Here is a 57671-nt window from a genome sequence, read left to right as displayed (position 1 = left end):
TGCGACGCGACAATGTCGAGAACCCGACACATCCGGTCGTCGTGAACACGCCCCTGAGAGAAATCAACAGAGCCTCCAGCAATAGGAGGACGCAAAACGATTTGGCACGAATAGTGCTGCCAACCAGATCAGACCCGCACCCGGTTAAAAGCCCAAAGGGACCGCCAATGCACATCCTAGTCTGCATCAAGCAAGTGCCGGACTCGGCGCAAATACGCGTCCATCCCGTCACGAACACGATCATGCGCCAGGGTGTGCCTACCATCATCAATCCTTACGACCTGTTCGCCCTCGAAGAAGCGCTCAGACTGCGCGACAACTACGGCGGCGAGGTCACCGTCCTCACTATGGGTCCGCCCATGGCAGAGGACGCCTTGCGTAAGGCCCTCGGTTACGGCGCCGACCGGGCAGTGCTGTTGACCGACCGCTACTTTGCCGGCTCCGACACGCTGGCGACCTCGTACGCTCTTTCCCAGGCAATCGCGAAGGTTGGCGAGACGTTCGGCACTCCAGACATCGTCTTCACCGGCAAGCAGACGATCGATGGAGACACCGCCCAGGTCGGACCCGGCATCGCCAAGCGCCTCGATCTCATTCAACTCACCTACGTCGCGAAAATCCCCTCCGTTGACCTTGATGCCCGCGAGATCAAGGTCGAGCGCCGCTGTGAAGGCGGCGCGCAGATGCTCAAGAGCAGGCTACCTTGTCTCATCACGATGCTGGAAGGCACAAACGAAATCCGTCGGGGCTCGCTCGAGGACGCCCTGTACGCCGCGCGCAGCCAGGTCCTGAGATGGAGTGCTGCCGACGCCGGCATTGATGACCTCACCAGATGCGGCCTGCGCGGCTCTCCGACGGTCGTCAAGCGCGTTTTCGCCCCTACAGCGCGGGCGGAAAAGGCGGCACTTATCGAAACCCCCGAGAGGAATTTGCGTGATCTTGCTGACGAACTTATCGCCGCAATCTTAACCCGCGGGCCAGCGCTGGAACAGGAACTCGCCTTCAACGGCGGCGAATGACGGCAAGGAGAGACGATGTCGAGCGCGAATCGAGAAGCCCCTCGCCCTGCCTCCGGCCGTGCCGGCACAAAGAAGGAGCTGCCCGACCATTTCAAAGACTATCGCCACGTTTGGGTCTTTATCGAGCTCGAGCGCGGTCAGGTCCACCCGGTATCGTTCGAACTGCTCGGTGAAGGCCGCAAGCTCGCCGACAAGCTTGGCGTCGAGCTTGCGGGGATCGTGCTCGGACCGCCAGGAGAGACCACCCAGTCTGCGGTAGCCGAGGCCTTCGCTTATGGCGCCGATCTTGTCTACAACGTCGAGGCGCCGCTGCTTGCCGACTATCGCAACGAGCCTTTCACCAAGGCGATGACGGATCTGGTCGATGCCCATAAACCCGAGATCCTGCTTCTCGGGGCGACCACACTCGGCAGGGACCTTGCTGGTTCGGTCGCAACAACCTTGAAGACAGGGCTCACGGCCGACTGCACCGAACTCGACGTCGATACGGACGGTTCGCTCGCTGCGACCCGTCCAACGTTCGGCGGTTCCTTATTGTGCACGATCTACACGCTCAATTACCGGCCGCAGATGGCAACAGTGCGACCGAGGGTCATGCCCATGCCGCAGCGGATGGATAAGCCGGTCGGCCGTATCATCCGGCACAAGCTATCGGTAGCCGAGGATGACATCGTCACCAAAATCCTCGGTTTCCTGCCGGATAGCCAGTCTGGAAAGGCCAATCTTGCCTATGCCGACGTTGTGGTTGCAGGAGGCCTCGGTCTAGGCGCGGCGGAGAACTTGCAGCTTGTGAAGGATCTCGCGCGAGCAATCGGCGCCGAGCATGGCTGTTCGCGCCCGTTGGTCCAAAAGGGCTGGCTGTCGGCTGATCGGCAGATCGGCCAAACAGGCAAGACCATCCGGCCGAAGCTTTACATAGCGGCTGGAATTTCCGGCGCCATCCAGCACCGGGTTGGCGTCGAAGGGGCGGATCTCATCGTGGCTATCAACACCGATCCGAACGCGCCGATTTTCGATTTCGCCCACCTTGGGATCATCACCGACGCGATCCGCTTCCTTCCCGCACTGACGGAGGCCTTCACGCGGCGGCTGTCGCCCCACAGTCGCGATAAGCTTGCGAACTAGGGAGCTGGACATGATCAAGGAAAAATTCGACGCCATCGTTGTTGGGGCCGGCATGTCCGGAAACGCTGCTGCTTACACCATGGCAAGCCACGGCCTGAACGTGTTGCAGTTGGAGCGAGGTGAATATCCGGGCTCCAAGAATGTTCAGGGTGCAATCATGTACGCGAACATGCTGGAGGAGATCATCCCGGATTTCCGGGATGATGCGCCTCTCGAGCGGCATTTGGTCGAACAGCGGCTTTGGGTGATGGACGATACATCCCACACCGGGATTCACTATCGGTCGGACGACTTCAATGAGGCCAAGCCCAACCGCTATACGATCATTCGGGCCCAGTTCGACAAATGGTTTTCGCGTAAGGTGCGCGAGGCCGGTGCGACGGTTCTGTGCGAGACGACCGTGACGGAACTCGTGCGCGATGCCAAGGACAAGGTGGTCGGCGTCCGCACCGACCGGACCGGCGGAGAGATTTTCGCGGACGTTGTCGTTCTCGCAGAAGGTGTCTGCGGACTGCTCGGCACGCGCGCCGGGCTTCGCGAGATGCCGAGGCCGAAATCCGTGGCGCTCGCCGTCAAGGAAATGCATTTCCTGCCTGAAGRGGTCATCGAGCAGCGGTTCGGCCTCAAGGCCGGTGAAGGGTGCGTGATCGAGGCCGTGGGTACGATCTCCCGCAGCATGGCCGGGCTCGGCTTCCTTTACACCAACAGAGAGTCGATCTCACTGGGCATCGGCTGCCTTGTTTCCGATTTCGCTGCGAGCATGGAGAGCCCATACGTCGTACTCGACACGTTAAAAAATCATCCTTCGATCCGGCCGCTAATCGCGGGCTCAGAGGTGAAAGAATATGCCGCGCATCTCATTCCCGAAGGTGGCTATAAGGCGATTCCGCAGCTTTTTGGCGACGGTTGGGTGGTGGTCGGCGATGCCGCGCAATTGAATAACGCCGTCCATCGCGAGGGTTCGAACCTCGCCATGACCTCTGGCCGCATCGCGGCTGAGGCAATCGTGCAGGTCAAGAGCCGCAAGCGTCCCATGACCAAACAGAACCTTGCTCTCTACAAGACCATGTTAAACAAGTCTTTCGTGATCAAAGACCTGAAGAAATACAAAGACATGCCGGACCTGCTCCACACAAATTCACGAAATTTCTTTACCACCTACCCGCAGCTGATGTCGCAGGCGGCCCAGAACTTCATGCGGGTCGACGGCACCCCGAAACTCGACAAGGAAAAAGCGACCACTACTGCCTTCATCAAGGCGCGTTCGCGCTGGGGGCTGCTGAGCGATATGGTCCGCCTGACATTTGCCTGGCGCTAGGAGAGACGAGATGACAATCGCAGCGTCACGCATCGAGGAGAAGCTCTACCAGAATCGCTACCTGGTCGATTCGGGGCGTCCGCATATCAAAGTGCGACGACACCAGAAGCCCAGCGCCAACCTGCTCGCGTTGACCCGCGTCTGCCCGGCCCAATGCTATGAATTGACCGACGAGGGCCAAGTGGAGATCACCGCCGACGGTTGCATGGAGTGCGGCACCTGTCGGATACTGTGCGAGGCCAGTGGTGAGATCGAGTGGAATTATCCGCGGGGCGGCTTCGGTGTCCTTTTCAAGTTCGGATGACCCATGCACGCCCGCGCCATTGCCAGAGCCGATACCTGGACGCGATAGCAGCATGACAATTTGCAATTGAACAGGGGCTCGTGAATACTAGGATATCGCGAGTCGAAAGAAAGGCGCTTTGGGAGGGGCACCTTACAACCCCTGAGGTGTTTCCATGGGTCAAGTAATGCGGGATCGGGAGCACAAGGTAGGGCTTCGCGACGCACGGGCACCTATCAAAGCCATGCACGAGCCGAACATCCCGATCAGGGGAATCTACGAGATATCCGAGATCCTGACCGCTCCCACGCGGCTGGAGATCACGCTTGCCAATGTCGTCAACGCACTCTCCTCGTTTGTGCAAATGCGTCATGGAGCAATGGTCCTCCTGGACGCGGAAGGAGAGCTGGAGATTGCCGCAACCGCCGGCAACAACCACGAACGTCAATCAGAGTGGCGCAGCGTCATACCGCAGGCCGTGGTAGACCGGATCGTCGCTACGGGGACGCCGCTCGTCGTACACGATGTCAGCAGGTCCGAACTGTTTCAGGCTGATCTTCCAACGGCTTCGAGTCGCGCCACCATGGCGGTTACCTTTATCGGAGTGCCAATAGAGGCCGAGGATGAAATCCTCGGTACACTGTCGATCGACCGTGTCCGGGACGGCGCCGCCAGCGTGCGTTGCGACGAAGACGTACGCTTCCTGACGATGGTCGCCAACCTTGTCGGCCGCACCATCCGCCTCCATCGCAGCCTGAGCACAGATGGTCAGCGGCTTGTCGAGGAGCAACGGAGACCGGAGAAATCGGTCGACGAGAAAGAGACCCGCCCTGCCCGGCATTCGCATGTCAAAATCGACGGGATCATCGGGGAAAGTCCCGCACTCAAGCAGGTGCTTGAAACCGTCGCGGTCGTGGCAAGGACCAATTCTACCGTGCTGTTGCGGGGTGAAAGCGGCACCGGCAAGGAATTTTTTGCGCAGGCCATCCATAAGCTTTCGGCTCGCAGCAAGAAGGCTTTCGTCAAATTGAACTGCGCCGCACTGCCTGAAAGCGTTCTGGAATCGGAGTTGTTCGGGCATGAAAAGGGCGCCTTCACCGGGGCTGTCGCGCAGCGCGCAGGCCGTTTCGAATTAGCGAATGGCGGAACCCTGTTGCTCGACGAAATCGGCGAGATTTCGCCTGCCTTCCAGGCAAAGCTGTTGCGCGTCTTGCAGGAAGGCGAGTTGGAGCGCGTCGGCGGTACCAGGACGCTAACGGTCGACGTCCGGCTCATATGCGCCACCAACAAGGACCTCGAGACGGCTGTCGTGAACGGAGAGTTCAGGGCCGATCTTTACTACCGCATCAATGTGGTGCCAATCATGCTGCCACCGCTCAGAGAGCGACCTGGCGATATTCCACGCCTTGCGAAGGCCTTCCTCGATCGATTCAATAGCGAGAACCATTGCGAGCTCGCCTTCGCGCCGCCGGCGCTTGACCTGATCTCGCAATGCTACTTCCCTGGCAACGTCCGTGAGCTGGAAAACTGCGTTCGAAGGACGGCCACTCTTGCGCGTTCAAGTACGATCGCCACTTCGGATTTTGCCTGCCAGAATAGCCAATGCCTGTCTTCCCTCCTCTGGAAAGGAGCCGACCGTGCAAACGACGGCTATGCCAGCGATGAGTTCGGCCGCAACAGGATGCCGGTTGAAATGCCGCTGGGAGCTAGGCGCTTCGGCGCCCCCGAGGGCGCAGCGGTGCCCGTCAACGGCCGCGGTCCGAACGATCCTGTCTCAGGTGCACCAGGCATGCGTGTGACCGATTACGACCGGCTGATCGACGCGATGCAGAAGGCCGGCTGGGTTCAGGCCAAGGCTGGGCGTATCCTCGGCCTCACGCCACGGCAAGTCGGCTATGCCCTGCGTCGGCATGGTATCGAGGTGAAGAAGTTCTAGAAGCCTGCGACGTCGAACGGTCAGGCCTCCTCGCGCCGTGTGCGAGTGGTGCCTTTGAGACGCCACTCGACGCGACGCATGTTGAAGCGCGGGAGCTACGTCATCGGTTTCTCTTTCCCGGGGCTGCCCAGGCCCGCATCCGCACTCAGATGTCGGCGGATCCAAGGAAGAAAAGAATGTCCAACATGATGAAGGCGCTGGTGAAGGCCAAGGCTGAGCCGGGCATCTGGATGGAAGAGGTGCCGGTGCCGGAGATCGGCCCCAACGACGTGCTGATCAAGGTCAGGAAGACCGCGATCTGCGGCACCGACGTCCACATTTATAACTGGGACCAGTGGGCGCAGAAGACGGTGCCGGTGCCGATGGTGACTGGTCATGAATTCGTCGGCACCGTCGCCGATTTCGGCGCGGCGGTCACCGAGTACAAGGYCGGCCAGCGCGTCTCGGGCGAAGGGCATATCGTCTGCGGTCACTGCCGCAACTGCCGCGCCGGACGAGGGCATCTATGCCGCAATACATTGGGTGTCGGCGTCAATCGGCCCGGCGCCTTCGGCGAGTACATGGTGATCCCGCAGCACAACGTCGTGCCGATCCCCGATGACGTGCCGGACGAGATCGCGGCAATCTTCGATCCACTGGGCAATGCGGTGCACACCGCACTGTCCTTCGACCTGGTCGGTGAAGACGTGCTGGTCACCGGCGCCGGTCCGATCGGCATCATGGGCGCGCTGGTGGCGCAGTGCGTCGGCGCGCGAAAAGTCGTCATCACCGATATCAATCCGGTCCGGCTGGAACTGGCGCGCAAGCTCGGCGTGCAGCATGTCGTCGACGCCTCGAAGGAAAAGCTGCGCGACGTCATGCCTTCGATCGGCATGAGCGAAGGGTTCGATGTCGGGCTGGAGATGTCGGGCGCCGCACCCGCCTTCCGCGACATGATCGACACCATGAACAATGGCGGCAAGATCGCCATTTTGGGCATCGCGCCCACCGGCTTCGAGATCGACTGGAACAAGGTCATCTTCAAGATGCTGCATCTGAAAGGCATCTATGGCCGCGAGATGTTCGAGACCTGGTACAAGATGATCGCGCTCGTTCAGGGGCCGCTGGACGTGTCGGGGCTGATCACGCACCGCATTGGGATCGACGATTTTCAGGTAGGGTTCGATGCGATGCGGAGCGGCAGCTCGGGCAAGGTGGTGATGGATTGGTAGGCGTTATGCCCCCGTCAAGCCTTGGTACTGCCAGCGCCACGCCGTCAGACGTTCGTTTGGGATTGAATACTGTCGGATAGTGATGCTCGTTTAGCGTTCGACGAAGGGTCCAACCCCGCCTTCCTGATAAACTCGCACTCCGCACCGGAGATCAAATGGACGCAGAGGATTAACGTCATCGTTGTCAATGGTCAGCGCCTCGGCAATATGCTTGTCGGCGCTTCGCTCGAAGCAGCGCGGCGGTGATACAGGTGGTGCACAGGAACCCCTCGTGGACAGCTTCAATCCGAGTAAGTTGAGCCCTGTCGATAGCGCCCGGGCCCATCTGCTCTTGTTCAGTCACAAAAATCCCCCTTGGCCAGGTTGTTGATCGATCCTGCAGGCTCAGGGCAGCCGATCGTCCCGGAGAACTCGCTGCAGCTCCCGATCGGCATCGCGCTGGCGATCCGCCTCTAGATAGGCCTTAGAGAAGGCCTCCAATGGCCAACCATGTTTTATGCAGCTTTTATGCTGGCAGTCCAATCGGCCGCGCACTATCCGCTTTGGAAGACCGCGCCCAATCTCGGCGACCATAAGCCGGCGCTCGGCCAGTATCGCTGGAACCCGGTGCCGCTGTGGAGCGAGCCGGCCTGTTCAAGTCGCAAGCCCGACAAAAATGTGACGTAACGAACAGGCGGAATCGTGCATGAAAGCCGACATATTGAACTGAAAACCGCGTTTTTGAGCTGGCACAACTTTTGCGGTTTGAACTGCGACGTCCACTCAGGAACGGAGCCGTTCATGTCTCTACCGACGATTTCGCTTGAGAGTTTGGTCAGCACTAAATCCTTCGACCAGTTGCTGGCCACCGCGAAATCCGCCGGTTGCGCATCTTCATCCTGCGGCTCGTCCGCAAAGCCGGACGAGATGGACTCCGCTGTCTGGGAGAAGATCAAGGACCATCCATGCTATTCCGAAGAGGCGCACCATTATTTCGCGCGCATGCATGTGGCGGTCGCGCCAGCCTGCAACATCCAGTGCAACTACTGCAATCGCAAATATGACTGTGCCAATGAGAGCCGACCCGGGGTCGTCTCGGAAAAGCTGACTCCAGACCAGGCGCGACGCAAGGTGATCGCGGTGGCCAACGAAGTGCCCCAGTTCTCGGTGCTCGGGATCGCCGGGCCGGGCGACGCCTGTTACGACTGGAAGAAGACAAAGGCAACTTTCGAACGCGTCGCCACGGAAGTCCGCGACATCAAGCTGTGCATCTCCACCAACGGTCTCGCGTTGCCGGATCATGTTGCGGAGCTTGCTGACATGAATGTCGATCATGTGACAATCACCATCAACATGGTCGACCCCGAAATCGGCGCAAAGATCTATCCTTGGATCTTTTACAACCATCGCCGCCACACCGGCATCGACGCTGCCAGGATCCTGCACGAGCGGCAGATGTTGGGCCTGGAGATGCTGACCGCGCGCGGCATCCTCACCAAGATCAATTCGGTGATGATCCCCGGCGTCAACGGCGAACACCTGATCGAGGTCAATAAATGGGTAAAGGAGCGCGGCGCGTTCCTGCACAATGTCATGCCACTGATTTCCGACCCAGCGCACGGTACGCATTTCGGCCTGACCGGGCAGCGCGGCCCAACTGCGTTGGAACTGAAGACGCTTCAGGATCGCCTTGAAGGTGGCGTCAAGCTGATGCGCCATTGCCGGCAGTGCCGGGCCGACGCTGTCGGCCTGCTTGGCGAGGATCGTGGCCAGGAGTTCACGATCGACCAGATTTCGGACGACATCACCTACGACGCCAGCAAACGCAACGCCTATCGGGAGGTGGTCGCGCGCGAGCGCGGCGATCACGTGGCAGCCAAAAGCCAAGCGGTCGAGACGGTCAAGGCAACGGGTTCGGGCAAATCGCTCCACATCGCTGTGGCGACCAAGGGCGGCGGCCGGATCAACGAACATTTCGGCCATTCGAAGGAATTCCAGGTTTATGAGGTCTCTCACAGGGGGATCAGCTTCATCGGGCATCGCAAGGTCGAGCAGTATTGCCTCGGCGGCCGAGGCGCGGACGCCACCCTCGAAGGCGTCATAGCTGCGCTCAAAGGCATCGATATCGTGCTGTGCGCCAAGATCGGAGATTGCCCCAAGGATCAGCTCGCGGAAGCTGGAATCCGGGCAATGGATGTTTATGGCTACGACTACATCGAGACCGCTATCAGCGCGCTTTACGCCGCCGAGTTTGGGAGCGAACCACTGGCGGCGACGGCTTGAGCGTCTCGTCCCAACCGAATCAGGAGTTGAGAAATGGCCTTCAAGATCATCGCCTCGCAATGCACGCAATGCGGTGCCTGCGAGTTCGAATGTCCATCGAGCGCGATCAAATTCAAGGGCGAGATCTATGTGATCGATCCGAAGAAGTGCACCGAGTGCAAGGAGGCCTTCGACACCCAGCAATGCGCCTCGGTATGCCCGGTGCCGGGGACCTGCATTCCCGCCTAACCCACTCGGGTTAGCGGAACGGTCGGGGTCGCTTCCGGACCACGCCATGACCTCCTTTATTAACGAACTGAAGCCGCAAGGAAGGAAGAAAGGGGATGGGCCTCGGACGCGAACAGGAGGTCGAGATCCGCAAGCCTCCGCGATTTATGCCGGGCGAGCGGGTCCGTGCCACACGCCACATAAAGAATGACGGCACCTATCCCGGTAGGGAGATAGGCGCAAACCTCGTGCGGAAGGGCGATGAAGGCTATGTGCGCGACATCGGCACCTTTCTCCAGCAGTTCTACATCTATGCGGTCGAATGGTTCGATCGCGGCACCGTCGTTGGCATGCGCGCCCACGAACTGATCAGCCTCGACAAATCCGGGGATCTTTGTGCCGAAATCACTTGTGGTCACTAGAAAGGGAACAGGCCGATGAAGGTTATGATCCGCAAGACCGACGCCGGCCTATCGGCGTATGTGCCCAAGAAGGATCTCGAAGAGCCGATCATCGGCGTCGAGAATGAAGAGCTATGGGGAGGGTCTATAACGCTCAGGAACGGCTGGCGGCTCGTTCTGCCCGACCTTCCGCGAGATACACCTTTGCCGATCACCGTCGAGGCAAGAAAGATCTCCGACGAGGATTGATGCCGCAGGTCGGCAACCTGAGAGCGTCAACGGGAACCGAGCATGAATAAGATCCTCGCCTTGGGCCATCTCATGATCAATCGGGACAGTCATGCCGCCAAGCAGCTTAAACTGCTGAAGAAGGCTCTCTGCGCCGATGAGATCATCCCGTATCTGGGTCCCGACCTGCTTCGGCTTAGGTACGAGGAACCACCGGTACCGCACACGCCGCAAGCCGTTGCCGCAGCATTCAACGCGCGGGCGCCCGCTCCTTCCAAGATTCGAACCAATATGTGGTCGGTCGCCCAATTCATCRAGCAGCGCCGGCATCGGCGGACGCTCCAAGCCTGGATGGCTGAGATATTCGCAGGCCCGGTGGCGCCGACCGTTTTCCATGCCTGGCTCGCGACACTTCCCCTCTCGCTGATCGTCGATAGCTGGTACGATGGCGCCATGCGCGCGGCCTTCATAGACACCGGCCGCACTGATGTCGTCGAAATTCAAGGCGTCACGCGGGCGCACGCAGTTGGCGACGTTTGGACGAAAACGTACGATTTGTCTGGAACGGAACTCCAACCAGAATCGGCGGCAACGACAGTCCTCTATACCCCGCACGGCAGCATCAAGCCGGCGGCAAACTTCCTTATCGCAGATTCGGATTACGTCGAAGCGCTAACCGAAATCGATATCCAGACTCCGATCCCGCGCGCCGTGAAGGAACGGCGCACCAAGCGCGGCTTCTTCTTCTTCGGCTGCCGGTTCGACGACCAAATGCTGCGCACCTACGCCAGACAGGTCATCAAGCGCTCAAGCGGCCCGCACTTCGCGGCTATTGAGTCGGCAACGCTGACCAAAAACGAACGCCGCTTCCTTGCAGCAAACGCAATCACGGTCATAGACATGCCGGCAGCCGAAGCCGCGGCTCAACTGGTTGGGACAGGCGTCTAGCAGATGACAACCAGCTTTGCATGTCCTGGGCATTTGACGTGGGAATCGTGCGCCTCAAGGCCCTCCAAACCGCCCAATATCACTGGAATGCACCCCCGAACAGTAAGGCTATCGGCGGCGTGACGAAGCCCGGGAATTCGCTCGCCAATGGAGAAGCGGCCGGTCCGGTCCAGGGCTTGAGCACGATCGCCCGCATTACCCGGATGAATTTGCGGCACTCCTGGCAGGTCACCGTGGCTATTGGTTCGACACTCGTTGCGGCATCGCTCCAATTGCTCATCCCCGAGCTCCTCGGCCAGGCCATAGACCAGACCCAGACAGCCATCGGCGGGGGTGTCAGCGGAGCGGCAGCGCAAGAGGGGCTGCGGACCTCGGCGCTGCTGCTGCTTGCCATTTGCGTGCTGCGCGGCCTCTTCACGCTGGCTCAAAACTATTTTGCCGAGGCGGTCGGACATCACGTCGCGTATGAACTGCGGGTCGCTTTTTATGAGAAGATCCAGCGGCTCAGCTTTTCTTTTCACGACCAGGCGCATTCAGCCGATCTGATCACGATCGGCATGCTCGATCTGGAAGGCGTGCGTGTGTACTTCTCTGCCGCTCTGGTTCGCGCCGTGCTGCTCGTCATGTTGATCGGGGTCGGCGCCCACATGCTGATCTCCATCAACCTGGTTCTTGGTCTCCTCGCGCTGAGCTTTGTGCCCTTCGTCGGATGGCGCTCATCAATCACACAGATCAAGCTGCGCGCCACCTGGCTTGACCTGCAGGAGAGGCTTTGCGACCTCAGCCGTGTAATGGAAGAAAATCTCACCGGCGTCCGGGTTGTCCGCGCGTTTTCAGCGCAGGCCTACGAGATGCTGAAGTTCGACCGCGCATCGAAGAGTGCGCTTGGCCTCATGCACGAACGGGCCGAGATTTACGTGCGCAATATTTCCGCGATGAATTTCTCGTTCTTTTTCGCCATGGGGTTGGTTCTGTGGATCGGCGGCAACAAAGTCATCGCAGGCGAAATCAGCGTCGGAAAACTTGCCACGTTCCTTACCTTCATGACGGTCCTCCAGATGCCGGTTCGCCAGATAGGCTTGATTGTCGATGGCTTTGCCCGAGCCTCGACATGTGGTTCGCGCCTGTTCGGGTTACTTGACCTGGATATCCCGCTCAAGGACGCAGCAGACGCCAAACCGCTCGAAATCAGCGAGGGCACCTTGCGGTTCGACGATGTTTCATTCGCCTACCCGGACGAAGAGAACCGCCCAATTCTGAAGAATATCAGTTTTGAAGCCCGCAAGAGCGAAACCATTGCAATTGTAGGCCCGCCCGGCGCGGGCAAGTCGACGATTGCTCATCTGATCCCTCGTTTTTACGACGTCGCCAGCGGCGTCATCACGCTTGACGGTCAGGATATCCGCGAGGTCACCCTGGCGACGCTTCGCAGAGCCGTCGCGGTCGTGCAGCAGGATGCATTCATTTTCACCACGACGATCGAAAACAACATCGCCTATGGTGATCCCTGGGCCAACGCGCAGCGGATCGAGCGCGCGAGCGAGTCGGCTCAGCTTCACGATTATATTCTCCGGTTGCCAGCTGGTTACAAAACGGTGGTGCGTGAGCGCGGCATATCCCTGTCGGGCGGCCAGCGTCAGCGCCTGGCGATCGCTCGCACGATGATGCTGCGCCCGTCGGTCATCATATTCGACGACTCGACTGCCGCGATCGATGCCGCCACAGAAAAGCGCATTCGCTCCGCGATGCGGCACTTTGCCAAGGACCGCGTGACCATCATCATCGGCCACCGGCTGAGTTCGGTCATGCACGCCGACACAATCCTGTTTATCGAGAACGGCGAAATTATCGAGCGTGGCACTCATGGGGACCTTCTGGCGAAGGGCGGACGCTACAAGGCCCTCTACGATCTCCAAGCGCGCGCTTCTGATGACATTTTCCCCAACCAAGAGGGGGTGAGCTGATGCTCCAGGGTAGCGAAGTCGAGACGGAGCGCGACGATACCCGCGACGACCGGCGTCCGCCCCATGCGGCCGTCGGTTCCCATCGCATCGAAGAGGAGATGTTCGGGCAGGCGTTTGACAAGAATATTGTCCGACGCATTTGGGCGTTCGTGCGGCCCTACCGCACCAACTTGATAGTCTCGGTTGCCGCGATGTTGATCCTCACCGGCACGCAGCTTCTCGTCCCGCTGATCATCCGCTTTGCTATCGACCACGGCATGCAGCCGGGAAGCGGCGATCGTTCGACCCTGCTCGGAGCCGCCTGCGCCTTCCTTTTCACCATTTCGGTCAATTTCGGCGCCAGCTGCACGCAAGAGATCATGGTCTACAAAATGGCGGAGAAAGTTCTGTTCGATATTCGGCGCGCCACGTTCGGCCATCTGCAAGACGTGGCGCTTTCCTTTATGGACAAGACGGAGGTGGGACGGCTGATGTCGCGTCTGCAGGGCGACGTCAATTCCATGCAGGAATTCCTCGAAACCTCGGTGTTTTGTCTGGGCGACATCATTCTTGTCTTTGGCATCGTCTTCGTCATGCTGTGGCTCGATGTTCGCTTGGGGATCCTTACGTTTTCGCTGGTGCCTGTTCTCCTCATTGTGCGCATCTTCTGGCTGCCGCGCGCCCGCGGCGCCTTCATGGCTGCCAACGAGGCCAATTCGGTTTCCAACGGCGCGCTGGCCGAGGCCATTCATGGCGTAAGGGCAGTGCAGTCCCTGGACCGCCAGCAGGTCAATCTAACGCTCTATGACGACAAAGCCCGCGCCAATCTCAAGACAAACCTGGCCGTCGCCAAATACGGCCAGATCATGGTGCCGATCGTCGATAGCCTGACGGGCGTCGCCATGGCTGTCGTCATCGTTATCGGCGGCTCAATGGTGATGAGCGATCGCATCGATGTGGGTGTGATGGTCGCGTTCCTCTTCTACATCCAGCGCTTCTTCGATCCGATCCGCTCCCTCACCTTGCAATATTCGATCATGCAAAGGGCGATGGCGTCGGGAAAGCGACTGACCGACGTTCTTGACGTCAAGATTGAGGTCCAGGACAAACCGAATGCCACGGTGCTTTCGCCCGAGATGGACGGCTCGATCGAGTTCAAGAACGTTACTTTCGGATATGATCCCAAGCATCCGGTATTGAAGAACGTGTCGTTTCGGGTCAATCCCGGCGAAACCGTCGCCCTGGTGGGGCCGACCGGTTCAGGTAAATCCAGTGCGATGGCCCTGGTCCACCGCTTTTATGATGTTCAGGAGGGCCAGGTGCTGGTCGGCGGGTATGATGTGCGCGATCTCACCCAGAAATCACTTGGCGGTCAGATCGCCATGGTGCTCCAGGAGCCGTTCCTTTTTACCGGCACGGTTTTCGAGAACATCCGCTACCACAGGGCTGAAGCCACGCGGGAAGAGGTTATCGAGGCCGCTATGGCGGTCGGTGCGCACAGCTTCATTGTGCGCCTTCCTGGTGGATACGATGCCGATCTGTGTGAAGGCGGCGGCAATCTCTCGCTGGGCCAGCGCCAGCTTATCAGCTTTGCCCGTGCGCTTGTCGCAAACACCAAGATTCTGGTACTCGACGAAGCAACCGCCAATATCGATAGCTATACGGAAATGCTGATTCAGGAGGCTATGGTCAGGCTCCTCGAAGGCCGCACTGGCCTCGTCATCGCCCATCGCCTTGCCACAGTCCGAGGCGCTGACCGCCTTATTGTTCTTCAGAATGGCAAAGTCGCCGAATCCGGAAAGCACGACCAGTTGATCGAAATGGGGGGTCTCTATTCCAAACTCTACAGGCTCAACCACGCCTCGTTCGACGACACGCCCGATGAGCAACTCGACACCTGCGAAGCAGCGGACTACAGATCTGAGGCGCGAAGTTCTGAGGAGCCAGCGCATTGGTGCAAGCGCTTTGCCGAACGGTGATACCCGACGCATTGCCGGCCTTGCACAAGCAGATCGAGCGCCTGTGCGATGTCGAGATCGCCCACCACACATGACGGGCGTTTGATTTTCACGAAAAAAGGCTCGCGATAGATCCCGTGACTTTTGTCCAAGCCTCGCGGCGTCTCAGAAAAGCGCGCGTCATGGACTTGCTGAAGCCCGACGAGGATCGCTTATCCATTGGTGTAGCATAGATCGCCGAAATTTGACCGGGCGTTAGCTTCATGGACGAAGACGAGAAACGCTGCGCGCTTGGCGCATAGCTGGCCCAAGATCTGCTCCATCGTTTTGAGCAAACGGGGCTTCCGGCGCCGCCTTATCTTGAGCCAAGTTATTGGTTTGCGGTTTCGCTCAAGTCCTGTCGAAATGGGGCCGGAGCGGCATATCGTCATGTACGCTCACGGTTTGCCGTTCGATCTTGTGGTGAATTCTGGGCGGGCAGTCGCCACAGTGCAGGGCTTCAAGGCGCGCAACGATTTCGGCGTCATCTTGGGTCTGCCTGTTGTTGTGGCGAACATATTCGACCCAAGTTGGCACATGATAACATTCGGTCCACAGTTCGGGCTTTTCCAGGTCACGCAGCAGCGCCCATTGCCTGGCGCCATCTCGCAGTCGGGCTTTTCGCCATGATGCCATCACATTGAGAAATTCTGGAACGTCTTTCTGGTGAATACGATAATCGACCATTATCATGATCGGACCGCTTCGTGGTCGAAGGTCAAGCTGCAGTGTTGGTTCGCAGAAGGTGTTGGTCGGATCCAGTTTGAGCGTTTCAAGATCCGGAAGACGCAAAATAACGCCGAGCAGTCCGCCAAATACAAGAACCAGGCTTGCGACGAGCAAGGCTCCCGAGACGCCTTGCAGATCCGCTAACTGGCCCCAGAGCCAACTGCCCGCTGCCATGCCGCCATATGCGGCCGTCTGATAGAGAGAGAGGGCTCGTCCCACCACCCAGCGAGGCGCCGAAAGCTGAACGGTGACGTTAAACAGCGAGAATGACTGGATCCATGCCGCACCGGCTGGCATGACGAGGAGGCAGCTCAGCCAAACGTGCTCGCTCCACGACAGAAGCAAGCAGCTGATCGCCAGTGTAAAGAACGCACCGCGAACAACCCATTCGTTGGAGAGAACTTCGCGGGCTCGTCCGATGAGGAGCGCGCCACAGATCGCTCCCAGACCGAAAAAGCCAAGCATGACTCCGTAGGTGACCGCAGTGCCCTTAACCTGTTCGCGAACAACCAACGGCAGGAGAGCCAGAATGACGACTGCGGTGAGTCCGAAAATGAAACTCCGGCACATCAGTTTGAGAAGGTTTGGCGACATAAGCACATAGCGGAATCCTGCCGCCATCGCGCTTCCGAAAGCCTCCCGCGGCAGCGCTCGTCGCGCCGGCACAGTTTTCCAGCCCAAGAGGGCGGCGATCAGCGCGACATAGCAAAATACATTGAAGAGAAACGCGAAGGCTGCCCCGGCGGTCGCCACGATTATGCCGCCAATCGCCGGTCCGATGCTGCGCATGAGGTTGTAGCTCATGCCGTTGAGCGCAACTGCGCTTGGGAGGTCTTCGCGAGGCAGGATATCTCCCATCGAGGCTTGCCACGACGGATCGTGCAATGCCCAACCACAGCCGATCAGGAAGGTGAGACCCAGAAGTGTCCAGGGTGTGATTTCCCCGGCGTAGGTCAAGAGCGCCAGGGACGCTGATACGCAAACCATCAGCAGTTGCGCCATTAGCATGATCCGGCGACGGTCAAAGTTATCGGCGAGCGCTCCGGCTGCGAGCGAGAAGATCATGTAGGGCAAGGTGGTCGATGCTTGTACAAGCGCCACCATTCCATGGGAGCTGGCAATACTCGTCATCAGCCACGCAGCCGCCACACCTTCAACTAGCGTCCCAAGATTCGAAACAAGGGCCGCCGACCACAGAGAACGGAATGTCTTGTGCTGGAAGGGTACGAGTGGAGATGTTCTCTTCGCCATTATTGGAAAGCTTCGGAATCGGCCGCGAGGCTGGATCTCTTCAGCTCACTCAACCACGGCCTCGCGGCTCAAGCCAAGCTGCCACAGTGAGCGCGCCTGCTAACCCAGGCAGATGATTGTGGGCAGACGCTAAACAATTTCAAGAAGAGTTCCCGAGTTCCCCGACGGCAAGATGCGACATTTGATCCCATACTGCACCGCCCTGCAGCTTCGGACGCTCCCGCGTTTCCGAGCCGAATGCCCTGGCGCGGAGGCCTGCGCTCGGCCCGCTTGCGAACACTGGCGCGACCGGTGTCACTTGCTCGTCGAGGGACTTTTGCGATAAAGCTCGCGCGAACTAGGAAGCGCCAGGAATTCCGACCGGCGACTTCATTCTTCTATTCGTTTCTCATCAGGAAGGAACTATGAGGCGGCAAACGCGACCATTCACCGTGGAAGTCAAACAGAAGCGCCGTTATCAAAAAACCGCCCGTTCCATTTGGGGCGATTTCGACATCGCCGCGGCGATGGGCAAAACTTCAGAGGAATTCCAGAAAATTCAGCCGTCAAATCGTCAGCTTGTTGACTCTACTGTCGTGGCCATTGATGCTGAACCTTTGCACAAACCGCAAATGGAGAATTTCATGGCAAATCGCTTGGAAACCGAAACAGCAGTAACTCCTACCGAAAAGGCAGCCGACGCGGAGACGTCAAAATCGAGGGCGAGAACACCGCAGTCGAGAAAGCCAAAGGCTGAGCCGAACGCACCTGGCCGCAAGAACGGCGCCAAGCCGACATTCGCAAGCACTGAAGCACCGCCATCGGCACTGACGGGCCGCAAGGTTTACTCCGCAAAGGAGCGCGCCCTGAAGCTCGCTCAGATCGGGACGTCGATCGGCGATGGAACCACTATCAAGAGCGCGGTGAAGCAGGCCGGCATCTCGGAACAGACATATTATCTTTGGAAGAAAGCGGCGAAGCCTGCAACGGACAGCGACGAGCTGAAGGATCTCGTCGCGCTCGAGGAAGAAAACAAGCGGCTGAAGAGCCTGCTTGCGGATCGTCTGCGCAAGGAAAATGCGGAACTGAAGAAAAGGCTTGGGCTGGATTAATCCAGCCCTGAGCTTGCGGCTTCCTATATCGGCGCGCTGCCAGGCGATGTCGTGCTGTCTTTCGCTTCGTTGCGGTGAAAGACCGGTTTGGGCGACCGGGTTCGCCGTTCATCGGCGGCCGCCAGAACGATCGAAATTTGTCGACGCGGCCAATTCTGCGGCATAGACCGGTGATCGATCCAGTTCCTCCCGAGGATGAATTGCCGCCTTTTCCTCTTGAAGCATCATCGGGCTGACAACACATTCTGCAATGGTCGGCGGGTTGTCGATGAGGTCCGCCTCGCAAGTGGCCGTTCAGCAGGGTTGGGAGGAAACGAAATGAAGGCGCAGGTCTTCGGCAGTCCTATTTTCGTGAAGCGTGCCGCCTATGTCGTTCAAGAGATTGCGAACCTCGAGGACGCCATCGATTTTCTCGATGAATGGCCCGAAGATCGCAGGGACTTGATCCACGAGACCGCCCTTAAAGCATGTTGTGACGCTTATGATGGGAACAAGCCCTTAAGCGTAGCCCGCGCTGCCTTTTACGGCTTTGCGAAGCGGGCCGCCATATTGGAAGATCCAACCTCGGCGATGCAGTGGATTGCCGCATGCAAGACGAGCAGTGGCAAAAGGTCTGTGTGAACAGCGACGTTGAGCGGGGGGCTGGCAGCGTGGGCAATGTGGTCCCGTAAAGTATCGCGTCCCAGAAACCAGTTCTAATCATCGTCCGGAAACGGCGTCCGACCTAGGCAGGCATAGCGGCCACGCGCTGCAAGGCTATGGTTTGTCAGCGGACTAGTTGCTGGTAGACGCCGCGGGCGACTCCTTCGAGCCGCCCCGCGCCACGGGTTCATGGTCAGCCAAATCGGGTCATGATTTCAGAATGGATCGTCACTGCAGTGTACAGAGACGCTTCCAATGGCAGATCCCCAAACGCGAGCTGGCAAAGAAGATAGTTGGCCCCAGCAACTTCCAACTGACCAAGAAGAGCGTCCCGCACAAAAGCTGCCGTTCCCGCTATGCACAGTTCACTTTCAATCGCTGCTTCGAAGGTCAGCGGCAGGTTTGGTGGAGTCGGAATGCCATTGAGGTCGTAAAGAAACTTGACGCTCTTGAGCCATGTTTCATAAGCAGGTGCCGCGATCGAATAGGCATGTGTGTCAGAACGCCCAATCACGATCATGCGCACCAATCCTAGCAATGGCGACGGATTACCTTTGTCAGTGGTTTCCTCCCGCTTGGCGCGGAAGGCGTCGGTAACTTTGCGGACGGAGGAGCTATGTCCCACGCACGCGAGGTTTGCGCCGTTCGCGGCGGCCCAACCTGCCGACTCGGGTCGATTGGTGGCGACCCATGTCGGAGGACGCGGGCGCTGACGGGGTCTCAGCGTCAAGGGAACGCTATTCAGCTCAAAGTGACGGCCTCGATAGGATAACTTCCCGCCTTTCATGGCGGCGATTACGATTTCGCTGGCTTCCAAATAACGGCCCGGCACTGCGTCCGCGCCAATCCCAAAATAACCTAATTCGGCCGCGAGTGAGCCTCGCCCTACGCCGAGCTCCACCCTGCCACCACTCAATTGGTCGAGCATACAGATCTCTTCGAACGCCCGAAGCGGATGGTAAAGGGTAAGGAGCATCACCAGCGGACCCATACGCAGTTGGCGGGTGCGCTGTGCGACGCTCGATAAGAAGAGATTTGGCGACGCACCTCTCCCATGGGGGGTGCAGTGGTGCTCTGCAAGATGATATGCATAAAAGCCGAGGTGATCGCAGGCCTCCGCCAGCTTGAGGCGATCGGCGTATTGTAGGACGATGTCGCGACCGTCCTCATCCAAGTGATCGAAGATTCCGAAGGTCGGCTTCCAAGGCAAGACGTTGTTCACTCTATTGTCTCCGGCGTTTTGACGCAGAATGTCCTTGCTTCGGACCGGGCTCGAAGCGATCAGAGCAACGACATATTTCTGCGAAGCAACCGCTTTCCGCGGGATATAAAAATGTTTTTACAGGCGACTGAATTCTAGTTACTGCTTCGGTCTTCCCAGAATTTCGGAAGCCTCAGACAACAGTATGTCCATTTGTTCTCTTGTGCCTATGCTTACTCTTATATGTTTTTTCAAAAATGACTCTGGAAACGCGGCGACTAGTACTTTCCGCCGCTTCAACGCTTTTTGCCACCACCTACCGTCTTGTCCTGCCGGCACGCGGGCCAGCAAGAAATTTGCATGCGAAGGCGTTACGGAAAATCCCAGTTGCGAGAGCGCGACGGATACGCGCTCCCGTTCCTGCTTGATGTGTCTGTGGTTCTCTTCATAGGCGTCGCGATGCGCAAGGATGCTGACGCCAACCGCATGGCCGATCACGTTCATGTTGAAAACATTTTGGATGTTGCGCAACCGTCCAATGATTTCGGGATGACCAAATCCAAAGCCGATACGGATACCGGCGGCGGCGTAGCTTTTTGAAAATGTCCGCAGGAGCAGAATATTGGGATAATGATCGATAAGGCGCAGGCCATTATCCGGAGCGAAGTCGACATAGGCCTCATCCAGAACAATCAGGCGATCCGACTGCGCCGCGAGGCGTTCGATATCGGCCACCGAAACGAATGTTCCAGTTGGATTGTTCGGGTTAGCTAGAAGAATGAACTTGGCGCCTTCTGCGGGACCAGAGAGCAATTCTTCTACCGGCAGGACATCAGATTGACCGCATCCGAATTCAAGAATTTGAGCCCCCTGCAACATGGCGAGTTTGCGGTTGAACGAAAAGCCTGGCGATAGCATCGCCACGCTGTCGCCAGGGGCGAGGAAGGCTCTGTAGATGAGTCCCAGCAGTTCGGATGATCCGTTTCCGGCAATCACTTGATCCTTGGTGAGGTCGTAGGCATCAGCCGCCGCTTCTCTCAAGCCGATGTTGTCGTGTTCTGGATATAGATACTGCTGCTCGAGGGCGGCAATTGCACTTTGCATTACGACTTCCGGCATCGGAAATGGATTCTCGGTCGTATGCAACCGGACGCAGCTATCGTCCAATGAACGGCGATCGGAGGGCAAAGGCTTTAGTTCCCCTGGCACCTGCGAAAACGACGAAAGCACGCTTTTTAGTTTTGTTCCCGACATATCCTCTCCAGTTGACATGAGGGCTTAATCATCCGCCCTCAACTTTCTAGTGTTTTGCTCCCGCCAATTTCGCTACCTCCAATTTATAAGTTGAAATGTCACATTTTATCTGAGGTAATTCAAAACCAGATTACCTCGTATAAGCAAAATTCTTTTTAGCAAAATTGTGCTATCGACTTCATCTTGATCCGCGCGATTGTTTTAAAGGTGCACGATGATACCGTCTGTTTCTAAGGCCATGCTTCGCTTACGCATGCCTCGCCATTTGTTCATCGACAAATTGGAGGCTGGTTGCGAACCGGCGTTTAACTGCGCCAGATTGCTTTTCGACGACGGCTAATGCGGCGCCACAGTATTTCTACCGCTCGCGCCAATAGCCGGCCAGGACCTCCCGATCATCGTACTGGATCTCCGGGGTCGACTCGTTTGAATCTCTATGATCGACACGGTGCCGGTGAAGGGTGTTCCACGCAAAAAACTCGGCGCACATTGATGAACGTTGTTTGCTCAAGCGCGATTGGTCTGCCGTCAGCGCGTTTGTTTTCATCAATCCGTGAGTCCTCGCTTGGTGTCTGCGGCTCGCCCGTGCTGTGGTGGTGAGCGATCCGGCGACGAGACGAGTCGCAACGAGGCGGCCTCACTTGGCGGCTGCGGGACGGGTGGCTGGCCGGCCAATGTCTCGGCAAGATGATGCCCTGCAAACGCGGCTTCCAACTGCGCCTGATCCAATTCGCCTTCCCAACGGGCGACTACGAGCGTTGCCACGGCATTGCCGATGATGTTCGTAAGGGCCCGGCACTCGGACATGAAGCGGTCGATGCCGAGGATCAATGCCATGCCAGCCACCGGAACGGACGACACCGCAGAAAGAGTAGCGGCCAGTGTGACGAATCCGGCGCCGGTAACCCCCGCCGCCCCCTTAGAGGAAAGCATAGCAACGAGCAGCAATAGGATCTGATCGCCGATCGAGAGATCCGTATTCGTCGCCTGGGCGATAAAGAGGGCCGCGAGCGTCATATAGATGTTGGTGCCGTCCAGATTGAAGGAATATCCCGTCGGAATGACCAGACCCACGACTGAACGCTTGGCGCCAGCCTTCTCCATCTTCTCCATGAGAGTGGGCAGCGCGGCCTCCGAGGAGGACGTTCCAAGAACCAATAGGAGCTCTTCCTTGATGTACCGGATGAGAGAAACGATCGAGAAGCCATTGAAACGGCAGACTGCGCCGAGAACGACAAACACAAAGAGAAAGGCCGTGAGGTAGAACGTCCCGACAAGCATCGCGAGATTGACGACGGAGCCGATGCCGTACTTGCCGATTGTGAATGCCATGGCGCCGAACGCGCCGATCGGGGCAGCCTTCATCAGGATCCCAACGAGTGCAAAGATCGGCACGGTGAGAGCCTGGAGCAAGGAAGTGATCGGCTTGCCCATCTCTCCAACCATCGCGAGCGCAATGCCAAACAGGACCGAGAAGAAAAGGACCTGAAGGATGTCGCCATCTGCAAAGGCCGCCACAATCGTGGTCGGAATGATGTTCATCAGAAAGCCCGTCACGGACTGCTCGTGGGCCTTTGCGGCATAGGGATTGACGGCTTGGATATCGAGCGAGGCCGGATCAATGTTGAGGCCGGCGCCTGGTTGAACGACATTGGACACGATGAGGCCGACGATCAGTGCCAGCGTCGAGAAGGTGAGGAAATAGACCATCGCCTTGCTGGCTACCCGGCCGACCTTTTGAAGGCTGTGCATCTCCGCGATGCCGGTCGCGACGGTCAGAAAGATCACCGGTGCGATGATCATCTTGACGAGCTTGATGAAGGCGTCACCAAGCGGCTTCATGTTTTCGCCGATTTCGGGGTTGAAATGGCCGAGCACGACGCCCAGGCCGATGGCGGCAATCACCTGTACATAAAGCCGTGCATAGAAAGGCTTGCGAGGCGCGACATTTGCGTTGGGGCCTTTTGGGGTCAACATAAATCTCTCTCCCAGACCGGATCTCGGCACTGCCTCTCCTCCCCGGGTTATTCCCGGCCGCTGCGCTCCGGTCGAACGCTGCTGCGCTGTTCGTCGCAAGACATATGCCAAACGGATAGGCCGAGCGGATCGCGCAATTTCGGATGTTTTCAGGGAGGTTGAGCCCCATCCACATGTGTGAATTTCCGCACTGGGCGGTTCCATTTGGCGAAATCCAGCACTAAGGTGGCGAACGCGGTAGTAAACGACGGCATCAGCGAGGGTGGCTTGCATAAGGCCCCGTTCAACTTCCCTGGCAGACTGGGCACCGGCAGATTTCTCTGGCTTGCGGTTTTGTTTGCACTTCTTGGTGCCGGGCTCGGCTTTTTTGTTCTTGCAGCCGGCCGTATTGCCGGCACCAAAGCTGCGTCAGACCTACGCGATCGTGCTCTTGCCGCGCGCCCACTTGCAGCCGACACTTTGAAAGGAGATGTCGAGAAGCAGCGATTGATTCCGCGCGTCTTGGCTCGTGACGGTGCGGTCCAGGAGATACTTCGCAGTCCGGGCACTGGTGGGGAAGCTGCCCTGGATGAAAAGCTTCGAGCCATCGCGCACGAGGCCGCCTCTTCGGTCATCTACGTCATCAACAGTGAGGGGACGGCGGTTGCTGCGAGCAATGCCGGCGAGCCCACCAGTTTTGTCGGCCGCGATTACCGTTTCCGTCATTACTTCGTTGAAGCCATGGCGACCGGCATGGCCACGCAATACGCACTTGGTACCGTTAGCAAGCGCCCAGGCCTCTTCTTGTCGAGCCGGATCGATGGACCGGAGGGGCCACTCGGCGTCGTCGTCGTGAAGGTCGAGCTCGACCGTGTGGAGTCGAGCTGGCGCAAGAGCGGGTTCGTGGTCTTCACGAGCGACGAGCGGGGCGTCGTCCTTTCAACGAGCGTGCCTCAATGGCGTTTTGGCGCTCTCTCCCCGCTTTCCAAAAAAGAGGCAAAAATCGCGCGCGATCATCTGCAGCTGCCTGGCGCGGCGTTCGAGCCAGTTCCGCTTTCGCACCGCGGCGGCAACCTGGTCACCGCAAGTACCGTCGACAAGGAAGCCGGCTTTGTCACGGTTTCGCAGGATCTCGGCAAAGTGGTCCCAGGTTGGCGGCTGTCACTGCTCATTCCTGCCGATGCAGAGATTTCCGCAGCGATGATGACAGCCCGCGCGACAGCACTGCTTGCCCTCGTGCTCGTGGCATTTGCGGTTGCCGTTATTGTTCGACGGCGCCGGGCGATCCGACAACGACAGCAGGCGCTTGCGCACATGAACGCGGAACTGGAACATCGCGTCAACTTGCGTACGGCAGAGCTCCGCCGCTCGAACGAAGCGCTCGCAGCTCAGATCGCCGAGCGCGAGAATGCCGAGGCAAGGGTGCGCCGGTTATGTGAAGAACTCTCTCAGGCAAATCGCCTGTCAATTCTTGGACAGATCGCAGCCGGAGTTGCTCACGAGATTAACCAGCCGGTCACAGCAATTCGCACTTATGCCGAAAATGCATCGCGTCTTCTGCGGGGCGACAGGCCGCAAGAAACCGCCAGGAATTTGAAATCGATCATCGCTATAACGGGACGTATCGGGGCGATCACCGAAACGCTGCGATCGTTCTCTCGCCGCGCAACCGGTTCCGTGGGGCCAATATCTGCGGAGGACGCGATCGACGGGGCGCTTTCGTTGCTTTCGGGCCGAATCCGCGAATCTGGAGTGACTATCGAACGGCAACGGACAGATCCGTCTCCGACGGTGGTGGCAAGTTGCGTTCGGCTGGAGCAAATCCTGGTCAATCTCTTGCAGAATTCGCTCGATGCCCTGAAGGGCCTGCCGGAGCCGCGGATCGAGATAGCACTTGCTCAGAACAAGGAAACAGTCACCATTTCGGTTCGAGACAACGGTGCCGGCCTCGCCCCTGAAATTCGCAAGAGCCTCTTCATGCCGTTTACCACAAGCAAGGAAAAGGGGCTCGGCCTGGGCCTGCTTATTTCAGAGGAAATCGCCCGCGAGCTCGGCGGCTCGTTGCGACTCGATGCCAGCGACGAGAGGGGGACTTCCTTCACCATCGAATTGAGGCGTGCCGAATGAGTGGCGAAAAAGGGCCTGTCATCTTCGTTGACGATGACGATGATCTGCTGCCCGCTGCAGGGCAGATGCTGGAACTTGCCGGCTTTAGCCCCATCGTCGTCAATTCCGCCGAGGCCGCACTCGCCAGAATCGACGAGAACTTCAATGGTCCCGTCGTCAGCGACATCCGCATGCCCAGAATGAACGGGCTTCAGCTCTTTGACCGGGTGAAAGCAATCGATCCGGACATCCCTTTTGTCCTCATCACTGGGCACGGCGACGTCGAACTCGCCGTTGCCGCCATCAAGGACGGCGCTTACGATTTCATCTCCAAGCCATATGACACCGAACGGCTTTTGGTGACGCTGAATCGCGCTTCCGAAAACCGGCACCTGGTCCTGGAAAACAGGCGCCTCAGGGATGCGGTCGTCCGATCCGCGGGCGATATGCCTCTCCTAGGGAACGCGCCGAGTATGACATGGCTGCGAGAAACGATTCGACAGATCGCCGATACGGATGTTGACGTCCTTGTGGAGGGTGAAACCGGCACGGGTAAGGAGGTGGTCGCGGATTTGCTTCACCGCTGGAGCAGACGAAGCACCAAGCCATTCGTGGCTTTGAACTGCGGGGCGCTGCCCGAAAGTGTCATCGAAAGCGAACTTTTCGGCCACGAAGCAGGCGCTTTTACCGGTGCGCACAGGCGCAGGATCGGTCGCCTCGAATACGCGAATGGCGGCACGCTATTCCTCGACGAAATTGAGTCGATGCCGCCTGCACTCCAGATAAAACTGCTAAGGGTACTCGAAACCCGCCAGGTCACGCCACTCGGAACCAACGAAACCCGCAGCATCAATGTTCGTGTCGTAGCTGCGACAAAGGTTGATCTGAGCGATCCGGCCGCCCGCGGTGACTTCAGGGAAGATCTATATTTCCGTCTGAACGTCGTGACGGTCAATATTCCGCCTCTTCGCGAGCGGCGTGAGGACATCCCGATCCTCTTTGCGCATTTCCTGGAACGAGCGTGCAAACGCTTCGGCAAGCCAGAGTGGGAGATAACCGCGGCCGCGCGTAATCATCTGATGGGCCATGATTGGCCCGGCAATGTCCGCGAACTCGCGCATTTCGCGGATCGGGTTGCATTGGGACTTGAAGGGGCGCGGAATTCGCTCACTGGAAAAAGAGGCGATGAATTAAGTCTCTCTCTTTCCGAAAAGGTTAGTCTTTATGAGGCGGCCGTTATCCGCAACGCATTGCGGGAATGCGATGGCGACGTGAGGAGGACGACCGAGTTTCTGCAGGTGCCCCGCAAAACCTTCTACGACAAGCTGAAACGCTATGGAATAATTCCGGGCGTGTATCGAAGCAGCCGCGATTGTTCGAAATCTTCTTGAACTCGCCCGTCGCCGAAAGGCTGCTATGGTATGTGGGCGCCGGGAAAGTTAAGCTGCTTGCGCCCAACAAAACACTTGCCGGTGCGGATACGTCAGGGGCGCGCTTTGACGGATCGTCTCGTGAGAGGGGGGCGCCTGATGATCGGGCAGTTTGGGGGGCAATCCCTTTTGGCTCCGAGACCTGAAAGACCTCGTGCTGCATATCTGTTCTTTCGGTCGATGGGTGATCAGCAGTTGCGTCCAACTGCCAACGAGCATGCACCGTAATCGCCGAATCCGGCCAAGAAGGAGTCTACTGCGACATCGCCGGCATCAACGCAGACTGACACATTCTGTCAAATTCCGTGACCCGTCCTCTATGTTCCCCATGACTTCCTGTTAGACTCGAATCATGACCAAGCGCCCCACAATTGCAGATCTCGCCCGCGAAGCCGGGGTTAGCGTAGCGACCGTCGATCGGGTTTTGAACGGCCGTCGACTGGTGAGGGAACAGACCGCACGACGGGTCTGCGAGGCGGCCCGCGCCATCGGCTACAACGCAGCTGGTCTGATGCAGCAGCGCGCGCAGCGGATTTTGCCGGAGTACCGATTAGGCTTTATTCTCAGAATGCCGGCCGAGCATTTCTATCAGGATTTCGCGCGAGAGATCAAAGCTGCTGTCAGCGCGGCACAGTCCTTCCGGGGCGTTCCAGTCGTCGAATTCGCGCCGTCGCATAGGCCTGGCGACCTGGTCGAGCTGCTCGAGGACATGGGTGAACGCTGCCACGCGATCGCGATGATGGCACCGGATCATCCAACCGTCACGGCAGCTGTCGAAGAACTCAAATCGAACGGAACCCCGGTTTTTTCGCTGCTTTCCGATTTTGCCGCCGGCGTGCGCGAGGGCTATCTGGGCCTCAACAACCGCAAGGTTGGACGGACGGCCGCCTGGATGTTTTCCAAGGTTGCAAAAAGGCCGGGCAAGGTGGCGGTCTTGGTCGTCAGCCATCGTTTTCAGGGTCCCGAATTGCGAGAAACCGGCTTTCGGTCATACTTTCGTGAGAAAGCACCGAWGTTCGAGGTGCTGGACACGCGCGTGAACGTCGATACGCGGCAAACCACGTACGAGGCCACTCGCGATATCATACAACGCGAATCCGAACTTGTCGGCTTGTATGTCGCCGGCGGCGGCACGGAGGGCGCCATCGCTGCACTCCGGGAAGAGGGCGATGGTCGGGATCTCCTGGCAATCGTCAACGAGATCACGCCAGAGTCGCGAGCAGCGCTCGCGGACGACATCATTACGATGGCGGTTGCCACGCCCCTGCGCCTGCTTTGCCAGGAGTTGGTGACGCTGATGGCCAGGGCAATCGAGACAGGCACTGCAGAGACGCCATGGCAGACGTTCTTGCCGTTTGAGATTTATCTGCCGGAAAACATTTGAGGCGAGATTCGCTTTCTTTGAGCGGTTCGCTCACGACAGAGCATAACAAATTCCACCATGTCTCATCACCGGAAAAGGTTCATCAGACTCTGCTCCCGTGTTCTTCTCGTACCCGTCTCGACGATGGCCCCTGCGAGATGAAACTGGAGAGCAACTGCGCTACCACACGCCATCATCAGGCTGATGTGAGGAGCTGACCCACAAAGCCCACGACCATAATGATTGTCTGGAAATCAGAAAGACGATCCCCAATCCGCGGTTCGGCGGGTGGGTGGTCGACTGCATACAACAATAGATGATTGAATGTGCAACAGCCAAGGCAATCACTTCTGCCATGGTGAGAGAAAAAGTTGCCCTTCAATCGTGATGCAGCTACCCCTCGATCCACGGTGTGGATGATTTCCATCGAAACAATTGATTTTTCGAATTTTCTGAATTGGGGCAAATCTCGATCTGACTGGTTTCAAAGCACGTCGAGCACACGTATGCAAATGGCGCTCGTTGGCATGGAAGTGACGTCCAGACTTGGGAATTCGGTGACGCGAGGGAATCAACCGATAGGATGAAATCACGGTTGTCTTCGTCACTGCCGTGGCACTCTCATTTTAGCAAAAGTCACCTCTATATCAGGTAGTCCATGCCGCGATATTTGCGAACCGATATTCAGGCCTTGCGAGGCTTGGCCGTTCTTCTGGTTGTTCTTTATCACGCCCGTCTTGGGCCGGGTGCCGCAGGTTATCTTGGCGTTGACGTTTTTTTCGTCATTTCGGGGTTCCTGATCACCGGCCTCGTCAGGACGCATGTTGAGCAATCACGGTTCAGTTTTTGGGATTTCTACTACCGGCGTGCCAAACGCCTGTTGCCGGCGGCCTATTTCGTCATCGCGCTCACGACGATCGCTGCGCCTTTCTTCCTGTCGGAGGTGGAGCTGAAAGGGTTCCAAAACCAGGTTCTCGGGGCCCTCACATTCACTGCCAATATCGTTCTCTGGTTTCAATCCGACTACTTCGGTGGCGCCGCCGAAACGAAGCCCCTCCTGCATTTCTGGTCACTCGCTATCGAGGAGCAGTTTTATTTGCTCCTCCCTGCCTTCTTGGCCTTGGCTCCGAGAAGATGGTGGCTGACCGGTGTAGGCGTGCTCCTCGTTGCCAGCTTCTCGCTATGTCTTTATTTAGCCTCCCGCGATCCATCCGCCGCATTTTTTCTTTTGCCGGCCCGATTTTGGGAAATGGCCCTGGGTTCATTCGGTGCCTTGCTTCCCATCAGCCCCAACGTGGCTGCCAAGCTTTCGAAGCTGCGCCTACCGGCGCTCACATTGCTTCTCTTTATTGCCGTTGTCCCCATTGGTTCCCCTCATCCGGCCGCGGGTGCGGCTGTGGTTTGTCTCGCAACGCTGGTTCTCCTGCTTGCACCCAGTAAAGATAATGTGGCGGTTCGAGGCATGGCGAGGATAGGAGACGTCTCGTACTCGCTCTATCTGATCCATTGGCCGGTGCTCGGCTTTGTCCGGGCCGCTTGGCTCGCAGATACACCTGCCCTTGCGATCTATGCGGCAGTTGCTTTCTCATTTGTCGCGAGCTGGGTTCTTCACCGTTTCGTGGAGGAGCCGTTCCGGCGCGGCTATGCGACGTCCCGTTTACGGCTGTCTTCGGGTCTCCTCGCTGTATCGGTTCTGCTCGGCTTGTCGCCCTCGCTCGCCATTGCGGCGACCCAAAGCAACATTGACTTTGCCTATATCCGACGGATCAACGAGGGTTTGGGACCGGCGTGCGATTTCAGGCCCGGATCGCCTCCTCAGGAAATCCCTCGCAACTGCGAAACGACCGACAAGCCCGAGTTGCTGGTCTGGGGTGATTCATTTGCCATGGCGGTGGTTCCGGGCTTGGCCAAGACAATCGGAGAAACGGGACTGGCTCAGCTCACGATGAGCGCGTGCCTGCCTGCTGTCGGAATAGCCGGTTTCTCAAAGCCGTCGACAGCGTCCCCCTATTCCCGCGCCTTCGGCGAGAGCTGTATTCGCTTCAATGACAGCGTTTTGCGTATCTTGAAAGCTCGGCCCGAAATAAAGACCGTTGTCATTTCAAGCCCGTTTGGCGTCGCGGCGCCGGATCAATTCATGCTGCTTAAGAGGACCAAAGGTACTTTCACCGAGGTCAATCTTTCCATTGAAGAGGCCGTTGATGGCATCAAGGCTCTCGTCGAAGCCGTTCGCGCCCTGGGCAAGCGAGTGGTCGTTCTTGCTCCTCCACCGGTTGGGAACATCGACATCGGTGATTGTCTTGAGAGGAAGGCACGTGGAATTGTTATTGTCGGGCGTTACAGCGACTGTAAAATATACGTCGCACAATACCGCAGAAGTCAGTCCAGCACTCTTGAGCTCTTGAATCAAGTGGCCTTGAAGGCTGGCGTAGAGGTCATTTCTTATCACGACTTTCTGTGCGACGGCACAGCATGCAAGACGGAGATCGATGGCAAATTTCTTTACCGGGACAGCGGTCACCTTTCCTATGATGGATCAGAGATAATCGCTCGCCGGACAAGACTTGCCGAGAGGCTGGTTGCGGCTGCGCGTTAGAGCTGATGAGATGGTTTGATGCAGCCAGATTCGTCTCATGGTTCGAAAGCTGGAGGGTGAAGCTTGGTTAGCTTGGGCCCAATTTCGGGACCCGATCAACTCGCTGGATCGTGCGTCCTCGCAATGGCCTTTTTTTCAATTGGAAGAGCATCAATTCGCGTTAGGAAGGGAAAGCAATATGGACCGTCGTCACCTGATCAAAGGGTTCGCTGCACAGGGCGTTTGCCTCATCTGCGCTGCGGCCGCGCGGGCGGATGGGGCCCATTGGGGATACACTGGTCAGGTGGGGCCCGAGCACTGGGCCGATCTGGACAGGAAGAATTTCGTCTGTTCGGCGGGTACGCAGCAGTCACCTATTGATATTACCGACGCCGTCAAGGCCGACATGCCGCGTATCTCAGTAGATTGGCACAAGGGCCCCTGCAAGTTGGTGAATAACGGGCATACCATTCAAATCAATACGCCGGGAGGCAGCACGCTCACCCGCGGGGATCGTACTTTCGAATTGATCCAATTCCATTTTCATACGCCAAGCGAGCATCGCATAGCTGGCAAGAGTTTCCCGATGGAAGCGCATTTCGTTCACAAGGACACAAAGAGCGACAGCTTTGGCGTCCTGGGAGTCTTTCTGAGACCAGGCGCGACAAATGCCAGCTTTGCAAGCCTGGCAGCAGTTTTTCCTGCGCGGCCAGGCGCGTCAATGGCCGCCGATATCGATCCCAGCGGGCTTCTCCCGGCCTCGCTCAGCTACTGGACCTATGAGGGATCATTGACGACGCCGCCCTGCACCGAGAGCGTTGAATGGATGTTGGCAAAAGAACCGGTAGAGGTCGACGCTGCGGATATTGCTCGATTTGTCTCGCTCTATCCCCACAACGCACGGCCTATCCGTTCACCTAATCGGCGCTTCATCCTAGACATCAATTGAGGCCTTGGAATGCGGCAATAAGGAACGTTGACCGGCAGAGGAGGCGGCCGCAGAACGCGAAAGGGGACCGCCTTTGTTGCCCATCCGACGAAGATGAAAGTGACCGGACCATCGCGGCCGATATAATCGCAATGCAGGCCGGCTTGCTAACGCGCCAGCGATGTGTAATCGGCACCGAGCACATTTCGTCCAGAAAAATTTTCGGACCGCAGACTTCCGGCTCCGGGCATGATCGCCTGCCCATAGGGCGAGGCTCTATTGGTTAAGGCACCGCCACGTCCGCGATGGGAGCCCCGGGCTAATATAAACCGGGTCGGCATGGACCCACTGCTACAGGTCCCCACCACCGATCCCAGATGCGGCAGCGCCCAGTCTCAGCGCCGTTGGCTTTTCGGTGGAGGCCCTCTTCGGGATCGGCCGTTGAGGCGCGCGTATCGTCCGACCGCATTTAGCCTCGAAGTTCGATCGCTGTTGCGCCCCACCGGGATAATGCGTGGTCGCAGGCGCGTTCCGCGCGGCAGCATCGGCATCGTGTCGTACCGCATCTCGCGGCGGCCTGTCTGAGCCCCTCCCCGTCTCTCAACTCCTTATGGTAGTTGTGACTCACCGAAGCCAGGCATAGCCGCCTCAAAGGCGGCGCCCGACATGTTCTGTCGGGTTTGTCGAGTTCACGATAGGGGCCTCTTTAGCCGATCTCTAGCTCTTCTCCAGGCTAATCGACTGAAAAGAAACCACAAAACTCCTTCTACGGCTCGATCGGTCAAACTGGCATGAATCTTGACCATCTCTTTTGTCAGGCGGGCAGCAGGCTGACTGTCGTGGTTCATGGCACGGGCAGCCAAGATGGAGGGTTGGAGCAAAGCGATACTTAGGGCTTGCGCACGCGTGCTCTTAGCACGGCAAGATATGCGTGCACGGAACGTCCGAATAGCCCTGCAATACAACATCGCTCTGGGCGACACAGCGCACAACTTCATGGATTCAGAATGAACCGCCACACTATTTCAACCGCCAGTACTCGCATTCTGTGGTATAGGCGTATGTTCATCGCTGAAAGATGCCTGATTTCCTTCGCGATGGGCATCTTTGCGCTGCTTCCAGTTTACCTGTTGTCGATTGGGCGAGACGAGATCTTCTTTGGCTCGATCTCGGCAGCAGGCATGGCGACCGCTATCCTAATAGTCTTGATCAGTCCTTCGCTCACCCGGCACTTTAGCGTGCGAAGGCTTGCACCTATCGGCGGCCTTCTCTATGCAGCGGGGTGCGCGACCATCCTCCTAAACGAGTTTTCGGGGGTGCGCGCGACCCTCCCCTACTTCCTGAGCTACATGCTGCAATCGGGTGGATGGGCGCTGCACTTCACCGTGGGCTCGATCTGCATTGCCGCCCTCTCAAGCGATGCAGACCGGTCATCGAGTTTCATGGCCTACTCTGCATTCTCAACCTTAGGGGTAACCTGCGGACCTCTGCTAAGCAGCCTGCTTGCCCGGTTCACCGGCTTGGGCACGCTGGACATGTTCATTCTGGCAATGCTTGCGGCGACGGCAGCTTCCGCATTGTCATCGTGGGCAGCGCAGCGTGCGGCGAACATCCGCGACGCCGATATTCCCAACCACGCCTCGCTTGCACGGGAGCTTTTCACTCTTCTCTTCAGCAATTCCGCAATGTTTTTTGTACTCGTACTGCTGTCGGCAAGCATTTACACCACGTTGATAAACCTCCAAGCTCCATTTGCGAACAATTCCGGTCTTCGGTATGAAATATTTTTTGGCTCTTGGGCGATAGCCGTAGTCGGCTCCAGGTTTGCAATTGGTCCGCGCGTGAGCCGCGGTGCGGCCGATCGGATCTTGCCGCTACTCCTGGGCGGGATGGTTATTTCGCTTCTCGGTTTCCACTACTCTCCGGGCCATCCTGTTATTTATGCGGTGGGATCGCTGGCGACCGGCATAACCTACGGGCTATCGTATCCCCTGATGCAGGCAGAAGCTGTCCGCGTGACTGCGCCGCAGTCCCGAACCTTGGTGCAGATCATCTTCAGTCTTTCCTATTTCCTTGGCTTGTATTTCTTCCCTTTCGCTGCCGGCATCGTCTCGGTTCACCTGGGGTACAATACACTGACGTTGTTAATTGCCGGCTTGGCCCTGCTGCAAACGGCTATTGCTCTTCTCGGCTATCGCACGACCCGGCGCAAGCCGGCTTCGACCGTGGCCGGCAACAAAGGCTAAACTACGATGTGCGGGACGTCCCACGTCGTCATCGGAGCCGGGCCAGTCGGCCGGGCGGTGGCCCTCCAACTTGCGGGCCAGCCGGACACGTTGGTTGTTCTGATTGACAGGAGCCATTCTGTGCTTGCTGCGGCGCAAGGGCTTCTGGGCGACCTCAAAAACGTCCGCTTCGAGGTGTCATTAGGTCCATGCGCTCTCTCAATTCAGGCACGATCGCTGATCATGGCGACGTCTTGGAATGACTGCCGAAATCTGGTCGGCAAACTCGCGCAACAAATGCACGAGGCAGGTCTACACACCCCTATTATTTGCGTCGGCAGGCCAGACCCCGAGGATCCTGACATCGCCCGGATGCCGCCTAACGGTCCGCCGGTAGTCTTGGGAGCGGGTCTCGAACCAGGATTGGTTGAATCGTTAATCTCACTGGCAGCAGCTGAACTAGACGGCTTAGAGAGCATCGTAACTCATTGCGGAGGGATTCCCAAAATTCCAGAACCTCCACTGAACTATGCTCTCGCCTTTGGACGTCGGCTGCCCATAGAGCAGAGGCCCGCGTTGGCTCGAGTCAATGGGCGAGCCGTAACACGAAGTCGATTTGAAAGCGTGTCTTCGCTGTTCGTGGAGGGTGTCGGACTTCTTGAGGCATACGATGACGCAATGGTTCCGTCGACTGCCGCAAGCACTCATCTCAGCATTCCGACCCTCCGACAATTGACTGTGCGATGGCCGGGCTTTGCGGATGGCGTTCGGATGTTGCATCGCCTCGGGCTGCTGTCCGACGAGGAGATTGAGATCGGGAGCACCCGCCTGCGGGTCAAGCACGTCACGGAAGCGCTTTTAACTCGCCGGAGCCCAAAGGAACATGGCGACCAGGTCATCCTTGATGTGGCCATTGAGGATCGCCATCGCAAACCTGGCCGCTGGACGTGCATCCTTCGCTCCGCACTTCAGGAACGAGGCTTCTCAAGCATGGCTATCGCGACCGCGGTTCCAGTGGCCGCAGCCGTGGAATGCGTCACGCGCAAACAGTTGCGGGGCGCCATACACCCCGGTGAAGCCACTCTCGCCGAAGTCGCCTCGATGGCCCTCGGAAAAATGAGGGGAAGCCGGATGGCTGTCTTAGCCGAGCGCGCAACTGGGCTGTTGGAAACAACCATGATTTTTGGAGCCGGTCATGCAAAAGCGGAAAACACTGCTCGTGGGCAGCGGACCAGCAAACCTTGCACTGCTGACGTGCCTGAAAGAATGGGGTTCCTCGGTTCTGGATTCGCTGGAAGTCCTTGAGCGCCGCGGCAGCGCAGAATGGCACCCAGGCATTGCTTTCGAGGATTCAAGGCTCCAAGTCTCCTTGTTCAAGGACCTGGCGTTCATGAGGAATCCGGCAAGCCCATTCACTTTTTTATCGTTCTTGCACGACAGAGAGCTTCTCTACCACTTTATTCATACGAACGAACTATATCCTTCAAGGAAGCTGTTCTCCGACTATCTGGTCTGGGTAAGCGGGTTTTTTACGAATGAGATTTGTTTCGGCAAGGAGGCGGTGGAAGTCAGGTTCGGCGAGAAGCCATCGGGAACCCCAACGCTTGTGGTCACTGTCCGGGATGTGTCGAGCGGGGACGTTTCGGAAACCGAAGCTGACGACTTGGTCGTAAGCCTTGGGCATGAACCATACCTTCCCGAAGAACTGGCCGTGGATCCCGGCCGCGTGGTGCATTCAAACTTCTTCCTGTCCCCTGCGAACGAGGGAAAGATCAACGCGAACGCTCGCGTTGCAGTCGTCGGGTCCGGGCAAAGCGCCGGCGAGATAGTCAGATTCCTGCTTCAGGATCGGGAAGTATCGGAAGTTATCGTCGTTGGCCGGCGCCACCTCTTTGAACAGACGGATGACAACCCGTTTGTAAATGACTTCTACACCTATCCACACTCGCTAAAGCTCGCGAAGCTGCCACCCGAAGATCGCAATAGGTTTCTTACCGACACGAGGAACACGAACTTCTCCACCGTCACCAAAGACGTCCTAAAAAGCATCTACGATCTTCGCTTCGAAGACCAAGTGTGTGGACGCGATCGGCTCAGACTGTTTCCGTATACGGAAATCACGGCGGCGGAGCGTGTTGAGGATAGCTTTCGTCTTCACCTTCGCGGAATCGGAAGCAGCCAAGACCTGACAACGCTTGAAATCGACCTTCTGGTTTGCGCGACGGGCTTTTCGAACCGTCGCCATTTATCCTTCCTCCAAACGCTGCAACCAGTCATCGAAGACGCCGCTCTCGTTATCGACGAGTCGTTTGAAGTGGATCTCGGTCAGACGGCATTGCGCCGCTCCGGTCCGCGACCTCGCGTTTTCCTCATGAACCACTCTTTTGGCCTTCGGGGCCCAACGGAGCACACGCTCGGCGGTCTGGCCGAGCGCGCAGCGGTCGTGGCGAAGGCGTTGCAGAATGGCGCGTGCTTTCAACCCCCTGCGGACCGCCCAGATATGTTGCCAGCTGAATGCCCCCCGAAAATCGAGAGTGGAACGAAATGATCTATCCAAAAATAATAGATCTCAAAAATGACGCACGTGCGGTCGCTGTCTCGATTGATGGCGGCATCGTCAGGCATGATCCCTTCCCAGAAGGGGGTAACGTTTCGGTACGGCTGTTGAAGTTCAGTTCGGGCGCAACCACTTGCCGTCACAACCACGGGGAAGTCGAATTTTGGACAGTGATCTCTGGCGGCGTTCGAATTCACCTGGATGAAGAGGCCTTCCTGCTGCTTGGCGGAGAGAGCATTAGGGTCGACCCGCTGCGCAGGCATAGAATTGAGGCGTTGGACAGCGGTGCAGTCATGCAGACGATGTGGTGGCACAGCCGCGCAGCGTTCGAAGAGGCGATTTCCACGAAGGAAGCGACGGCAAAAGACAGACCGTTGTTGCTGGTTCCCGCCATGCTTACCCCGAATGGGCACATGCACATAGGTCATGCCTCAGGACCGTTCCTCCACGCGGATGTGTTGCGCCGAATTGCTGAGACCGGCGACCGAGAGGTCTTCGTGCTGCAGGGCACGCACGGTCATCTTGAGCACATTGCAATTGCGGCCGACGCTGCAGGACTGGAATACTACCAGCTCGCGGAGAAAAATAGAGCTTCTTTCCAGGAGGCTCTGGATCGGCTCAACGCAGTCCCGGATATCTTCCTTAAGACAGAGCCAGACCGCCGCGGCAAGGCGGTCGTTCTCGAGGTCTTCAAGCGACTTTGTAGCAAGGGCCTGATCGCTGAAAGAGAGCATTTGGTCCCATATGACGTGGAAAGCGGGCGGTTCAGGGTTGACGCCTTTGTCCACGGCAAATGTCCCTATTGCGGCGGCTATGCTTCCGGCCATGAATGCGAGGATTGCGGCGCGCTGGTCCTCGATGCCGAACTTCAGGATCCGGTTGATCTCGAGGGGCGTTCCCTGGAACGTCGCCCGCTGAAGCGCCTTTTCCTGAACCTCGCTCCAATGCATGACGCCCTCGAATCCTTCGCCTCGCGGTCCTTCCTGCCCATTTACGCCAAGCACTATATCGAATCCTGGCTGAGGCGGGGGCTTCCGGAAGTCTGCATCTCTAATCCAACCCGAGAGGGAATCCGGCTTCCAATCCCAGGATTTGAGTGTCAGCGGTTCAACATCACCATCGAACACGTGCCTCGGCACTTGCTTGCCTTAGAAATGATAAGGGAAAAGAGCGGATGCCCTGCCTTGTGGTACCAAATTCCGCGGGACGAGATGCCGGAGCTGAACATTCTTTTCGGCGCGGACAACGCCTTCGGACGTTTGTTGGTCATTCCCGGCGTACTTTCGGCGCTTGATCTGCACGAGATGCTCCCTCGACGGATTTTCGTAAATCAGATGCTCACTCTCGATGGGAAGAAGTTCTCAACATCACGAAATCACGCAATCTGGGTGAACGATATCATTGCAAAAGGATCCGGCGAGCCGCTTCGCTTCTACTTGTGTCGCAGGCGCCCGGACGGTTGTGTTGAGGACTTCTCCCTGAGTTCTTACGAAAGCTGGAAACGGAATTTCTGGGACGAACGGCTGTTAAGATCGACCGCGAAGGCTAACCAGGTCATCGAGCGGGTCGCAACCGACGAGCTCCCTTGTCCTGGCCAGTGGTCAGCCACCGACATTGCGTTCCTGGCGGAGTGCAGACGCTTCAACGCGGAAGTGCGAGCGCGTTTCGAAGCGGATTACCCGGACGTGCGTCAGCTGACGCGTGCAATCGAGGCGTTCGTCGATGCAATCGGCCGCTATTCATGTTCAGTGCTGCACGTTCCAGCTGCAGCGAAGGAAAACGAGGCGCTTAACCGGACCGCGGCCCGCGCAGTGACCTTCGCACTTGTCGGACTCTGTGTCGCGGCCTACCCAATCATACCTGATTTCGCCGTCAGCATCGCAGGCAGTCTTGGGCTGGGGGTTCCCAAGCTCAGCTGGTTAGACCGCGACTGGATGGCCGAGCCAGTGCGTATGCCTGAAAGCACTGGCGCCAGAGGCGGTGAATAGCCGGCAAAATGATTTCGGACTTACATGGAGCCGCACATCGAAGAGCGGGCGCCGGGGAAGGCGCGCCAGGAAACGTCGGCGATACGTCTGACGTGGACGCCGATGCCGGTCCGGTCATAGCTCCATCCGTTCCCCAGCATAGGTGGCCTTCGGTGTTCGCGCGAGTTTCTTATCTGTCGATAAAACTGTCAGTCGATCGCCACTGTCCTTCCCCTCTCGCCGACGTCAAAGAATCTCGCGTAAGGCCCGTGCGAGAAGTGGCGGCGCAACTCATGAAAATTCTCGATCGTTTGCTCTAGCGGTCGCTTTTCCTGGCGCTGAAGCGTCGCCGTACTGGAAAATCGCAGCGCCGGAACGCCTAGGAAGTCCCAAATCGCTGCCAAGCATGTGGCAGGTTCGCGCAGAAGGCGCTCGTACTCGATTTCAAGCATATTGCTCTTCGTGAAGGATCGCGCGACCCGAGCGTGAAAATCGTCGGCAGCCTTGAAGTATGCCTCGCAGTCGGCGGTCGATAATCTAACTTGCGGCGGCGGAGCATCATTGTCCGACCTGAACTTCAGCCATTGACGCGTTTGTCTCGCCTGTGCCAGTGACCGCAGCGATTCCAAGGTATTTTCGCGGACCACCAGGATGACTCTGAGGCCCGGCCAGCGTGTCAGCTCTGCAAAAAAACCCGGGCGATCATGAAATTGAGGTTCGTTGACCTTGCAGCCCACATGCGTCGCCTTCTTGTCGCTCTGCGCGGGACAGCACGAGTAGGCAAGCTCAAGCAGCTCTCGATCGCTGCGAAGCAGACGATGCTTATCAGGCCAAGTCGTGGCATATGGATTGAGCAGTTCACCGTTGCTCAACACACTCGGATGCGCATTCAGCAATTCTTCCAGGTAATGCGTGCCAGTTCTTGGCATCGCCAGGATTACGAATGGCGCAGGCGGCGGTATGTGGCTATCAGTCATTGCGTGTGTTCCTAACCAGCATTAGTCGCGGCAGTTCGGGTGGCGCTTCGGACGAGATGCCTGATTGCTACCTTCGAGACTGCCTCGCTCAAGGATGTTTCGCAACCGGTCGCACTAGCTCGAACTCAAGCAAACCGTACAATCGGAGGGATAGCACCACGGTCTGCGCTGGGGGCGAGTGCCCAAGCCTCGGCACCGACGCAGCAGCGTCAGCGCATCAGGCGCCGACGCAACAGCGCCGCCGACAAGAAGAACGGCAAAACCGCGTAGATGCAAAGTGTCGTAACATGCAGGCCGAGGCTTTCAGCCGGGCGGCTAAGCATGACTGACCGGATCAGGTCGACCGAGTGAGCCAGAGGCAAGAGGGACGATACCTGCTGAAATGCGCCTGGCATTTGGCCGACCGGAAAGACGGCCCCGGACAGGAACAGCATAGGCGTGAGAACAAGCGTCTGGTAAAATACGAGAAAGTCGTAGTTGGGCGCAAGCGCCGCGACGATCATGGCTAGACTTGCGAAAGCAAGCCCGGTTAGGGCGATGACGGGCAGCGCGTAGAGAAGGGATGGCCACGAGGCATAGCCGAGCGTGGCGGCAACTAGCGTAATCGCCGTACCGGCCAGAAGAGACTTGGTGCCGGCCCAGGCTAGTTCACCAAGTACGATATCACCGAGCGTGAGCTGAGTGCACAGCATCGCTTCCCAGGTGCGTTCGCCTCCCATGCGAGCAAAGGTCGAGTAGATCGTTTCGTAGGTCGCCGAGGTCATCGCGCTTACCGCGGCCATGCCAGCCGCCAGAAAAGCTACGTACGAAGTGCCTTCAACACGACCTATCATTATCCCGAGGCCAAAGCCGAGAGCGAACAACGAAATCATGGGCTCAGCGAGGTTCCCGAGAACCGCCGCAAGGGCAATTTTCTTCCAAGCCAAATAGTTGYGGCGCCACACTGCAACCCAATTCCAGGCGTTGGCCGGCATAACGGCCATATAACCTTCGGTCATTGTTCAGTCCTTCATCTCGCGCCCGGTCAGCCGCAAGAAGACATCCTCGAGATTCGGCGGACGCTGCAAAAGGCGCAGACCAGCAACCCCACGCAGCTGCGTGAGCACCTGCTCGGGATCGGGCGCATAGCAAAAGAGAGTTTCGCCGCTCAGCTCGATGCGTTGCGCATACGGCTTGACCAGCGATCTCAGTTCATGTGGATTGCCGCCATAGACTTCGACCACTTGGCAGCCGATCTGCTCGTCGATCAACGCGTGTGGTCGCCCTTCGGCGATCTTGCGCCCCTGCTCGAGCACACACAGCCGGTCGCACAACCGCTCGGCCTCCTCCATGAAGTGAGTGGTCAAAAGTATCGTTTTGCCCCGCGCCAACAAGGAACGCAGGCGTTCCCAGATCAGGTGGCGCGCCTGTGGATCGAGGCCAGTGGTCGGCTCGTCCATTACCAAGAGTTGCGGATCATTGATCAACGCTCGGGCTAGCGTCAGGCGTCGCTTCATGCCGCCAGACAGTTCGGCGACGCGCGCATCCGCCTTGTTCTCGAGGCGGGCGAACTCGAGCAGCGATGGGCTGACCGCTTCTACCTCGCGTTTGCTCATGCCAAAGTATCGCCCGAACACCAGCAAGTTTTCACGTACCGTGAACCTATGATCAAGGTTGTCGAACTGCGGGACCACGCCGATGCGTCCGCGTGCCAAACGGGCACGTGCCGGCACTGGCACGCCAAACACCGTGATCTCGCCTGCGTCAGGCGTTGCCATACCGAGGAGCAGCCGTGTAATCGTGCTTTTGCCCGCGCCGTTCGGCCCCAACAGCCCCAAGCACTCTCCCGGTGCAACGGTGAATGACATGCCGTCGACAACGACCCTTTTGCCATATGATTTCGTCACGCCGACAAAGTCGATTGCCACCATGGTCGCGCACTCAAACCAGCGTAATGGCGCCGTCGACCGGCGATAGTTCAGTTTCGCTAATTTTGCTGTGTTCAATTCGTCCCCGGCGGCAGGCTGCGGGGGCACCCGGAAAGGACCCGCGTCCATGGTGGTTGGCACTCCTATTGCAAAGCAACGGAATGCCCGTGAGTTTTTCATATTCGATGAGTAGCTCGGCCACTGTGTGCTCAGAGGCTTTGGAAATGGTCTGCAGTCGCGCGGAACCGTCGAGATGCACGACAGCGGGGACTTTGTCGCGCCATTCCGCCCGTATCTGATGGTCGAACAACATGTAAGGATCCGGCGTTCCGGGACAAAATATTTCCGGCGCGCGGTCCTCAAGATATCGTCGGTTGCTGTCCCGCTTCTCCTGTTCAATGCAAAAGACGAGTTGTCCGTCCTCGACAAGGGCGACGGGCCGGTCATGCGTCAGCTTGATACCACCAATGCGCATAATGCTTCCTCGTCTAACGCAGGCAATTCGACAGATCGGGAGGCCGAACCGGACTCCGAAAACGGGCGAGCAAGCAGTCTTGGTTGGGGGTGTCACCCTGGCACTGCAGGTGGTCGACAGCGATCAACGTCTCGTTCAGCATTGCCATGACAGTCTCGGCACCAGCGGCGTGACCCCAGCGCCGGCAAGTGGCATCACTCGCCGATCCGAATACCAGGTGCCCCCCTGGCGCAAGCATCCGTGCAAGGTTGCCGATGGCAGCGCGCATCTCGGCTACGCCGTTTAGGTAATAGAGAACCTCCGCCACGACGATCAGATCGAACGGTTCGTCAGTCGAGAACTGTTGAACATCGGAGACTACCCAGGTGATGTGCGGTAGGTCCTTCATCCGTCTGCGCGTTCGATCAATCGCGCGCGGCACGACATCGATTACTGTAAGCCGTTGGCAATGGGGCGCTAGCCTTTCCGTGAACGCGCCTCCCGCACACCCGACTTCAAGTGCATTTGTGATGGATCCATGCAAAAGCGACAGCCGCAGCATTTGCGTGTGACGCTCCCGCTCGAACGGATTGGCATCGAGCAGCCACGGATCGTCTGCGGCCAATTCCCGATCCAACAATCGATGATTATTGTCCAGCATTCAAAATTCTTCCACCTCGATAGCGTCACTCGTCGGAAGTCACCAGCACCGAACGGTGCACCGCATCTCCCGACAATTTTGTAGTGCTTGATTCTGTAGTCAGGTTTTGGACGGCAGCCTGTTTCCCATCCTTAACTGCCACGGTGGCAGCGAAGCTGCGCGACAGCCAATCGCTGTTGCTCAGCGTACACAACGCGTAGGCTTTCAGAGGGAGCAAGAGAAAGACGTTGATGACTGTGTGGACAGAGAAGCCTATAAATCGAAGTTGGCGAGCACGAAGCGCCACCACGCTGCAGCGAACGATGCTCATGAATACAATCATCAGGATTGTCCACCATGGCACGGTGCCCGTCTGTACGAACCGCGCGAGGCCTGTTAGCACCGATAGGGCGAGTAATAGCGGCCCGAGATTCTGTCCCACCACGTCCAATGTTAGAAAGCGGTTGAGGCCCGGTAGCAGATTCAGTGCAAGCCAGGTGTCCCGGAAAGTGCTGCGTGCCCACCGGAGTTGTTGGCGCAGATAAGCCCCCAGACTATCTGGAACGACTGTTGCCGCGATGGCGTCCGGGACGTACTCAGTTCGAAGGCCTGCTTTCAGCATTAGGATCGTAAGATGGCGGTCTTCACCGAAGTCGCTTGGCTTTCCCCGAAATGTTTGGGTCTCGTACTGATCCAGCAGCAAAAGGAGTGCGGATCGACGGTACATGGCACACGGACCGCAGCAGCACATTACGGCGCCGAAGCGAGCCTGCGCTGCGCGTTCCTCGTTGCAAGCCAGCCAGTACTCCATGTCGATCAACCGGGTCAGCCAGGTGTCGCCCCGGTTGCTGGCTGTCAATTGACCCATGGCTGCGCCGATCCCTGGATCCTGCATCTTCAGCGCAAGCTTTGTGACGACATCGGACGCTAGCATCGTGTCCGAGTCGACGTTGAGCACCAAATCTCCAGATGATCGGCGTATCGCTGCGATCTGTGCCTTGCGCTTTCCGGCATTTCTGGGGAGCAGAATGAAGATGAAGTTCGGGTGGCCCGAGAAGCTCTGGTGAACGGGACGAACGGCGTCCCGATTCCCAGAACCGTCATCAACAACATAGACTCGCAGTTTTCCGGCGTAGTCCTGGTTTGCAACCGACGTGAGGCACTCGAAGAGTGTGCGCGGGTCCTCGTTGTAGCAAGGAATGATGACGTCCACGCTCGGCCAAAGATGCGGACTGGCTAAGTTGTCCGAGAACGATGAAACGTTTGCCGGCCGGGCATAAGCGGCCTGCATGCTCTTATATGTGGTCGAGAGCAGCGCATAACATGAGATGGTGACAGTGCTGACTGTGCCAAGAAGGTCCATGAGGTCTTCGGTTCGTTTAGTGTTGTTGGGAAAGCGAGCGCATTGCAAAGCCGCGGTCGTGCAAAGCTGGAATTATGCGCGAGAGGGCCAGGATGGTTTGGCTTCGCAACCCGGCGTCACTGCCCGGCTTCATCTCGCTAGGAGGGCAGCCGTCGTGCAAGAGCACGATTGCGCCAGGCCGGACGGAGGCCAGCACTGCATCGACGATTGCATCGACACCGGGACTGAACCAGTCTCGCGGATCCGCCGACCAGTGAACAGCCGACAGCCCAATGCTGGCCGCAGAGGCGATCACTTGTTCGGTCCAGATGCCATAAGGAGCGCGCATGTACCGCACCGAGGCTCGAGGGCAGGCCGCTTTGATGGCTCTGTTCGCATCGAAGATCTCACGCTGCACTACGCCGGGTTCGCACTCGGACAGATCAGGGTGAGTCATCGTATGGTTAGCTACCTCGTGCCCTTCCGTGATCATTCGTTGGATTAGTGCCGGCTGGTCTGCCGCGTACGCGCCAATGACGAAGAAAGTCGCCGACACACGGTGTTGCGCCAGCACGTCGAGCACCTTCGGTGTGCAAGACGGATGAGGGCCGTCATCAAACGTCAAATAAACGCTAGGTTGCCCGGCACCGTTTGCGCACTCGCTGTACACTTTGGACAAAGAGTCGAGGTGGCTCAAAGCTCTGCTCCGTTCCGATCAATCATCTCGCCGGCGGGCCAATCGGAGATCGGACGTCCAACTGGCACGACAACGACGAGTGCGTCGTCTATGCGCGTGGGCGGTTTGTCGAGAAGCGCGAAGTGAAGGGTGGAGCGCACGCGAATGCCCGACTTGACGACCAGCAGACCGCCTCGTCCCAATCTTGCGACGTGTTTATGCAACGCTGGCCGAACCGTGCCAAAGCCGAAGGGAACCCCGAGTTCCCGCAACACGGGAAGCAGAACGCGGAATGAACTGCTGAGTCCGAGCCCCTCGAGATCCCGACGAATCCCGTACAATCCGAGTTCAGCCACTAGCAGATCAGCCCCATCGATTCTGATGAATCGGCGCAGCAAGCCTATGTGTGCCGCAATACCGCTCGAGTCATACGCGATCGCACGGAACTCAGGTCTAGCTCCGGCCCAACTTCGGCTGCCTTCGAACGGCTTGGCATTAAAGGCGCCGGTCGGTCCGTAGGTCCTTCGAAAGAATTCGGCGAGCTCGACATGGTCGGAAAGCTCCAACTCGTTTTCCCAGCACAGCTTCCACCGCACCTGAGAGCGCATACAAAGACTCCTTTTCTGATACTTCCCGAGGGCACGCATCACGCGTTCGAGGCCGCGTGATCTGGTGCGAGTTCAGACGCGGCCGTCGGTGATCGCGACACTAGCCAATTGAACTGGCAGAACCTCGTACGACGGAGTTCCAGCGCTGATGGGCTCCCTCAAACTTGCCGTCCTTCCTGAGCCATACCCTTCATTTCGAGCTTCTAATGCAGCACCGCCGTCGATCGGTAAAATCGATTGTTTGGATCGCTAATATTCGTTCGGTGGATGTCAGGGCTATGCCTTCCAAGGGTCCTGGCCGCTCATGATCGCTGGCCGAAGTTGGTGCTGTGCGCCGTCAGGTTCCCCGCAGCCAATAGGACTGCGCGCGAAGAGCAGATTTGATCGAGACCGCGTTGAACCGGCGGTGGAAATCGACACGCTCAGCCCCGCACCGAGGGCATAGCCACGATGCCGATGGTGCGTTGTGCTCGCGAATCCATGCCTTGCCCGCTGAAAATGCGACAGGCGGCTTCGAGTGCCGGGGCCCGCAGGAGCGCCCGTTGTGGTCCGAGGTTTACTGGACCCCAGGGGGATATGAATCCACAGCGCGGATGGGATTTATCCAATCAATCAATTTGACTGATCTGATTGAAAACTGCATTCATGGTCAGACTTCAACGCAAATTGAGCGAGGTACAAACGGGGGCCGGGAAAAACGGCTCAGAACGAGTTCTTGTCCAATCACCTCAACAACTAACATGCACCACGTGGCTTTGCCGTTTCACTAAGTTTGGCGCCGTCGACCCGCTGGTGACCGAATTATAGTCGCACCTCAGCAGGTGCGTTTGGAACAAGCTGGCGCCTCAATTCGACGTCGGGTCAACCCTTCAAAACGCGCTGCCCGATTTGCCCCAAAGCGCACGGAAAACGCAGCTGTCGCTGACACACCGGTTGAATGTTCAACGTCCGATTGGCCGGCCGGAGCGACAATCGACCGGAACGGACCAGAGCCAATGAAACATTCCGACTGGTTGTGGGATGTGCGCAGTGAGTGCGACGCCTGCATCGGCCACCGCAGTATATATTTGACTTTTGACGACGGTCCTCACCCGCTTTGTACACCGCAGATCTTGAATCTGCTCGCCGAACATCGGGTCCCGGCCACGTTCTTCGTCATTGGCACCTATGCCTTGGGCCAGCCGGAGCTAATTCAAAGAATGGTCGCGGAAGGGCACGAGGTAGGCAACCACACGATGACTCATCCGGACCTGTCTAGATGCGGGTTCGACGAAGTGCAGCGTGAAATATTTGACGCTAATGCGGCTATTATGATGGCTTGCCCGCAAGCATCAGTTCGGCACTTGCGCGCGCCATACGGGAGCTGGACCGAAGAGGTCTTTGCCGCGTCCGCCATCGCTGAACTGGCAGCTATCAAATGGTCGGTTGATCCGCGCGACTGGTCTTGCCCCGGGGTGGACACGATCGTCGATGCGGTGCTGGAATCGGCGAAGCCCGGCGCAATCGTCCGCTTGCACGACGGGTTTCCTCCCGACGAGTTGGTAGCCGTATCTGGTGCAGGTCTGCGCGATCAGACCGTCACGGCGGTATCCCGTCTAATCCCAGCTCTACTTGAGCGCGGATTCCAAATCCGCTCGCTTCCTCATTTTGATTGAAACGCACCGCCGGCCAACTCCGCGCTTTGGCCGCTGCTATCTACGAGGGCACTCGTGCCGGTTGTCCGCGCAGCGATAATTTTCGTCAATTACCTTAGTCGGGGTTCGCGCCGCCTACTGGCGGTGTGCCCATTGCCGTTGACTAGCGCCCAATGGTGGCTGACCCTGTCGGAACCAGGCGCCTTCTGTGCGGGAGGGAGGTTTGTCGAGGCGCCATACGGAAAGGGGGAGCGCAGGCGAGTGCCCGCGAGAACGGTCGCCGGAAACTGGCGAGTGAACCTCGCAACGCGTGCAAAACCCCACCGAAATTAACGATCGCTGCCGCCACGACACCAGATACTTCACCTCTTCAGCCCGTCTGAGCCCAAGCAGGTCGCCTCGGCGGTGCGTAGTCTGTCAACGACGACCAATCGCGGCTCCAAAGAGGCCATGGCGCACAACATGGCGTCGTTCGTCATTTTCGCCCTCAAAATCTGGTCGAGAACCCGCCCCGAATCCATCAAGCGCCGACGAAAAGTCACCGGATGCCGCAGGACTCTTGCAGCACATCTCCGGAGCTAATGAGCTTCCCCGGCTGCTTCACTTTGCCTCCCCGATTTGATTTGCATATAAAGGCACTTTTCACATATGGCGTCTCGTGACATTGGTGAAATCTATTGCTTGGATGACATGCATCCATGCGCCAGATTGGAATTGGAATGCGGTTTAAGGGCCTTGATCTGAATCTCCTCGTCGCGCTCGACGCTTTGATGGCCGAGCGTAACCTCACAGCGGCTGCTCGCAGTATCCACCTTAGCCAACCAGCCATGAGCGCGGCTGTCGCCCGGCTGCGCGGCTATTTTGGTGATGAGCTTTTTACAATGAGAGGCCGTGAACTCATCCCGACACCCCGAGCCGAGGCCCTCGCCTCGCCGGTCCGCGAGGCGCTGCTGCATGTACAGCTCTCGATTATTTCCTGGGAGGAATTTAACCCGCAGAAATCCGATCGCTGTTTTAGGGTCATGCTTTCCGATTACATGACGATCATTTTCTTTCAGAGGGTCATTGACCGTGTTGCACGAGAAGCCCCTTTCGTCAGCTTCGAACTCCTGCCTCTCGTTGACGATCTGGAAGAACTTTTCCGGCGCGGCGACGCCGATTTTGTGATACTGCCTGAATTGTTTCTGTTAAACGGGCACCCAAAAGCGAGGCTTTTCGACGATACACTCGCCTGTGTGGGCTGTCGGACAAACAAGGAACTGTCGGGAAAGTTCACGTTCGAGAAATATATGTCGATGGGGCACGTAATGGCCAGATTTGGGCGTTCGCAAAAGCCGTCCATTGATGAGTGGTTTTTGATCGAGCATGGCCTCAAGAGGCGGGCCGAGGTGGTCGTGCAAGGATTCAGCATGATCCCTTTGATGCTACCGGGCACCAGTCGCATTGGGACGATGCCCTTGAGGCTGGTTGAGCATTTCGCAAAAACGCTACCGCTGCGCGTCGTCGAACTTCCGCTCTCGTTGCCGGTGTTCACTCTGGCGTTGCAGTGGCCTGCGCTTCAGAATGGCGATCCGGCAAGCATCTGGATGCGGAAGATTTTGTTGGAGGAGGCGTCTCGACTGGCGACATAGCCGAAGGCTGCGGTATGATTTGCACAACTTTCGATCTGCTCAGCGTTTCGGCGGTGTGCTTTGTCGCGAGTGGCCGCCTGTCATCTCCGCCAGGAGGCGCAACTGGACACTTGCCGGTTCCCTGCCCGGCGCGGGCCGCAGATCAATACGAGCCAGCCGTTTCGCTGGGGTAAGAGCCTTCCCGCTAAGTGGAGCCATCCCTGCGCCGTTGGTGCCTGTCGGGCCAGCGACGGAGCAGTATCGGGGACCGTCGGCTCGCCTGCCGGCGCGGCATGGCCGGAATCGAGAGCAAGCTGGTCGGTCACTGCGCATTCGGGTGGATCACGACGTCGACAAGGCTACGCTGACCGGTGAAAAGGCGGCTCAAGCGAGAGCGGAATCTGACTGCGTGTACCCTGATCGACTAGCGATACTATTTCCGGCGTCCTGAAATTCCAGCACTCACTGTACAGGAAAACGGATTTGTGAACGACGCCCTTCGAAATGCGTATTCCGGTGATGCTGGACGGCTATTCCAACCTGACGCCGGTCGCAAACAAATCGTTCGGAGTCCGCCTCGGGCCCCTATGCGCCCCCCCATCCATTTCTTGAATGCTTCTTATCCAAAATATCAATTTCCCTAATAGCGCCGAATTTTGCATCACAACAATGCTGATCTCTTTCGCGTCACCGAGATTCATGTCARCCGCCAGACGGGAGCTTAAAAGGCATGACTGACCAGCTTACGAATGAAATCCTGGCGGAGATCCTCGAGCACGCTGAACTGGATGCGAATCCGATCACTCTTGAGACAAAGCTGACTGATTTGGGCATCCATTCGCTGGAAATGGCGGACATCCTGTTTGATCTTGGGAAGAAACACGGGATCCAGATCGAATCGGACACCACTGACGCCTGGAGCAATTTGCAGAATGTGGGCAGCGTGGTCGAGGCCGTCCGTGCGCTTGATGAGCACTGACGATGAACAAGCGCGTTGTTATCACCGGCATAGGCGGGATTTGTGGGCTCGGCAGCTGTGCTGCCGATATTTGGGCCGCCATGTGCGAGGGCCGTTCAGCAATCGGCGTGTTGAGCAGTCCCTCCCTGCACGACATCACCGCGCGCACGGGATGCGCGATCCGCAATCTTCCTCAGCATGAGATCGACCGTAAGCAAATTCTTTCGATGGATCGGTTCAGCGTGCTTGCTGTGCTTGCCGCTCGCGAAGCAGTCCAGCAAGCAGGGCTGACCGCGTCTGACACAAACCGTTATCGCCTTGGTGCGACGGTCGGCGTGGGCGTCTGCGGATGGGAGGCGATTGAGCAAGATTACCGGGCTATGCTGCTCCACGGCAGAAAGAGGACCGGGGCCTTCACCGCGCCCAAGGTCATGCCGGGCGCTGCTGCTGGACATGTCAGCATGGATCTTGGACTGCGCGGTCCCGTCTACGGCGTCACTTCGGCTTGTTCCTCCTCTAACCATGCCATTGCCTCCGCCGTCGACCAGATCAGGTGTGGCCGCGCTGATGTGATGGTGGCAGGTGGCGCCGATGCGCCATTGATTTGGGGAGTAGTGAAATCGTGGGAGGCTATGCGAGTGCTATCGCCTGACACTTGCCGGCCTTTTTCCGCGAATAGGCAGGGCGCTGTTCTCGGCGAAGGCGCAGGCATGATAGTCTTGGAAAGTTACGACCATGCCCGAGCCAGAGGCGCTGAAATATTGGCGGAATTGGCCGGTGCGGGCCTTTCGGCCGACGCTTTCGACATCGCCGCACAGACCATCGAGGGTCCCGAGGCTGCGATCCGCGCTTGTCTAGCCGATGCGGGTCTGGTCCCGGAGGACGTCGATTACCTGAACGCTCACGGCACCGGCACCAGGCCAAATGATCAGATCGAGACCGCAGCAATCAAACGAGCGTTTGGCGACCACGCCTATCGAATGTCGGTATCCTCGACCAAATCAATGCATGCCCACTGCCTCGGGGCCTCGGGTGCACTAGAGCTGATCGCCTGCGTGATGGCAATTCGGCATGGCATCGTACCGCCTACCGCCAACTATGAGCAACCAGATCCAGATTGCGATCTAGACGTTACCCCCAATGTGGCGCGTGAGCGGAAAGTCAAAGTGACGCTTTCCAATAGTTTTGCGTTCGCGGGCACCAATGCGGTGCTGGCCATCAAGGCGGCGTGATTGTTTCGCTCCATGACGATATTGGTTGGGGGCAGTCGTGAAGTGGGTCGTCGTCCCTGCCCTGATCGTGGAGCAAAACTCGCGGCAGCGATCAAGAAATAGCCCTGGCGAGCAGATCCGGGAGAAGTGCTTCGCGCCTCCTGGATTGCGAATGGGCTTATTAGCTCAGGCAGCTCGGTCGGGTGTCCGTATGGATGCCCGGCCGATTTCTTGCGCGGCATCGATAAACGAGCGTAGCCATTTTGCTGCGGTTCTCGCGCGCCTCACAAATTTGCCGGTCGTCGGCGTGCTGTAGAACGCCGGGGTGGTCATGGGTGGAATCAATGTGGATTCGATGCCAAACTTCGTCCGGTAAGCGCGGGCGGTGAAATTGGAGTTGGCAATGTAGAGCGCGGATCGCAATTCGCGCAGATCTCCGGCCAACTCGCGGAATTCGACGTTCCGCAGATGGACGACCAATGTTACGTCAAGAGCCTAGTTCTTTGCCGATTGGCACGGGGTTGTGACACGGGACTGCGACATCTTGCAACCGTTTGACCGCTAAGCCCACTGCCTCCCAAGGAAACCATGCCCGCACCACCGGATAGCCCCGGAAACGTGTCGATCACAGCGCGTTGGCGGAGCGGCTTCATCTTGGCGCGCGCTCAGCGATCGCGCGGGCTTCGGCCGGATCGAATCCACAGCGTGTGTCGCGATGTCGATCCAGCACGTCGACGGCGGCGATATTTCGCATCGAGGAAAGGACCTTGCTGATTGCGACTGCGAGCCGATATTGCGTTCCGCGTTCGCGCGCGGCCAGGATCTGGATCATCTGGGCGCCCATCATGCGCTACATGAGGAGAAGGCAAAGCAACTGCACAACTCGCCGTGAGCTTTTCCGCTCGCCCCACAAGGGTTCCTGCTTGTGCTCGGCCGGATCTATGGCGCTGGAGCAACGATGCTTTGCCTCCCGGCATCCTGCCGGGGTGGGGAGCCGAAGAGCCGCTTGTACTCGCGGCTGAACTGCGAGACGCTTTCGTAGCCGACCGCGTAGGCCACCGTCGCGGCTTCCGTGCGCGTCGTTATCAGGCGTCGACGTGCGTCATGCAGGCGGATTTGCTTCTGGTACTGCAGCGGGCTCAATCCAGTAATGGCCTTGAAGCGGCGATGGAAAACCGACACGCTCATGCCGGCTACGGTCGCCATGGCCTCTATGCTCAGATGCTGCGCGTAGTGCTCGCGAATCCATGCCATTGCCCGTCGGATATGCGACAGGCGGCTGCCGGTGCCGGCCAGCTGTCGGAGCAGCGCCCCCTGTGGTCCCATGAGGAGGCGGAACATGAGCTCGTGCTCCCTGTGACGCGCCATGACCGCAATTTCGCTTGGTCGGTCCAGAAGTTCCGCAAAGCGTCGCCAGGCCTCGATGAGTGCCGGCCCTGCCGGGCTATATCCGAACCCTTTGTCCATCGGCGGTTCCGGCATGCCGCCCATCTCCAGAAGCAGCGTCGAGATCACCTCCGGATCGATATAGAGGTTAAGGGCAACATAAGGCTGGTCGGATGAAGCCTCGCTAATCTGCCCCATGGCAGCCAGTTCGGCCGCCACCACCATGCAGTAGCCGGCGCCGTACTCCAGCACCTGGTCGCCGATGAAGACCTGCTTGGACCCTTGCAGCACGAAGCAGACCACCGGGTCGTAGACCAACCAGCCGGGCTCCGAGGGCCGGTCGAAGGTGCTTACGCTGACCCGCGGCATTTTCGACTGCGGCCTGCCGGCATGGCGCAGGGCAATGGCTTTGAGTTGGGCGAGATCTGTCATGAGACCATCTGCTCGGGTTCACCTGGAAACGTCAAGCGATCGGCAGGATTAGGCAATGGACCGGCAGGATCGGGCATCGCTCGGTCGCGTGTGAGAAGCGACACTGGGACATAGCAGGAAAGGACATTCACGATGCAGCAGCGCAAGCTTGGCCGCCACGGCCTCATAGTCGGTGCCATTGGTTACGGTGCCATGGGCACCGCCATCGGCTACGGCCCCAGCGACGACAAGGAATCGATCGCGGCCATCCGGCGCGCTCATGAACTGGGCGTCACCCACTTCGACACTGCCCGCATGTATGGCTGGGGTGAAGGCGAGAAGCTGCTCGGCATTGCCCTGCGGCCGATCCGCAACCAGGTGACGATCGCCACCAAGTTCGGCCTGACCGAAAGCTATGCTCCCGACTCTCGGCCGGAGACCATCCGCCAGGTCGTGGACTCTAGCCTCAGGAATCTGGGCGTCGAGACCATCGATCTGCTTTACCAGCACATCCCCGACCCCAATATCCCGATCGAAGACGTCGTGGGCGTGATGCAGGAGTTCGTCCAGGCGGGCAAGGTGAGGTATCTCGGCCTCTCCAACTCGGACGAGGACACCATCCGTCGTGCCAGCGCTGTCGCGCCCATCTCGGTGCAGCAATACCAGTACTCCATCTTCGCCAGGGATGTGGAGCCGCTGCTGCCGGTCCTTGAAGAATTGGGCATTGGCCTGGTTGCATATTCACCGCTGGCGCGTGGGTTCCTCACCGGCCAGGTAAGATCGCGCGATCACTACGCCGCCGACGACTTCCGGCAGAATCTCGGATGGTGGGCGCCAGGGAATTTCGGCAAGAACATGGAGATCGCGGAGGAGCTCACCTCACTCGCTACGGCCAAAGGCATCAGCCTCTCTCAGCTTGCCTTGGCCTGGCTGCTAGCGCGAAAGGACTACATCGTCCCGATCCCAGGGGCTCGCAACCCGCAACGTGTGGCGGAGAACATTTCGGCTGCCGAACTCATACTGACGGATACTGATCTCAAGCGGATTGACGAGATCGCGCCGAGCGGGGGCGTCGGCGGACGCATCTGGGAGGATCAAGGGTAAGCTTAGCCATCCGACAGAAGGGGCCCGGACAACCCGATTTGGCCCAAAGCGCACGCATACGCTGCTGTCACCGATTGAAATGTTCAATGGCTGATTGGCCCGCCAGCGTGACGGTTAGGGAAGTTGCGCGGGCCGCAGATCATACGAATCAGCTGTCTCGCTGGCGTAGAGCTTTCCCGCTGAGAGGTGCCAGCCGTGCTGCCGTTGGTGCCTGTAAGGCCAGCGTCGGAGCAGATTGGGAAACGCCTGCCGGCACGGCACGGCATGGCATGAATCGAGATCGCGCTGGTTGGCCGCAGTTGCATCCGGGTCGACCCCTTGAAGCACTGCGACTCGTTTCCAGTCAGCCTGCGGGGCAGCGGGGCGTAGAGCCAATCCAGCTTCGAGGGTGTGATGTGGCGCGCTACCCAAGACATCCAAGGAGTGAATGCATGATATCCAATCAATCGATTTTACAAATTCGAGCAGCGACACAAGAGTGCTATGAAACCAATCGCGAGGAGCATATGCGGTGGCAAAGCCTATCGAAGCTAGGCCCGCAGCCAATACCCCGTACGGCAGTAGCGGTGACGAATTAATCTTAGATTTGTCCAAGGTAATGYTCGGATCGACAACCGTGCTGGCTCAAACTCCATCTCGGCCGGCCGGGGCGTCGACCGAGCCTTCGGCGGGGCGGATAACGACAAAGTCTTCGGCGTAGAGGGCTTAATTATCTTTTCGGCAATAAACCTCGCATGGAGGATGACGACTGAGCGCTGTTAACAGTGTGGCAGACATCGAGGCGTTGCATCTGACTGGGTCCTACTTCACTTTCGTCTCCTCCAAGACGCCAGGACTAAGCATTCCCGCGCTGAGCATCCGCCGTATGTCAGGAGTTAGTGCCGTGACGTAGGCCGGTTCTACGTGCCTATAAAATGGCAGATCCGAGCCCCGACGGTGCTAATGAACGAAGGCCTTTCTTAGGGGTCTCTTCTTGAAAATCTCAGCGAGCAAAGAGCAGTCGCCCTCGAGGCCTTTCGCCCTAACGGCCACCATTTGGGCAATTTTCTCAATCAGTGGCGTGATCAACTTGCTTGCGCTGACTTCGCCACTGTTCATGCTGCAGGTGTATGACCGCGTTCTGGCGAGCGGCAGCGTACCGACGTTGCTGGGTCTCGTCGTGCTTACTGCGGGACTTTATGCATTCCAATCCCTGCTCGACATTCTGCGCGCACGCGTACTGCTGCGAATCGGCGAGCGTTTCGACGGGGAGTTTTCCGGACGCGTTCATGAGGCAATTGTTCGCTTGCCCCTCTTAACAAACAAACCGGGCGATGGCCTGCAGCCGCTTCGCGACCTCGACAACGTTCGCGGGTTTCTAGCCGGAAACGGCCCCGCGGCGTTCTTCGATCTGCCATGGATGCCGCTTTATCTCAGCATTTGCTTCCTTTTTCACTTCTGGATCGGTATGACGGCGCTTGTCGGGGCGGTCCTCCTGGTTTCCCTAACGGCTCTAACTAACGCATGCTCCCGGCGGGCCACACGTGATGCAGTCAACCACAACATGGTCCGCAACGGCCTACTGGAAGCAGCGCGCCGCAATGCCGAGGTCATAGAGGCTCTGGGCCTTGGAAGCCGGATCGCTGCCCGATGGCATAAGGTGAATGCCAAATATCTTGCTGCCAATCGTAAGGCCGGAGATGTGGCAGCTGGGCTCGGCGGGATTTCAAAGTCGCTACGCATGATGCTGCAATCGGCGATCCTCGCCGTTGCCGCCTACCTCGTCATCGCACGTGAAGCTACCGCTGGGGTGATGATTGCCAGCTCCATTATGATGGGCCGGGCCTTGGCTCCAGTCGATTTGGCGATTTCAAGCTGGAAAACTCTGCTTCTGGCGCACCAGAGTTGGGCACGGTTGAAGGACCTCATGGCCAAGATGCCTCATACCGCTTCGGTCATGCCATTGCCCGCTCCTCAACGCGAACTGCGCGTCGAAGGCGTGATGATCGTCCCACCCGGCGAGAAGAAGCCCACCGTAGCAGGCGTTGCGTTTGCGGTTCGAGCGGGAAGCGCACTCGGGGTTATCGGCCCATCGGGTTCTGGCAAGTCAACTCTCGCGCGCGCCATCATCGGCGCCTGGGGGCCCTCCTCCGGAAAAGTTTGCATCGACGGCGCGAGCCTCGATCAATGGAACCGAGAAGCATTGGGCCGCCATCTCGGTTATTTGCCTCAGGGCGTTGAATTGTTTGACGGAACCATCGGCGAAAACATCTGTCGTTTTGATGACAATCCTGATTCTGAGGCTATCGTGGCTGCGGCAAAGGCAGCGGGTGCACACGAACTGATCCTCAGATTTGAACATGGCTATGAAACTCAGATCGGTGAAGCTGGCTCGGCACTTTCCGCCGGGCAGCGTCAGCGTATCGGTCTTGCCCGAGCTCTTTATCGCGATCCCTTCCTAGTCGTGTTTGATGAACCCAATGCCAATCTTGATGCGGAAGGCGAGATCGCCGTGGTCGAGGCGATCAATTCCGTTCGTGTGCGCAACGGCATTGCCGTTGTCGTCGCACATCGCCCCAGCGCCATCGCCGCCGTCGATTGCATATTGTTGCTCGAAGGTGGGCGCCAAAGAGCCTTCGGTCCGCGCGATGAAGTGCTTTCCACTGTCTTGCAGAGAAGAGCAGCGACGCCGCCACGAAGTGAATCCAAGGATGTGTCTGCGACCGATGTCGGGAAGGCATCTGCTCGGGGGATTGCGTCTGCATCCAGGGGCGCTGTGTCCACATAAAGACCTAGGCTGCCCCGATTCGAGGATTGCGATGTCTGAAATTGACACGAAAGCCGACGCTTCCCGTTCTATTCGCCGAAACTTACTGACAGCACTTTTTTTGAGCATCACCGTTCTCGGAGGAGCGGGAGCCTGGGCTTCAGTGACGAATCTGTCTGGTGCGGTCGTCGCGTCCGGACACTTTGTCGTCGATTCATACATAAAAAAAGTGCAGCACCCGACCGGTGGGGTGGTGAAAGAAATCCTCGTGCGTGAGGGCAATAGAGTCAAGACAGGCGACGTTGTCATGCGACTTGATGCCACTCAGCCACGCGCCAATCTAGCGATCATCATTAAGCGACTCGATGAGTTGGCATCCCGGCTAGCACGGCTCGAAGCCGAGCGTGACGATCTGGCAGAGATCGTCTTGCCGGAATGGCTGCTCAAGCGTCGAGATATTTCGTCGGCGGCCTCCGCAATACTCGGTGAGCGGAAGTTATTCGAATTTCGCAGGCAATCCCGCGAAGGAGAAAAGTCGCAGCTGGCCGAGCGGATCGCGCAATATAAGCATGAGATCGAGGGCCTCAAAGCGCAGCAGATTGCATTTGAGAAAGGTATCGACATTCTCGGACATGAAATTGCTGTTTTGAGTAGGCTGCGCGAACAAGGCATTGTCTCGGACCAACGCATAAATAGCCTCAAGTCGCAGGCTGCCACCTTAAGCGGTCAACGCGGTGAAATGATCGCGAACCAGGCACAGACGGCGGGCCGTATTGCCGAAACTCGTCTGCAAATCCTGCAGATTGATCAAGATCTCAAGACGGAAGCCGGCAAGGAACTCATACAAGTCCAGGCCCAAGTGGAGGAATTCCTAGAACGCAAGGTAGCTGCTGAGGATGAGCTTCGGCGAACCGATATCGTCGCGCCGCACTCAGGGATCATCCAACAGCTTGCTGCCCATACGGTTGGTGGTGTGATCAGACCCGCCGATCCGATCATGCTGATTGTGCCTGATGGCGACGATCTTCTTCTAGAAGTACAGATCTCTCCGAAAGACATCGACCAGATACGCCTTGGTCAACGAGCCGTGTTGCGGATGTCGGCCTTCAACTTGAGAACCACACCGGAGTTGAACGGATATGTAAGCTGGATAGCGGCCGATCTGACGACGAATGAAAAAAACGGCACTTCTTACTATCTGGTGCGCCTGTCAGTTCCGCGTTTTGAACTGACGAAGATCAAGGATCTGACATTGATCCCAGGCATGCCGGCCGAAGCGATGATCCAGGCGGGCCAGCGGACAGCGCTTTCCTATTTTCTCAAGCCCCTGTCTGATCAGATCAATCACGCATTCCGCGAAGAATAGAGTTCTGCTTTTGAGGAGGTGAAGTAGGCTGGGCACTCGCTCGGTGCAAGCTTGCGATCACTTGACCTGCCACTGAGTTGTCATCCAGTGGCGATTAGAGCCTCGACCGTTTCTGTTACGTCATGTGGCGTGGGTTGAGCAACCGGCTAAGACGCGGAGCACCAAATAGCGCAGCGTCGGAGCCGGTTGCGGTGATGGCTACATCCGAAGCAACAAATGCTTCGCTATACTCTCGCATGGCTCGCCATCCATACGTGCGGTGCGGGGCGGCCACCGATCTTCGCCTCGGAACACGACGTCTAGCACTGATCTGCTTTGATGGTAGCCACTGAGACTCAACGCCTCGCGTCAGATCGCTCTCTGCTTCTGAAGGAAGCCATTAGCTCGGCTCGAGCCTGATCGGAGGCTTGGCTGATGGGCAGCGCGACTCCTGTACCAGCCCTATGACCGAGCCGGTGTTGGAGTGCCTGCCGATCGATGACGAGGTT

Annotated in this window: 45 protein-coding genes and 4 pseudogenes; 33 read left to right on the top strand and 16 right to left on the bottom strand. The window is 58.1% G+C overall.

From position 1 onward, the window contains the following. Window positions 1-167 precede the first annotated feature (167 nt). From LCM4577_RS20220 to LCM4577_RS20155, 14 genes are all read left to right on the top strand, one after another. Entirely contained in the window at window positions 168-1019 is an 852-nt protein-coding gene (locus LCM4577_RS20220) for an electron transfer flavoprotein subunit beta/FixA family protein (RefSeq protein ID WP_040971437.1), read from the top strand. 15 nt (window positions 1020-1034) lie between these two features. After that, window positions 1035-2144: an electron transfer flavoprotein subunit alpha/FixB family protein gene (locus LCM4577_RS20215; protein ID WP_040971436.1), complete on the top strand. Its 1110-nt coding sequence runs from the start codon at window positions 1035-1037 to the stop codon at window positions 2142-2144. Window positions 2145-2154: 10 nt separating this feature from the next. Then, complete coding sequence (locus tag LCM4577_RS20210; protein WP_071073084.1) at window positions 2155-3462, top strand: FAD-binding protein; 1308 nt, start codon at window positions 2155-2157, stop codon at window positions 3460-3462. Between the two features lie 10 nt (window positions 3463-3472). Continuing rightward, window positions 3473-3766 carry a ferredoxin family protein gene (locus tag LCM4577_RS20205; protein WP_040971434.1) on the top strand — a complete coding sequence of 98 codons (294 nt, stop codon included), beginning with the start codon at window positions 3473-3475 and terminating at the stop codon, window positions 3764-3766. 223 nt (window positions 3767-3989) lie between these two features. Beyond that, window positions 3990-5681: a nif-specific transcriptional activator NifA gene (gene nifA / locus LCM4577_RS20200; RefSeq protein ID WP_244508389.1), complete on the top strand. Its 1692-nt coding sequence runs from the start codon at window positions 3990-3992 to the stop codon at window positions 5679-5681. 176 nt (window positions 5682-5857) lie between these two features. Beyond that, window positions 5858-6892 carry an L-threonine 3-dehydrogenase gene (gene tdh / locus LCM4577_RS20195; protein ID WP_071073081.1) on the top strand — a complete coding sequence of 345 codons (1035 nt, stop codon included), beginning with the start codon at window positions 5858-5860 and terminating at the stop codon, window positions 6890-6892. A gap of 507 nt (window positions 6893-7399) precedes the next feature. After that, window positions 7400-7558 carry a hypothetical protein gene (locus LCM4577_RS20190; RefSeq protein WP_157900483.1) on the top strand — a complete coding sequence of 53 codons (159 nt, stop codon included), beginning with the start codon at window positions 7400-7402 and terminating at the stop codon, window positions 7556-7558. A 114-nt stretch (window positions 7559-7672) separates the two neighbouring features. Further along, window positions 7673-9154 carry a nitrogenase cofactor biosynthesis protein NifB gene (gene nifB, locus LCM4577_RS20185; RefSeq protein ID WP_040971432.1) on the top strand — a complete coding sequence of 494 codons (1482 nt, stop codon included), beginning with the start codon at window positions 7673-7675 and terminating at the stop codon, window positions 9152-9154. Between the two features lie 33 nt (window positions 9155-9187). Further along, window positions 9188-9382 (top strand): 4Fe-4S binding protein, encoded by a 195-nt coding sequence (locus LCM4577_RS20180; protein WP_040971431.1) that lies wholly within the window; start codon window positions 9188-9190, stop codon window positions 9380-9382. A 95-nt stretch (window positions 9383-9477) separates the two neighbouring features. Then, window positions 9478-9783 (top strand): nitrogen fixation protein NifZ, encoded by a 306-nt coding sequence (locus LCM4577_RS20175; RefSeq protein WP_071073080.1) that lies wholly within the window; start codon window positions 9478-9480, stop codon window positions 9781-9783. Between the two features lie 15 nt (window positions 9784-9798). Continuing rightward, on the top strand, window positions 9799-10011 hold the full coding sequence (nifT, locus tag LCM4577_RS20170; protein WP_040971429.1) for a putative nitrogen fixation protein NifT: 213 nt from the start codon (window positions 9799-9801) through the stop codon (window positions 10009-10011). A 42-nt stretch (window positions 10012-10053) separates the two neighbouring features. Further along, window positions 10054-10938, top strand: a complete 885-nt coding sequence (locus tag LCM4577_RS20165; protein ID WP_071073078.1) for an SIR2 family protein — start codon at window positions 10054-10056, stop codon at window positions 10936-10938. 20 nt (window positions 10939-10958) lie between these two features. Further along, entirely contained in the window at window positions 10959-12902 is a 1944-nt protein-coding gene (locus LCM4577_RS20160) for an ABC transporter ATP-binding protein (protein ID WP_083354790.1), read from the top strand. After that, a complete protein-coding gene (locus tag LCM4577_RS20155) occupies window positions 12902-14860 on the top strand; it encodes an ABC transporter ATP-binding protein (RefSeq protein WP_083354789.1) in 1959 nt (652 codons plus the stop codon). Before LCM4577_RS20160 ends, LCM4577_RS20155 begins: the two co-directional genes overlap by 1 nt. Before the next feature lie 369 nt (window positions 14861-15229). Here the strand turns inward: LCM4577_RS20155 and LCM4577_RS20150 are convergent, their stop codons facing one another. Next, the gene (locus LCM4577_RS20150; RefSeq protein ID WP_071073076.1) at window positions 15230-16858 is read right to left on the bottom strand and encodes an MFS transporter; all 1629 of its coding nucleotides are present in this window, start codon (window positions 16856-16858) and stop codon (window positions 15230-15232) included. A gap of 404 nt (window positions 16859-17262) precedes the next feature. On the opposite strand from LCM4577_RS20150, the gene LCM4577_RS20145 reads away from it, so the two are divergent. Continuing rightward, window positions 17263-17949, top strand: a complete 687-nt coding sequence (locus LCM4577_RS20145) for a transposase (RefSeq protein ID WP_116390114.1) — start codon at window positions 17263-17265, stop codon at window positions 17947-17949. 318 nt (window positions 17950-18267) lie between these two features. Further along, window positions 18268-18570 carry a DUF982 domain-containing protein gene (locus LCM4577_RS20140; protein ID WP_040971426.1) on the top strand — a complete coding sequence of 101 codons (303 nt, stop codon included), beginning with the start codon at window positions 18268-18270 and terminating at the stop codon, window positions 18568-18570. 214 nt (window positions 18571-18784) lie between these two features. Here the strand turns inward: LCM4577_RS20140 and LCM4577_RS20135 are convergent, their stop codons facing one another. The 3 genes from LCM4577_RS20135 to LCM4577_RS20125 form a co-directional block, all read right to left on the bottom strand. Continuing rightward, window positions 18785-19813, bottom strand: coding sequence for an LLM class flavin-dependent oxidoreductase (locus LCM4577_RS20135; RefSeq protein WP_071073072.1), 1029 nt, complete (start codon window positions 19811-19813; stop codon window positions 18785-18787). Between the two features lie 138 nt (window positions 19814-19951). Beyond that, window positions 19952-21046, bottom strand: coding sequence for a histidinol-phosphate transaminase (hisC, locus tag LCM4577_RS20130; protein ID WP_040971487.1), 1095 nt, complete (start codon window positions 21044-21046; stop codon window positions 19952-19954). Between the two features lie 546 nt (window positions 21047-21592). Continuing rightward, complete coding sequence (locus tag LCM4577_RS20125) at window positions 21593-23023, bottom strand: dicarboxylate/amino acid:cation symporter (protein ID WP_040971424.1); 1431 nt, start codon at window positions 23021-23023, stop codon at window positions 21593-21595. A gap of 252 nt (window positions 23024-23275) precedes the next feature. Here LCM4577_RS20125 and LCM4577_RS20120 point away from each other — a divergent pair, with 252 nt between their 5' ends. The 9 genes from LCM4577_RS20120 to LCM4577_RS20080 all read left to right on the top strand — a co-directional run bounded on the left by LCM4577_RS20120 (window position 23276) and on the right by LCM4577_RS20080 (window position 38174). Next, window positions 23276-25129: an ATP-binding protein gene (locus tag LCM4577_RS20120; protein WP_244508388.1), complete on the top strand. Its 1854-nt coding sequence runs from the start codon at window positions 23276-23278 to the stop codon at window positions 25127-25129. Beyond that, window positions 25126-26499, top strand: coding sequence for a sigma-54 dependent transcriptional regulator (locus LCM4577_RS20115; RefSeq protein WP_040971423.1), 1374 nt, complete (start codon window positions 25126-25128; stop codon window positions 26497-26499). Before LCM4577_RS20120 ends, LCM4577_RS20115 begins: the two co-directional genes overlap by 4 nt. Window positions 26500-26890: 391 nt before the next feature. After that, on the top strand, window positions 26891-27922 hold the full coding sequence (locus LCM4577_RS20110) for a LacI family DNA-binding transcriptional regulator (RefSeq protein ID WP_071073069.1): 1032 nt from the start codon (window positions 26891-26893) through the stop codon (window positions 27920-27922). Window positions 27923-28559: 637 nt separating this feature from the next. Continuing rightward, on the top strand, window positions 28560-30497 hold the full coding sequence (locus LCM4577_RS20105; RefSeq protein ID WP_040971421.1) for an acyltransferase family protein: 1938 nt from the start codon (window positions 28560-28562) through the stop codon (window positions 30495-30497). Window positions 30498-30675: 178 nt separating this feature from the next. Then, window positions 30676-31425, top strand: a complete 750-nt coding sequence (locus LCM4577_RS20100; protein ID WP_040971420.1) for a carbonic anhydrase — start codon at window positions 30676-30678, stop codon at window positions 31423-31425. Window positions 31426-32465: 1040 nt separating this feature from the next. Then, a complete protein-coding gene (locus LCM4577_RS20095; RefSeq protein ID WP_157900482.1) occupies window positions 32466-33650 on the top strand; it encodes an MFS transporter in 1185 nt (394 codons plus the stop codon). A 120-nt stretch (window positions 33651-33770) separates the two neighbouring features. Next, a complete protein-coding gene (locus tag LCM4577_RS20090) occupies window positions 33771-34934 on the top strand; it encodes a saccharopine dehydrogenase family protein (protein ID WP_157900481.1) in 1164 nt (387 codons plus the stop codon). After that, window positions 34825-36177 carry a SidA/IucD/PvdA family monooxygenase gene (locus tag LCM4577_RS20085; protein WP_083354785.1) on the top strand — a complete coding sequence of 451 codons (1353 nt, stop codon included), beginning with the start codon at window positions 34825-34827 and terminating at the stop codon, window positions 36175-36177. The genes LCM4577_RS20090 and LCM4577_RS20085 overlap by 110 nt, the downstream gene beginning before the upstream one ends. Then, window positions 36174-38174: a class I tRNA ligase family protein gene (locus LCM4577_RS20080; RefSeq protein WP_071073061.1), complete on the top strand. Its 2001-nt coding sequence runs from the start codon at window positions 36174-36176 to the stop codon at window positions 38172-38174. The genes LCM4577_RS20085 and LCM4577_RS20080 overlap by 4 nt, the downstream gene beginning before the upstream one ends. A 188-nt stretch (window positions 38175-38362) precedes the next feature. Here the strand turns inward: LCM4577_RS20080 and LCM4577_RS20075 are convergent, their stop codons facing one another. The 9 genes and pseudogenes from LCM4577_RS20075 to LCM4577_RS20035 all read right to left on the bottom strand — a co-directional run bounded on the left by LCM4577_RS20075 (window position 38363) and on the right by LCM4577_RS20035 (window position 44757). Beyond that, the gene (locus LCM4577_RS20075) at window positions 38363-39130 is read right to left on the bottom strand and encodes a sulfotransferase (protein WP_040971415.1); all 768 of its coding nucleotides are present in this window, start codon (window positions 39128-39130) and stop codon (window positions 38363-38365) included. Between the two features lie 209 nt (window positions 39131-39339). Continuing rightward, window positions 39340-40128 (bottom strand): ABC transporter permease, encoded by a 789-nt coding sequence (locus LCM4577_RS20070; protein WP_071073060.1) that lies wholly within the window; start codon window positions 40126-40128, stop codon window positions 39340-39342. A 3-nt stretch (window positions 40129-40131) separates the two neighbouring features. Then, the gene (gene nodI, locus LCM4577_RS20065; RefSeq protein WP_040971413.1) at window positions 40132-41040 is read right to left on the bottom strand and encodes a nodulation factor ABC transporter ATP-binding protein NodI; all 909 of its coding nucleotides are present in this window, start codon (window positions 41038-41040) and stop codon (window positions 40132-40134) included. A 10-nt stretch (window positions 41041-41050) separates the two neighbouring features. Next, window positions 41051-41401: pseudogene (locus tag LCM4577_RS20060) on the bottom strand (carbamoyltransferase C-terminal domain-containing protein); the annotation flags it as partial. 9 nt (window positions 41402-41410) lie between these two features. Next, window positions 41411-41512, bottom strand: a pseudogene (locus tag LCM4577_RS20055) (carbamoyltransferase N-terminal domain-containing protein); the annotation flags it as partial. A gap of 13 nt (window positions 41513-41525) precedes the next feature. Further along, complete coding sequence (gene nodS, locus LCM4577_RS20050; RefSeq protein ID WP_040971411.1) at window positions 41526-42152, bottom strand: nodulation methyltransferase NodS; 627 nt, start codon at window positions 42150-42152, stop codon at window positions 41526-41528. Between the two features lie 25 nt (window positions 42153-42177). Further along, a complete protein-coding gene (gene nodC, locus LCM4577_RS20045; protein ID WP_071073056.1) occupies window positions 42178-43494 on the bottom strand; it encodes a chitooligosaccharide synthase NodC in 1317 nt (438 codons plus the stop codon). A 16-nt stretch (window positions 43495-43510) separates the two neighbouring features. Beyond that, window positions 43511-44170, bottom strand: coding sequence for a chitooligosaccharide deacetylase NodB (gene nodB, locus LCM4577_RS20040; RefSeq protein WP_071073054.1), 660 nt, complete (start codon window positions 44168-44170; stop codon window positions 43511-43513). Next, the gene (locus tag LCM4577_RS20035) at window positions 44167-44757 is read right to left on the bottom strand and encodes a NodA family N-acyltransferase (RefSeq protein WP_040971484.1); all 591 of its coding nucleotides are present in this window, start codon (window positions 44755-44757) and stop codon (window positions 44167-44169) included. Before LCM4577_RS20035 ends, nodB (LCM4577_RS20040) begins: the two co-directional genes overlap by 4 nt. Window positions 44758-45578: 821 nt before the next feature. Between LCM4577_RS20035 and LCM4577_RS20030 the strand changes: the two are divergent. The 5 genes and pseudogenes from LCM4577_RS20030 to LCM4577_RS20010 all read left to right on the top strand — a co-directional run. Further along, window positions 45579-45737: pseudogene (locus tag LCM4577_RS20030) on the top strand (hypothetical protein); the annotation flags it as partial. A 15-nt stretch (window positions 45738-45752) separates the two neighbouring features. Next, a complete protein-coding gene (nodB, locus tag LCM4577_RS20025; RefSeq protein WP_040971409.1) occupies window positions 45753-46412 on the top strand; it encodes a chitooligosaccharide deacetylase NodB in 660 nt (219 codons plus the stop codon). A 698-nt stretch (window positions 46413-47110) separates the two neighbouring features. Further along, the gene (locus LCM4577_RS20020; protein ID WP_040971483.1) at window positions 47111-48022 is read left to right on the top strand and encodes a LysR family transcriptional regulator; all 912 of its coding nucleotides are present in this window, start codon (window positions 47111-47113) and stop codon (window positions 48020-48022) included. A 709-nt stretch (window positions 48023-48731) separates the two neighbouring features. Then, window positions 48732-48980 carry an acyl carrier protein gene (locus tag LCM4577_RS20015; RefSeq protein WP_040971408.1) on the top strand — a complete coding sequence of 83 codons (249 nt, stop codon included), beginning with the start codon at window positions 48732-48734 and terminating at the stop codon, window positions 48978-48980. 2 nt (window positions 48981-48982) lie between these two features. After that, window positions 48983-50191: a beta-ketoacyl synthase gene (locus tag LCM4577_RS20010; RefSeq protein WP_041008991.1), complete on the top strand. Its 1209-nt coding sequence runs from the start codon at window positions 48983-48985 to the stop codon at window positions 50189-50191. A gap of 264 nt (window positions 50192-50455) precedes the next feature. Here the strand turns inward: LCM4577_RS20010 and LCM4577_RS20005 are convergent. The 3 genes and pseudogenes from LCM4577_RS20005 to LCM4577_RS19995 form a co-directional block, all read right to left on the bottom strand. Further along, window positions 50456-50835 (bottom strand): annotated as a pseudogene (locus tag LCM4577_RS20005) (glycosyl transferase family 1); the annotation flags it as partial. Next, window positions 50820-51002, bottom strand: a complete 183-nt coding sequence (locus tag LCM4577_RS20000) for a hypothetical protein (protein ID WP_198541066.1) — start codon at window positions 51000-51002, stop codon at window positions 50820-50822. The gene LCM4577_RS20000 and the pseudogene LCM4577_RS20005, both read right to left, overlap by 16 nt. Before the next feature lie 107 nt (window positions 51003-51109). After that, a complete protein-coding gene (locus LCM4577_RS19995) occupies window positions 51110-51988 on the bottom strand; it encodes an AraC family transcriptional regulator (RefSeq protein WP_040971405.1) in 879 nt (292 codons plus the stop codon). Between the two features lie 132 nt (window positions 51989-52120). On the opposite strand from LCM4577_RS19995, the gene LCM4577_RS19990 reads away from it, so the two are divergent. From LCM4577_RS19990 to LCM4577_RS19980, 3 genes are all read left to right on the top strand, one after another. After that, window positions 52121-53071 carry an aldo/keto reductase gene (locus LCM4577_RS19990; protein ID WP_041008996.1) on the top strand — a complete coding sequence of 317 codons (951 nt, stop codon included), beginning with the start codon at window positions 52121-52123 and terminating at the stop codon, window positions 53069-53071. 1033 nt (window positions 53072-54104) lie between these two features. Continuing rightward, on the top strand, window positions 54105-55838 hold the full coding sequence (locus tag LCM4577_RS19985; RefSeq protein ID WP_244508387.1) for a type I secretion system permease/ATPase: 1734 nt from the start codon (window positions 54105-54107) through the stop codon (window positions 55836-55838). A 31-nt stretch (window positions 55839-55869) separates the two neighbouring features. After that, complete coding sequence (locus LCM4577_RS19980) at window positions 55870-57183, top strand: HlyD family type I secretion periplasmic adaptor subunit (RefSeq protein WP_040971403.1); 1314 nt, start codon at window positions 55870-55872, stop codon at window positions 57181-57183. Window positions 57184-57671: the final 488 nt, after the last annotated feature.

This window comes from Mesorhizobium sp. LCM 4577, assembly GCF_001854795.2.
In the GTDB taxonomy this organism is placed as follows: Bacteria; Pseudomonadota; Alphaproteobacteria; order Rhizobiales; family Rhizobiaceae; genus Mesorhizobium; species Mesorhizobium plurifarium.
This window is presented reverse-complemented; position numbering and strand designations above follow the sequence as displayed.

What these genes read in the sequence shown, in the direction of transcription:
- LCM4577_RS20220 (WP_040971437.1), top strand. Translation starts at nt 168, where the DNA reads ATGCACATCCTAGTCTGCATCAAGCAAGTGCCGGACTCGGCGCAAATA.
- LCM4577_RS20215 (WP_040971436.1), top strand. Translation starts at nt 1,035, where the DNA reads ATGTCGAGCGCGAATCGAGAAGCCCCTCGCCCTGCCTCCGGCCGTGCC.
- LCM4577_RS20205 (WP_040971434.1), top strand. Translation starts at nt 3,473, where the DNA reads ATGACAATCGCAGCGTCACGCATCGAGGAGAAGCTCTACCAGAATCGC.
- nifA (WP_244508389.1), top strand. Translation starts at nt 3,990, where the DNA reads ATGCACGAGCCGAACATCCCGATCAGGGGAATCTACGAGATATCCGAG.
- LCM4577_RS20190 (WP_157900483.1), top strand. Translation starts at nt 7,400, where the DNA reads ATGCTGGCAGTCCAATCGGCCGCGCACTATCCGCTTTGGAAGACCGCG.
- nifB (WP_040971432.1), top strand. Translation starts at nt 7,673, where the DNA reads ATGTCTCTACCGACGATTTCGCTTGAGAGTTTGGTCAGCACTAAATCC.
- LCM4577_RS20180 (WP_040971431.1), top strand. Translation starts at nt 9,188, where the DNA reads ATGGCCTTCAAGATCATCGCCTCGCAATGCACGCAATGCGGTGCCTGC.
- LCM4577_RS20175 (WP_071073080.1), top strand. Translation starts at nt 9,478, where the DNA reads ATGGGCCTCGGACGCGAACAGGAGGTCGAGATCCGCAAGCCTCCGCGA.
- nifT (WP_040971429.1), top strand. Translation starts at nt 9,799, where the DNA reads ATGAAGGTTATGATCCGCAAGACCGACGCCGGCCTATCGGCGTATGTG.
- LCM4577_RS20160 (WP_083354790.1), top strand. Translation starts at nt 10,959, where the DNA reads ATGTCCTGGGCATTTGACGTGGGAATCGTGCGCCTCAAGGCCCTCCAA.
- LCM4577_RS20155 (WP_083354789.1), top strand. Translation starts at nt 12,902, where the DNA reads ATGCTCCAGGGTAGCGAAGTCGAGACGGAGCGCGACGATACCCGCGAC.
- LCM4577_RS20150 (WP_071073076.1), bottom strand. Translation starts at nt 16,858, where the DNA reads ATGGCGAAGAGAACATCTCCACTCGTACCCTTCCAGCACAAGACATTC.
- LCM4577_RS20145 (WP_116390114.1), top strand. Translation starts at nt 17,263, where the DNA reads ATGAGGCGGCAAACGCGACCATTCACCGTGGAAGTCAAACAGAAGCGC.
- LCM4577_RS20140 (WP_040971426.1), top strand. Translation starts at nt 18,268, where the DNA reads ATGAAGGCGCAGGTCTTCGGCAGTCCTATTTTCGTGAAGCGTGCCGCC.
- hisC (WP_040971487.1), bottom strand. Translation starts at nt 21,046, where the DNA reads ATGTCGGGAACAAAACTAAAAAGCGTGCTTTCGTCGTTTTCGCAGGTG.
- LCM4577_RS20125 (WP_040971424.1), bottom strand. Translation starts at nt 23,023, where the DNA reads ATGTTGACCCCAAAAGGCCCCAACGCAAATGTCGCGCCTCGCAAGCCT.
- LCM4577_RS20115 (WP_040971423.1), top strand. Translation starts at nt 25,126, where the DNA reads ATGAGTGGCGAAAAAGGGCCTGTCATCTTCGTTGACGATGACGATGAT.
- LCM4577_RS20105 (WP_040971421.1), top strand. Translation starts at nt 28,560, where the DNA reads ATGCCGCGATATTTGCGAACCGATATTCAGGCCTTGCGAGGCTTGGCC.
- LCM4577_RS20100 (WP_040971420.1), top strand. Translation starts at nt 30,676, where the DNA reads ATGGACCGTCGTCACCTGATCAAAGGGTTCGCTGCACAGGGCGTTTGC.
- LCM4577_RS20095 (WP_157900482.1), top strand. Translation starts at nt 32,466, where the DNA reads ATGTTCATCGCTGAAAGATGCCTGATTTCCTTCGCGATGGGCATCTTT.
- LCM4577_RS20085 (WP_083354785.1), top strand. Translation starts at nt 34,825, where the DNA reads ATGCAAAAGCGGAAAACACTGCTCGTGGGCAGCGGACCAGCAAACCTT.
- LCM4577_RS20080 (WP_071073061.1), top strand. Translation starts at nt 36,174, where the DNA reads ATGATCTATCCAAAAATAATAGATCTCAAAAATGACGCACGTGCGGTC.
- LCM4577_RS20075 (WP_040971415.1), bottom strand. Translation starts at nt 39,130, where the DNA reads ATGACTGATAGCCACATACCGCCGCCTGCGCCATTCGTAATCCTGGCG.
- nodI (WP_040971413.1), bottom strand. Translation starts at nt 41,040, where the DNA reads ATGGTGGCAATCGACTTTGTCGGCGTGACGAAATCATATGGCAAAAGG.
- nodS (WP_040971411.1), bottom strand. Translation starts at nt 42,152, where the DNA reads ATGCTGGACAATAATCATCGATTGTTGGATCGGGAATTGGCCGCAGAC.
- nodC (WP_071073056.1), bottom strand. Translation starts at nt 43,494, where the DNA reads ATGGACCTTCTTGGCACAGTCAGCACTGTCACCATCTCATGTTATGCG.
- LCM4577_RS20035 (WP_040971484.1), bottom strand. Translation starts at nt 44,757, where the DNA reads ATGCGCTCTCAGGTGCGGTGGAAGCTGTGCTGGGAAAACGAGTTGGAG.
- nodB (WP_040971409.1), top strand. Translation starts at nt 45,753, where the DNA reads ATGAAACATTCCGACTGGTTGTGGGATGTGCGCAGTGAGTGCGACGCC.
- LCM4577_RS20020 (WP_040971483.1), top strand. Translation starts at nt 47,111, where the DNA reads ATGCGGTTTAAGGGCCTTGATCTGAATCTCCTCGTCGCGCTCGACGCT.
- LCM4577_RS20015 (WP_040971408.1), top strand. Translation starts at nt 48,732, where the DNA reads ATGACTGACCAGCTTACGAATGAAATCCTGGCGGAGATCCTCGAGCAC.
- LCM4577_RS20010 (WP_041008991.1), top strand. Translation starts at nt 48,983, where the DNA reads ATGAACAAGCGCGTTGTTATCACCGGCATAGGCGGGATTTGTGGGCTC.
- LCM4577_RS20000 (WP_198541066.1), bottom strand. Translation starts at nt 51,002, where the DNA reads ATGATCCAGATCCTGGCCGCGCGCGAACGCGGAACGCAATATCGGCTC.
- LCM4577_RS19995 (WP_040971405.1), bottom strand. Translation starts at nt 51,988, where the DNA reads ATGACAGATCTCGCCCAACTCAAAGCCATTGCCCTGCGCCATGCCGGC.
- LCM4577_RS19990 (WP_041008996.1), top strand. Translation starts at nt 52,121, where the DNA reads ATGCAGCAGCGCAAGCTTGGCCGCCACGGCCTCATAGTCGGTGCCATT.
- LCM4577_RS19980 (WP_040971403.1), top strand. Translation starts at nt 55,870, where the DNA reads ATGTCTGAAATTGACACGAAAGCCGACGCTTCCCGTTCTATTCGCCGA.